The sequence below is a fragment of the Photobacterium carnosum genome (genome assembly GCF_021236965.1).
Lineage (GTDB): Bacteria > Pseudomonadota > Gammaproteobacteria > Enterobacterales > Vibrionaceae > Photobacterium > Photobacterium carnosum.
Genome location: NZ_WMDN01000002.1, coordinates 230,687 through 288,357, shown reverse-complemented (window position 1 = coordinate 288,357; position 57,671 = coordinate 230,687). Strand labels below are relative to the sequence as shown.

At 39.3% G+C, this 57,671-nt stretch carries 52 protein-coding genes, 2 pseudogenes, 1 riboswitch and 1 other annotated feature (2 of these 56 running past the window's edge); of the genes and pseudogenes, 28 read left to right on the top strand and 26 right to left on the bottom strand.

Going from position 1 to position 57,671, the window contains the following annotated elements; all coding sequences use genetic code 11:
• From cydA to aspS, 5 genes are all read right to left on the bottom strand, one after another.
• Positions 1 to 295, bottom strand: the beginning of a protein-coding gene (gene cydA / locus GLP24_RS03290) for a cytochrome ubiquinol oxidase subunit I (RefSeq protein WP_101767123.1). The gene continues 1,292 nt to the left of window position 1, outside the view; the window shows 295 of its 1,587 coding nt (coding positions 1-295); its start codon is at positions 293 to 295; its stop codon lies beyond the left edge, outside the window.
• Between the two features lie 948 nt (positions 296 to 1,243).
• Positions 1,244 to 2,260, bottom strand: coding sequence for a Holliday junction branch migration DNA helicase RuvB (ruvB, locus tag GLP24_RS03285; protein ID WP_101767124.1), 1,017 nt, complete (start codon positions 2,258 to 2,260; stop codon positions 1,244 to 1,246).
• Between the two features lie 27 nt (positions 2,261 to 2,287).
• A complete protein-coding gene (gene ruvA, locus GLP24_RS03280) occupies positions 2,288 to 2,911 on the bottom strand; it encodes a Holliday junction branch migration protein RuvA (protein ID WP_101767125.1) in 624 nt (207 codons plus the stop codon).
• A 147-nt stretch (positions 2,912 to 3,058) separates the two neighbouring features.
• A complete protein-coding gene (gene ruvC, locus GLP24_RS03275) occupies positions 3,059 to 3,580 on the bottom strand; it encodes a crossover junction endodeoxyribonuclease RuvC (protein WP_045037304.1) in 522 nt (173 codons plus the stop codon).
• 199 nt (positions 3,581 to 3,779) lie between these two features.
• The gene (aspS, locus tag GLP24_RS03270; protein WP_101767126.1) at positions 3,780 to 5,561 is read right to left on the bottom strand and encodes an aspartate--tRNA ligase; all 1,782 of its coding nucleotides are present in this window, start codon (positions 5,559 to 5,561) and stop codon (positions 3,780 to 3,782) included.
• Between the two features lie 789 nt (positions 5,562 to 6,350).
• Between aspS and cmoA the strand changes: the two genes are divergently transcribed.
• The 7 genes from cmoA (at position 6,351) to GLP24_RS03235 (ending at position 13,029) form a co-directional block, all read left to right on the top strand.
• Complete coding sequence (gene cmoA / locus GLP24_RS03265) at positions 6,351 to 7,079, top strand: carboxy-S-adenosyl-L-methionine synthase CmoA (RefSeq protein ID WP_101767127.1); 729 nt, start codon at positions 6,351 to 6,353, stop codon at positions 7,077 to 7,079.
• A 16-nt stretch (positions 7,080 to 7,095) separates the two neighbouring features.
• Complete coding sequence (gene cmoB, locus GLP24_RS03260) at positions 7,096 to 8,070, top strand: tRNA 5-methoxyuridine(34)/uridine 5-oxyacetic acid(34) synthase CmoB (RefSeq protein WP_152652892.1); 975 nt, start codon at positions 7,096 to 7,098, stop codon at positions 8,068 to 8,070.
• A gap of 88 nt (positions 8,071 to 8,158) precedes the next feature.
• Positions 8,159 to 8,965, top strand: a complete 807-nt coding sequence (locus GLP24_RS03255) for an ATP-dependent zinc protease family protein (protein ID WP_152652893.1) — start codon at positions 8,159 to 8,161, stop codon at positions 8,963 to 8,965.
• A gap of 14 nt (positions 8,966 to 8,979) precedes the next feature.
• Positions 8,980 to 10,494, top strand: a complete 1,515-nt coding sequence (locus tag GLP24_RS03250) for an inactive transglutaminase family protein (RefSeq protein WP_232615511.1) — start codon at positions 8,980 to 8,982, stop codon at positions 10,492 to 10,494.
• A 3-nt stretch (positions 10,495 to 10,497) separates the two neighbouring features.
• On the top strand, positions 10,498 to 11,472 hold the full coding sequence (locus GLP24_RS03245; protein ID WP_232615510.1) for an alpha-L-glutamate ligase-like protein: 975 nt from the start codon (positions 10,498 to 10,500) through the stop codon (positions 11,470 to 11,472).
• Positions 11,473 to 11,607: 135 nt separating this feature from the next.
• A complete protein-coding gene (locus GLP24_RS03240; protein WP_232615509.1) occupies positions 11,608 to 12,117 on the top strand; it encodes a VC2046/SO_2500 family protein in 510 nt (169 codons plus the stop codon).
• A gap of 222 nt (positions 12,118 to 12,339) precedes the next feature.
• Positions 12,340 to 13,029: an SDR family oxidoreductase gene (locus GLP24_RS03235; protein ID WP_221942695.1), complete on the top strand. Its 690-nt coding sequence runs from the start codon at positions 12,340 to 12,342 to the stop codon at positions 13,027 to 13,029.
• A gap of 165 nt (positions 13,030 to 13,194) precedes the next feature.
• Here GLP24_RS03235 and adhE read toward each other — a convergent pair whose 3' ends face one another.
• Positions 13,195 to 15,873 carry a bifunctional acetaldehyde-CoA/alcohol dehydrogenase gene (gene adhE / locus GLP24_RS03230; protein ID WP_232614210.1) on the bottom strand — a complete coding sequence of 893 codons (2,679 nt, stop codon included), beginning with the start codon at positions 15,871 to 15,873 and terminating at the stop codon, positions 13,195 to 13,197.
• 736 nt (positions 15,874 to 16,609) lie between these two features.
• Here adhE and GLP24_RS03225 point away from each other — a divergent pair.
• The gene (locus tag GLP24_RS03225; RefSeq protein WP_101767135.1) at positions 16,610 to 17,248 is read left to right on the top strand and encodes a YchE family NAAT transporter; all 639 of its coding nucleotides are present in this window, start codon (positions 16,610 to 16,612) and stop codon (positions 17,246 to 17,248) included.
• A gap of 188 nt (positions 17,249 to 17,436) precedes the next feature.
• The gene (locus tag GLP24_RS03220; RefSeq protein WP_101767136.1) at positions 17,437 to 18,255 is read left to right on the top strand and encodes an ion transporter; all 819 of its coding nucleotides are present in this window, start codon (positions 17,437 to 17,439) and stop codon (positions 18,253 to 18,255) included.
• Positions 18,256 to 18,310: 55 nt separating this feature from the next.
• On the opposite strand, the gene glpQ is transcribed toward GLP24_RS03220, so the two are convergent.
• Both glpQ and cysS read right to left on the bottom strand, forming a co-directional pair.
• The gene (gene glpQ / locus GLP24_RS03215) at positions 18,311 to 19,399 is read right to left on the bottom strand and encodes a glycerophosphodiester phosphodiesterase (protein WP_221942697.1); all 1,089 of its coding nucleotides are present in this window, start codon (positions 19,397 to 19,399) and stop codon (positions 18,311 to 18,313) included.
• Positions 19,400 to 19,762: 363 nt separating this feature from the next.
• Positions 19,763 to 21,145, bottom strand: coding sequence for a cysteine--tRNA ligase (gene cysS, locus GLP24_RS03210; RefSeq protein WP_232615508.1), 1,383 nt, complete (start codon positions 21,143 to 21,145; stop codon positions 19,763 to 19,765).
• A gap of 191 nt (positions 21,146 to 21,336) precedes the next feature.
• On the opposite strand from cysS, the gene GLP24_RS03205 reads away from it, so the two are divergent.
• Positions 21,337 to 21,831, top strand: coding sequence for a peptidylprolyl isomerase (locus GLP24_RS03205; RefSeq protein WP_101767139.1), 495 nt, complete (start codon positions 21,337 to 21,339; stop codon positions 21,829 to 21,831).
• 44 nt (positions 21,832 to 21,875) lie between these two features.
• Entirely contained in the window at positions 21,876 to 22,616 is a 741-nt protein-coding gene (lpxH, locus tag GLP24_RS03200; protein ID WP_232583185.1) for a UDP-2,3-diacylglucosamine diphosphatase, read from the top strand.
• A gap of 79 nt (positions 22,617 to 22,695) precedes the next feature.
• On the opposite strand, the gene GLP24_RS03195 is transcribed toward lpxH, so the two are convergent.
• A complete protein-coding gene (locus GLP24_RS03195) occupies positions 22,696 to 23,595 on the bottom strand; it encodes a sulfite exporter TauE/SafE family protein (protein ID WP_101767141.1) in 900 nt (299 codons plus the stop codon).
• A gap of 220 nt (positions 23,596 to 23,815) precedes the next feature.
• Between GLP24_RS03195 and GLP24_RS03190 the strand changes: the two genes are divergently transcribed.
• The 9 genes from GLP24_RS03190 to hisIE all read left to right on the top strand — a co-directional run bounded on the left by GLP24_RS03190 (position 23,816) and on the right by hisIE (position 32,066).
• Positions 23,816 to 24,340: a YchJ family metal-binding protein gene (locus GLP24_RS03190; protein ID WP_101767142.1), complete on the top strand. Its 525-nt coding sequence runs from the start codon at positions 23,816 to 23,818 to the stop codon at positions 24,338 to 24,340.
• A 352-nt stretch (positions 24,341 to 24,692) separates the two neighbouring features.
• Positions 24,693 to 24,828: a sequence feature (His leader region), on the top strand.
• A gap of 59 nt (positions 24,829 to 24,887) precedes the next feature.
• A complete protein-coding gene (gene hisG, locus GLP24_RS03185) occupies positions 24,888 to 25,784 on the top strand; it encodes an ATP phosphoribosyltransferase (RefSeq protein WP_232612733.1) in 897 nt (298 codons plus the stop codon).
• Positions 25,785 to 25,787: 3 nt separating this feature from the next.
• Positions 25,788 to 27,095 (top strand): histidinol dehydrogenase, encoded by a 1,308-nt coding sequence (gene hisD / locus GLP24_RS03180; protein WP_232615507.1) that lies wholly within the window; start codon positions 25,788 to 25,790, stop codon positions 27,093 to 27,095.
• 2 nt (positions 27,096 to 27,097) lie between these two features.
• Positions 27,098 to 28,147 (top strand): histidinol-phosphate transaminase, encoded by a 1,050-nt coding sequence (gene hisC / locus GLP24_RS03175; RefSeq protein ID WP_232615532.1) that lies wholly within the window; start codon positions 27,098 to 27,100, stop codon positions 28,145 to 28,147.
• Positions 28,148 to 28,158: 11 nt separating this feature from the next.
• Complete coding sequence (gene hisB, locus GLP24_RS03170) at positions 28,159 to 29,229, top strand: bifunctional histidinol-phosphatase/imidazoleglycerol-phosphate dehydratase HisB (RefSeq protein WP_407951489.1); 1,071 nt, start codon at positions 28,159 to 28,161, stop codon at positions 29,227 to 29,229.
• Complete coding sequence (gene hisH, locus GLP24_RS03165) at positions 29,229 to 29,897, top strand: imidazole glycerol phosphate synthase subunit HisH (protein ID WP_045039296.1); 669 nt, start codon at positions 29,229 to 29,231, stop codon at positions 29,895 to 29,897. The genes hisB and hisH overlap by 1 nt, the downstream gene beginning before the upstream one ends.
• Positions 29,898 to 29,931: 34 nt before the next feature.
• Positions 29,932 to 30,666: a 1-(5-phosphoribosyl)-5-[(5-phosphoribosylamino)methylideneamino]imidazole-4-carboxamide isomerase gene (gene hisA / locus GLP24_RS03160; protein ID WP_045039295.1), complete on the top strand. Its 735-nt coding sequence runs from the start codon at positions 29,932 to 29,934 to the stop codon at positions 30,664 to 30,666.
• A 9-nt stretch (positions 30,667 to 30,675) separates the two neighbouring features.
• The gene (hisF, locus tag GLP24_RS03155) at positions 30,676 to 31,449 is read left to right on the top strand and encodes an imidazole glycerol phosphate synthase subunit HisF (protein WP_045037282.1); all 774 of its coding nucleotides are present in this window, start codon (positions 30,676 to 30,678) and stop codon (positions 31,447 to 31,449) included.
• Complete coding sequence (gene hisIE, locus GLP24_RS03150) at positions 31,446 to 32,066, top strand: bifunctional phosphoribosyl-AMP cyclohydrolase/phosphoribosyl-ATP diphosphatase HisIE (protein ID WP_232574818.1); 621 nt, start codon at positions 31,446 to 31,448, stop codon at positions 32,064 to 32,066. The genes hisF and hisIE overlap by 4 nt, the downstream gene beginning before the upstream one ends.
• A gap of 89 nt (positions 32,067 to 32,155) precedes the next feature.
• Here hisIE and GLP24_RS03145 read toward each other — a convergent pair whose 3' ends face one another.
• Positions 32,156 to 32,734 carry a thymidine kinase gene (locus tag GLP24_RS03145; RefSeq protein ID WP_101767150.1) on the bottom strand — a complete coding sequence of 193 codons (579 nt, stop codon included), beginning with the start codon at positions 32,732 to 32,734 and terminating at the stop codon, positions 32,156 to 32,158.
• Positions 32,735 to 32,914: 180 nt separating this feature from the next.
• Entirely contained in the window at positions 32,915 to 34,504 is a 1,590-nt protein-coding gene (locus GLP24_RS03140) for a Na+/H+ antiporter NhaC family protein (RefSeq protein WP_101767151.1), read from the bottom strand.
• 104 nt (positions 34,505 to 34,608) lie between these two features.
• Positions 34,609 to 34,781: riboswitch (Lysine riboswitch) on the bottom strand.
• 380 nt (positions 34,782 to 35,161) lie between these two features.
• Between GLP24_RS03140 and GLP24_RS03135 the strand changes: the two genes are divergently transcribed.
• Positions 35,162 to 35,557 (top strand): H-NS family histone-like protein, encoded by a 396-nt coding sequence (locus GLP24_RS03135; protein WP_101767152.1) that lies wholly within the window; start codon positions 35,162 to 35,164, stop codon positions 35,555 to 35,557.
• Positions 35,558 to 35,760: 203 nt separating this feature from the next.
• On the opposite strand, the gene GLP24_RS03130 is transcribed toward GLP24_RS03135, so the two are convergent.
• Both GLP24_RS03130 and GLP24_RS03125 read right to left on the bottom strand, forming a co-directional pair.
• The gene (locus tag GLP24_RS03130) at positions 35,761 to 36,732 is read right to left on the bottom strand and encodes a lytic murein transglycosylase (RefSeq protein ID WP_232614204.1); all 972 of its coding nucleotides are present in this window, start codon (positions 36,730 to 36,732) and stop codon (positions 35,761 to 35,763) included.
• Positions 36,733 to 36,746: 14 nt separating this feature from the next.
• A complete protein-coding gene (locus tag GLP24_RS03125) occupies positions 36,747 to 37,019 on the bottom strand; it encodes a YcgL domain-containing protein (RefSeq protein ID WP_101767154.1) in 273 nt (90 codons plus the stop codon).
• Between the two features lie 222 nt (positions 37,020 to 37,241).
• On the opposite strand from GLP24_RS03125, the gene minC reads away from it, so the two are divergent.
• The 3 genes from minC to minE are packed head-to-tail and all read left to right on the top strand — an operon-like array spanning position 37,242 to position 39,047.
• Complete coding sequence (gene minC, locus GLP24_RS03120) at positions 37,242 to 37,943, top strand: septum site-determining protein MinC (RefSeq protein ID WP_101767155.1); 702 nt, start codon at positions 37,242 to 37,244, stop codon at positions 37,941 to 37,943.
• A 24-nt stretch (positions 37,944 to 37,967) separates the two neighbouring features.
• Positions 37,968 to 38,777, top strand: coding sequence for a septum site-determining protein MinD (gene minD, locus GLP24_RS03115; protein WP_101767156.1), 810 nt, complete (start codon positions 37,968 to 37,970; stop codon positions 38,775 to 38,777).
• Between the two features lie 6 nt (positions 38,778 to 38,783).
• Positions 38,784 to 39,047: a cell division topological specificity factor MinE gene (gene minE, locus GLP24_RS03110; protein WP_045026762.1), complete on the top strand. Its 264-nt coding sequence runs from the start codon at positions 38,784 to 38,786 to the stop codon at positions 39,045 to 39,047.
• A gap of 94 nt (positions 39,048 to 39,141) precedes the next feature.
• Here the strand turns inward: minE and rnd are convergent, their stop codons facing one another.
• From rnd to GLP24_RS03080, 6 genes and pseudogenes are all read right to left on the bottom strand, one after another.
• Complete coding sequence (gene rnd / locus GLP24_RS03105; protein ID WP_232615506.1) at positions 39,142 to 40,266, bottom strand: ribonuclease D; 1,125 nt, start codon at positions 40,264 to 40,266, stop codon at positions 39,142 to 39,144.
• 154 nt (positions 40,267 to 40,420) lie between these two features.
• Positions 40,421 to 42,116, bottom strand: a pseudogene (gene fadD, locus GLP24_RS03100) (long-chain-fatty-acid--CoA ligase FadD).
• A gap of 165 nt (positions 42,117 to 42,281) precedes the next feature.
• Positions 42,282 to 43,160 (bottom strand): alpha/beta hydrolase, encoded by an 879-nt coding sequence (locus GLP24_RS03095; protein ID WP_232615505.1) that lies wholly within the window; start codon positions 43,158 to 43,160, stop codon positions 42,282 to 42,284.
• A gap of 5 nt (positions 43,161 to 43,165) precedes the next feature.
• A complete protein-coding gene (locus GLP24_RS03090; RefSeq protein ID WP_101767160.1) occupies positions 43,166 to 43,735 on the bottom strand; it encodes a Slp family lipoprotein in 570 nt (189 codons plus the stop codon).
• Between the two features lie 340 nt (positions 43,736 to 44,075).
• Positions 44,076 to 44,777 (bottom strand): tRNA (adenosine(37)-N6)-threonylcarbamoyltransferase complex dimerization subunit type 1 TsaB, encoded by a 702-nt coding sequence (tsaB, locus tag GLP24_RS03085; RefSeq protein WP_101767161.1) that lies wholly within the window; start codon positions 44,775 to 44,777, stop codon positions 44,076 to 44,078.
• Complete coding sequence (locus tag GLP24_RS03080; protein WP_101767162.1) at positions 44,778 to 46,736, bottom strand: ATP-dependent DNA helicase; 1,959 nt, start codon at positions 46,734 to 46,736, stop codon at positions 44,778 to 44,780.
• 206 nt (positions 46,737 to 46,942) lie between these two features.
• Here GLP24_RS03080 and purU point away from each other — a divergent pair, with 206 nt between their 5' ends.
• Positions 46,943 to 47,776, top strand: coding sequence for a formyltetrahydrofolate deformylase (gene purU, locus GLP24_RS03075; RefSeq protein ID WP_101767163.1), 834 nt, complete (start codon positions 46,943 to 46,945; stop codon positions 47,774 to 47,776).
• Positions 47,777 to 47,892: 116 nt separating this feature from the next.
• Here purU and GLP24_RS03070 read toward each other — a convergent pair whose 3' ends face one another.
• Positions 47,893 to 48,501, bottom strand: a complete 609-nt coding sequence (locus tag GLP24_RS03070) for a VOC family protein (RefSeq protein WP_152652913.1) — start codon at positions 48,499 to 48,501, stop codon at positions 47,893 to 47,895.
• A 413-nt stretch (positions 48,502 to 48,914) separates the two neighbouring features.
• Here GLP24_RS03070 and argS point away from each other — a divergent pair, with 413 nt between their 5' ends.
• Positions 48,915 to 50,645, top strand: a complete 1,731-nt coding sequence (gene argS / locus GLP24_RS03065) for an arginine--tRNA ligase (protein ID WP_232615504.1) — start codon at positions 48,915 to 48,917, stop codon at positions 50,643 to 50,645.
• A 124-nt stretch (positions 50,646 to 50,769) separates the two neighbouring features.
• Here the strand turns inward: argS and GLP24_RS03060 are convergent, their stop codons facing one another.
• The gene (locus GLP24_RS03060) at positions 50,770 to 51,375 is read right to left on the bottom strand and encodes a DUF924 family protein (RefSeq protein WP_101767166.1); all 606 of its coding nucleotides are present in this window, start codon (positions 51,373 to 51,375) and stop codon (positions 50,770 to 50,772) included.
• Between the two features lie 172 nt (positions 51,376 to 51,547).
• Here GLP24_RS03060 and GLP24_RS03055 point away from each other — a divergent pair, with 172 nt between their 5' ends.
• Positions 51,548 to 51,982 carry an HIT domain-containing protein gene (locus GLP24_RS03055; protein WP_232576807.1) on the top strand — a complete coding sequence of 145 codons (435 nt, stop codon included), beginning with the start codon at positions 51,548 to 51,550 and terminating at the stop codon, positions 51,980 to 51,982.
• Between the two features lie 102 nt (positions 51,983 to 52,084).
• On the opposite strand, the gene GLP24_RS03050 is transcribed toward GLP24_RS03055, so the two are convergent.
• The 5 genes and pseudogenes from GLP24_RS03050 to znuA form a co-directional block, all read right to left on the bottom strand.
• Entirely contained in the window at positions 52,085 to 52,327 is a 243-nt protein-coding gene (locus tag GLP24_RS03050) for a FeoC-like transcriptional regulator (RefSeq protein WP_101767168.1), read from the bottom strand.
• Positions 52,324 to 54,609 carry a Fe(2+) transporter permease subunit FeoB gene (gene feoB, locus GLP24_RS03045; protein ID WP_152652914.1) on the bottom strand — a complete coding sequence of 762 codons (2,286 nt, stop codon included), beginning with the start codon at positions 54,607 to 54,609 and terminating at the stop codon, positions 52,324 to 52,326. The genes GLP24_RS03050 and feoB overlap by 4 nt, the downstream gene beginning before the upstream one ends.
• Positions 54,609 to 54,836 carry a FeoA family protein gene (locus GLP24_RS03040; protein ID WP_101767170.1) on the bottom strand — a complete coding sequence of 76 codons (228 nt, stop codon included), beginning with the start codon at positions 54,834 to 54,836 and terminating at the stop codon, positions 54,609 to 54,611. Before GLP24_RS03040 ends, feoB begins: the two co-directional genes overlap by 1 nt.
• A gap of 254 nt (positions 54,837 to 55,090) precedes the next feature.
• Positions 55,091 to 56,452 (bottom strand): annotated as a pseudogene (gene mepM / locus GLP24_RS03035) (murein DD-endopeptidase MepM).
• 2 nt (positions 56,453 to 56,454) lie between these two features.
• Complete coding sequence (gene znuA, locus GLP24_RS03025; RefSeq protein WP_101767172.1) at positions 56,455 to 57,414, bottom strand: zinc ABC transporter substrate-binding protein ZnuA; 960 nt, start codon at positions 57,412 to 57,414, stop codon at positions 56,455 to 56,457.
• A gap of 160 nt (positions 57,415 to 57,574) precedes the next feature.
• On the opposite strand from znuA, the gene znuC reads away from it, so the two are divergent.
• Positions 57,575 to 57,671 carry the 5' portion of a zinc ABC transporter ATP-binding protein ZnuC gene (gene znuC, locus GLP24_RS03020; protein ID WP_232615501.1) on the top strand. Its footprint extends 668 nt past the window's final position, so the window shows 97 of its 765 coding nt (coding positions 1-97); it begins with the start codon at positions 57,575 to 57,577; its stop codon lies off the right edge, out of view.

The window sequence follows — 57,671 nt, the reverse complement described above, 5'->3', positions numbered from 1 at the left end:
TTGCTAACGGCGCACCGAAAATATCACCAACATAATGAGAATAATAAGCCCAGTTTGTACCAAACTGGAATTCCATGGATAGGCCAGTTGCCACACCCAGTGCAAAGTTAATCGCGAAAAGCTTACCCCAGAACTTTGTCATGTCCTTGTAGATTTGCTTGCCTGTCATAACATAAACTGATTCCATGATGGCAAGTAAAAAAGCCATACCTAGAGTCAGGGGAACGAACAAAAAGTGATACATCGCTGTAAAAGCGAACTGTAACCGCGATAGTTCGACGACATCAGTTAACATTGATAACTCCTTTTTTCACCAGCTGACTGGTGAAGTACTACACAGTGTACCGATTATTGGGTTTAGCCAATCGTAGATAACAAACCGCAATATTAGTGATCTTCCTGATCGCATTTACCATGATGATAATGGCGTCCATCCTATTGTTGCGGTTTTGTACCAAAAATATTGTTTTACTGTTATTCTACAGCTAATAAATTCCAGGCTAATATTACAGATATCAGCAATAATCTTCAAAGTATTTATTAATAGTTTTGCTTTGATATTTATCAAACAAAATACCACCGCAAGACATCGACAACACCAAACATGATCCATATCAATAAATATTGCACTTTTTAGCGTTGAATTAAAATTTACTCTGTTTCTATTTTTAATATCTGTCTTTAATATTGATACATTACAATATAACCCATTCTCATTTATTCATAATAAAACGATAAACATCTCGCTATCTTTTCACTTCGCTATGATTAAAAATCATTATTAAACAATCAATTACATAATTCCGTCTGTGAATAATTATATACCTATAAAGAATAACAAAACAGCAGCTATGATAATAACATTCAGATCAAGCGTTAGCCTCAAAAACACACAAAATCATTATAAAACAAACAGTTAATATCTAATTAGCTACTATTTATTAATCTAATCTTCCCTGCCGATCATTTTGTATTAAATAGATTTTAATTATGAGTGAATATTTTAGAAAAAAATACCGCACTAATGTAATGACACCTATTAAATTTAGATAAGGTTTAGATAGAAATCCATGTTTTTATGCTTATTCCCAATGATTAAACCGTTGCTAAATAGTAATCAATGTTATTTTTAATAACATTATCATTCCTAAATATTTATTTTTTTACCCATTACTAAAATAAAGATATAAAAAAACGAGACTATTATTATCTCGTTTCTTATTTCTTTGTTTTTCTTTAATTGTTATTTTGTTTTTGGTAGATCAAGTCCAAAATGCAAATAAGCACGTTGCGTCGCAATACGGCCACGGGGGGTGCGCTGTAAAAAACCTTGTTGAATTAAATAAGGTTCAAGTACATCTTCAATGGTATCTTTTTCTTCACCAATTGCCGCCGCAAGGTTATCCAGCCCTACGGGTCCGCCCATAAACTTATCAATAATTGCCATCAATAATTTACGGTCCATATAATCAAAACCACTACTGTCAACATCAAGCATATCAAGCGCTTTATTGGCGATCTCTGGGCAAATATGACCATTACTTTTCACTTCGGCATAATCTCTTACGCGACGTAATAATCGGTTTGCAATACGAGGAGTACCACGGGCACGCATTGCCATTTCCATCGCACCGTCTTCTTCAAGAGATAAACCAAGATAATTAGCACTACGGCATACGATGTCTTTGAGATCGTCAACTTTGTAATATTCTAATCGTTGCGTAATACCAAAACGATCTCGCAATGGTGACGTTAATGATCCCGCACGTGTCGTCGCACCAATTAACGTAAAAGGCGGCAAATCAATTTTAATCGAACGCGCAGCTGGACCTTCACCAATCATGATATCTAATTGGTAATCTTCCATTGCGGGATACAGTATTTCTTCAACTTGTGGACTTAAACGATGGATTTCGTCAATGAATAACACATCGTTTTCTTCTAGATTAGTCAGTAGTGCAGCCAAATCACCCGCTTTTTCAAGCACCGGTCCAGACGTTGTACGAATACTTACCCCCATTTCATTAGCAACAATATTCGCTAATGTGGTTTTACCTAAACCTGGTGGGCCAAAAATCAATAAATGATCTAACGCTTCATTACGCAATCTCGCCGCTTGAATAAAGATTTCCATTTGATCACGAACGTGATCTTGACCTTGATAATCGTTGAGTAACTTTGGACGAATAGCGCGATCAATAATCTCATCTTCGCGAGGTGTCTCAAAATTACTAGAAACCAGTCTATCGGCTTCAATCATAATAAATACCTATTACAGAATGTGTGATCACACCATTGAACGTAGCGCATCACGGATAATCGCTTCGCTGGTCATATCAGGCTTAGCAACTTGTGCCACAACTTTTGCGGCTACTTGTGGTTTATAACCTAAGGCAACTAATGCACTCACCGCTTCATCTTCAGCACGCGCTTGATTTGCAGGATATTGAATGTCAGCATTAGATGCAGCAGTGTCGAGTGCCGCAGTGAATAAATCACCCTCACCCCAGCCTTTAAGACGATCTTTCATCTCAACCACTAATCGTTCTGCGGTTTTCTTACCTACACCTGGAATTTTAACCAGTGTCGTAACGTCTTCTAATTCTACGCTACGAACAAATTGGCTTGCGGTCATTGCTGATAAAATTGCTAGTCCTAATTTAGGTCCGACGCCATTTGCTTTAATGACTTCACGGAACAATTCACGCTCATTTTTTTTATTAAAGCCATACAATAATTGGGCATCTTCACGCACGACAAAGTGAGTAAATATAATAGCTTCTTGACCTAACTCAGGTAACTCATAGAAACAGCTCATTGGCATAGCAACTTCATAACCAATGCCGCCCACTTCAAGGAGTACTTCTGGTGGCTGTTTTTCAATCACAATTCCGCGTAGTCGGCCAATCACAACATCATCTCTATAATAGGAAGTAAACTGGCACTAGAATAGTAAACTACTGGATCAATATCCAGCCCTTTATGCCTATCACCTTCAATAAAAAAAGCAGCCATCGCTGCTTTTATATAATAACAATAAGGCTTATTACGCGATAAATTAACGGTAACGACCACGGCGAACACTGGTCGCTTTACCCGCCATCGCCATTAAGGTTTTATTGGTATGTGCATGACAAATAGCAATCGCTAAGGCATCGGCAGCATCGGCTTGTGGTTTTCCTTCCAGCTTTAATACTGAGCACACCATATGCTGTACTTGCACTTTATCCGCACCACCATTACCTACTACGGCTTGCTTTATTAGTCGCGCAGCATATTCACTCACAGGTAAGTCCGCGTTCACCGCTGCGACAATAGCACAACCACGAGCTTGTCCGAGCTTGATCGCAGAACTGGCGTTTTTTCCCATAAACACTTCTTCAATCGCAAAACAGTCGGGTTGAAATTGAGTAATAACCTCAGAAACCCCTGCATAAATCTGTTTTAAACGACCGGGAATATCTGGGCATGATGTACGAATACACCCACTACCTAAATATTCTAGTTTACGACCAACTTGTCGAATAACCCCGTACCCCGTAATACGCGAACCCGGGTCAATACCTAAAATGATAGACATGAATCCAATATTACCACTTGGTTAATATATCAATTTTCTGTTATGGCGAATTATATTCCAACCACTTTCAACATCGACATTGATATAAACATAAAAATAAGCCGACCACTTATTGCTAAGGGTCGGCCTGTTATTCGCTATTGTTAATAAAGATTAATAATAGTGAATATCGTCAAGTCAGTTGATTTAACAACCTAACTTATTCTTTATCTATTTTCTTCTTTGCAATCTTAACGGCAATTGAAAGTTCTTCCAATGACGCTGGGTTTGCTAAACTTGGCGCATCTGTCAATAGACATGCTGCTGCTGTTGTTTTAGGGAATGCAATAACATCACGAATGTTATCAGTACCACAAAGTAGCATTACCAAACGGTCAAGACCAAATGCAAGGCCTGCGTGTGGTGGTGTACCAAACTTCAATGCATCAAGTAGGAAGCCAAACTTCAAACGTTGCTCTTCAGTTGAGATACCTAAAATATCAAACACTGTTGATTGCATTTTAGAATTATGAATACGTACAGAACCGCCGCCGACTTCATAACCATTAATAACCATATCGTACGCATTTGATAGTGCATCAGCAGGGTTAGCAGCTAACTCTTCTGGTGTTAAGTTTAATGGTGAAGTAAATGGGTGGTGCATTGCAGACAATGAACCATCTTCGTTCTCTTCAAACATTGGGAAATCAACAACCCAAAGTGGTTTCCAAGCTGACTTATCCGTTAGCTCAAGATCTTCACCAACTTTAAGACGTAATGCACCCATTGCTTCAGTTACAACACGCTTACTATCCGCACCAAAGAAAATGATATCACCAGATTCAGCTTGAGTACGCTCAAGTAAAGTCGTCACAATTTCTTCGTTTAGGAACTTAGCCACTGGAGATTGAACGCCTTCAATGCCAGCAGCACGATCGTTCACTTTCATCCATGCTAAGCCTTTAGCACCATAAATGCCTACAAACTTAGTGTATTCATCAATTTGCTTACGGCTTAATGATGCGCCACCAGGTACACGCACAACAGCAACACGACCTTTTGGATCATTTGCAGGAGCAGAGAACACTTGGAACTCAACATCTTTAAGAATATCCGCAACATCCACTAACTCTAGAGGGTTACGTAGATCGGGCTTATCAGAGCCGAAACGACGAGCTGCTTCTTGAAATGACATTACAGGGAATGTGCCTAGATCTACATTAAGTAGTTCTTGCCACATTTCAGTGATCATTTTTTCAGTCACTGCACGTACTTGGTCAGCTGACATGAATGATGTTTCAATATCGATTTGAGTAAATTCAGGCTGACGATCAGCACGTAAATCTTCATCACGGAAACATTTAACGATTTGGTAGTAACGGTCAAAACCAGACATCATCAACAATTGCTTAAACAGCTGTGGTGATTGTGGTAATGCGTAGAATTTACCTTTATGTACACGACTTGGTACTAAGTAGTCACGTGCACCTTCTGGTGTCGCTTTTGTTAGTACTGGTGTTTCAATGTCTAAGAATGCATTGTCATCAAGGAAACGACGAACAAAGCTTGATGCTTTCGCACGTAGCTTGATACGATCACTCATTTCTGGACGACGAAGATCTAAATAACGGTATTTTAGACGTTGCTCTTCTGAGTTCTTTTGATTGAAATCAAGAGGTAACGCTTCTGAACGGTTGATGATCTCAAGGCCAGTTGCAAAAATCTCAACTTCACCAGTCGCCATGTCTTTATTACATTGGCTTTCAGGACGCTCACGTACTTCACCGCTTAAACGGATACAAAATTCGTTACGTAATTGGTTTGCTAGTGTGAAGATCTCAGTCATATCAGGATCAATAACAACTTGAACCACACCTTCGCGATCACGCATATCAATAAAGATAAGACCGCCCAAATCACGACGACGGTTAACCCAACCGCATAAATCTACTTTTTGTCCTGCAAAGGACTTATTTAGGTGTCCACAATAATGGGTGCGCATAAGAAATTCCCAATCTATATATTTATTTAGCATGCTTGTATTTATGTCACAGATCACTGCCAACTCAAATACAACTGGTTCAATCCTGACTGCTTGCTGTCTAATTTACGCATAAAATTGGATAGCAAGCCAACCAAGAGGAAAAATAACACGTTATTATACCCAAACAGCCCCAGTTTGCGAAGTTAACCGCACGTTTATTCACATGATCTGCAATCAATCAGAAATGGAACCATAATTAACAGTTTTTTCACGCCTGATAATTTATACTTTTCTCAAATGAACACTTTAAAGTTGCAAAGTATCTATCTCAATATCATTGGAGATATTCATAACAACGACTACTTCTGGCAATGATTTGCCTATTCGATTAGGTTTAACGCAATGATCACACAACCATTAGGTCAACAATTTATATAATGCAGGGTGTAAAAATAGCGATCGACTTGCCCATGATGCAGACGTATTTAGCACGATAAAAGATAACACCATTTTTTATGCCATCGCTCCTGCCGATAACCCCTTATTTGCTTTACTGGCCCCTCGATAATAGTTATAACAGTGGCTCTACCCCATTGAGCAAAACCTCAACACCAACAACAAAATCAACAAATAACACGGTTATGATAAAGAGTGTAATAACAATTATTAAAGACAAATGATGCTATTTTCTCTACAATACGCGACCTTTCAAAGGTGATGGATCACCTGATAGTCGCTATTTAATCCAAGCAACTATCACAGTCCCTGTAGGATACTTGTTCTTTATATATGATGAGGTTCGTGATAATGGCAAGCCACGATAATATTTTTGCTACGCCAATTGCAAAACTGGGTGATTTTACGTTTGATGAACGTGTTGCTGAAGTTTTTCCAGATATGATTCAACGCTCGGTGCCGGGTTATAGCAATATCATCTCTGCTATTGGCATGCTCGCTGAACGTTTTGCTAAGTCGCATTCGAAAGTATACGATCTTGGTTGTTCACTTGGCGCTGCCACTTTATCGATGCGTCGTCATATTGATCAGGAAGGCTGTGAGATTATCGCGATTGATAATTCAGCAGCAATGGTTGAACGTTGCCGTTTATTGGTGAATGCCTACCGTTCTGAAACACCAGTGCAAGTCATTGAAGCAGATATTCGTCACGTTGAGATTCAAGACGCATCCGTGGTTGTGCTTAACTTTACGCTCCAATTTCTATCTCCCGATGATCGTCTCTCATTACTAGAGAAAATCTATGCTGGCCTGCGCCCAGGTGGCATATTAATCTTATCGGAAAAATATATTTTTGATGATGAACGTGCAAATGAGTTGCTAATCGATCTTCATCACGACTTTAAACGAGCCAATGGTTATAGCGAATTAGAAATTAGTCAAAAACGCAATGCGATTGAAAATGTGATGCGTCCTGACAGTATTGAAACCCATAAAAAACGTTTCAATGAAATTGGTTTTTCTAGCTCTGAAGTATGGTTTCAATGCTTCAATTTTGGCTCAATGTTTGCGATTAAATAAGGTTTACAGTTTCAATATGTTTAGTTTTTCTGCTTTTTATCAGCTTCTCGCTCAACATGAGACTTTACGTCCATGGTTAAATACTTTGCCGCAACAATTAAGTGATTGGGAGCAGCAAGAGCATGGAGATATGGCGCGTTGGGTACGTGCTCTACAAAAATTCCCTACCGATAAACCTGATATTATTGATCTCAAAAATGCAGTCAGTGTACGTAATGAAGTGCCGATTGCTGATGGAGAAAAAAAACGTTTAGAGAGTCTTTTACGTTTACTTCATCCATGGCGTAAAGGCCCTTTCAATATGCATGATATTCATATTGATACTGAATGGCGGTCTGACTGGAAATGGGATCGTGTATTACCACACATAACACCATTGACTGGTCGCAGCGTATTAGATGTCGGTTGTGGTAATGGCTACCATATGTGGCGCATGCTGGGTGAAGGGGCAAAATTAACTGTAGGTATCGACCCATCAAGCTTATTCTTAATTCAATTTGAAGCCATTAAACGTTTAATGGGCCAAGACGATCGCGCCTATTTATTACCGTTAGGCATTGAACAGTTACCCGAGTTAAAAGCGTTTGATACCGTGTTTAGTATGGGGGTGTTATATCACCGCCGTTCACCATTAGATCATATTCTGCAATTAAAAAACCAATTACGAGCCGGTGGCGAAGTCATTTTAGAAACTCTGGTCATTGATGGCGATGAAAATACCGTCCTTGTACCAACACATCGCTATGCTCAAATGCATAATGTGTATTTTTTCCCTTCAGCTAAAGCATTAAAAGTCTGGATGGAAAAATGTGGCTTTGTTGATGTCCGTATTGTTGATGAGAATATCACGACCACAGACGAACAACGATCAACCAATTGGATGACAAATAATTCCTTACCAGAATATCTAAACCAAGATGATAGTTCAAAAACTATCGAAGGATATCCAGCCCCAAGACGCGCAATCTTAGTCGGTAGGAATCCTGACTAACGACTGACAAAAGGGATGCTGTGCGCATCCCTTTTTTGATGTAAACTAATGTTGTTATTATATAAAACAGACGCACATAGGAGATATGATGCTTCGTCTTAGCGTATCAGTAATTGCACTAGCGATACTTTCAGGATGTACCTCAAACGCAACGCTAGAGAAAAACCACCAACAAACTTTAGCTGCTATCAATAATGTTTCTACGCACGTTGATACTAAAATCAATGACGTTTCTACACATATTGAAAAGCAACAACAATATATAGGCCAACTTGAAAGAAAATTAGCATCTATCTCAAAAGATATAAAATTTCTTAAGCACAAGAGCCTAACTCAACCTAAAGTCATTATTGAAAAACAAATTATTCGAATTCCCGTAGAACAGCCAGCGACTGACTCTAAAATCGCGAATGGTAAAGTGATTTTAGGACAAGAAGAATGGGTTTGGATTGATTCTGTTAAGAGCCATTTTAAAGCACGGGTCGATACGGGTGCGACAACATCATCACTCAATGCCGTTGATGTACAAACCTTTGAACGCGATGGTAAAGAATGGGTACGTTTTAATTTAAGTCATGACTCTGCAATTGATACACCAACAGAAATTGCAGCGAATAACAAAGCAAAACCAGAAACCATTGAAGCACCGATTTTCCGTTGGGTACGTATTCGTCAGTCAACCTCAGAAGATGCGGTTCGCCGCCCAGTAATCGAAGCATGGATTACGTTAGGTAGCTTGCATGAAAAGACCCAGTTTACGCTAGCAGATAGAACAAAAATGGACTTCCCTGTTTTACTTGGACGTGAATTCTTTAAAGATATTGCGCTAGTTGACGTAGGTAAGCAATTTGTACAAGGACAGACTGAGCCAAAGCCAGTCCAAGTTAACAAATAAATAAAGAGGCTGTCATGACGTCTAGAATACCCTTTTATATACTTATCTCCCTGCTGATAATTTCAGGTATTGGATTAAGCGTATATCGCCATGATGTCTATGGCGTGCCATGGACACCAGGAAAAGAACGCGCTGTTTGGGAAGTAGAAGCACGAGTACAATTTGACGCTATTGGCGACCCAGTACAAGTAAAAATGTCGGCACCGGGCACGCAGCAAGGCTTTACACTGATCGATGAAAGTACATCATCACCCCCAAATTATTCAGTAGTGATCCACAATACTAAAGATGGTCGTGAAGCCGATTGGGCAACACGTACCGCGATTGGTAAACAAGTGTTGTATTACAAAACCCAATTATTGGTTGATGAGCATGCTAAATATAAACCTGTGCCACCAAAAGGTGAACCGGATGAAGTTAGCTTAAGTAATCCACAACAAACAGCTGCAACAGCATTGTTAACCCAAGCGCGTAATTTATCAGCTAATGATGTGACATTAGCGCGCGAGTTAATTCGTGAGTTACATGATAAACAGAATCAAAATGCCGCAGTGTTACTTGATACAATGTCACCCGCTGATGTAGTTACTAGCCTATTATCACTTGAAGGCATTAATTCTCGCATTGTCAGTGGGTTAACACTTGAAGATGGTCGTCGTCGTCAAAACGTATCACCAATGGTTGAAGTGTGGGATAAGCAACAGACAAACTGGCAGCTATTTAATCTCACCACTGGCGAGCAAGGCAAACCTAAAAATGTGATGATTTGGAACCAACAAGGTAATGCATTACTGGATGTTGTTGGTGGCCGTAACTCAAATATCAGTTTCTCTATTATTGCCCAAGACATTACGCCACAACGTGCAACTCAAGAAAAAATTAAAGTTGAAGATCTATTAAACTTCTCAATTCATAGTTTGCCTCTTGAAGAACAAGCAATGTTTAAAACCATCATGCTTGTGCCTATTGGCGCATTAATTGTGGTGTTTTTACGTATCATTATCGGGCTTAAAACATCAGGTACATTCATGCCAGTGTTAATCGCGGTTGCCTTTGTGCAAACCCAGCTATTAACCGGTATTGTTGGTTTCCTATTGATCGTGGGTACCGGTTTAATCATTCGAAGTTATCTGTCGAAACTCAACCTACTTCTGGTCGCCCGAATATCCGCGGTGATAATTACCGTAATATTGATCATTTCAATATTCACCGTGGTGGCATTTAAAATTGGCTTAATTGAAGGTCTCACAATTACCTTCTTCCCAATGATCATTTTGTCATGGACTATCGAGCGGATGTCGATTCTATGGGAAGAAGAAGGTGCAAAAGAAGTGTTTATTCAAGGTGGTGGTTCGCTATTAACATCAGTGCTAATTTACCTTGCAATGACAACACCCATTGTACGTCACCTAACGTTTAACTTTATTGGTGTTCAATTTATTATCCTTGCGGTTATCTTAATTTTAGGTAACTACACCGGTTATCGCTTAAGTGAGCTACGTCGCTTTAAGCCATTAGTCGAGGATTAATCTATGTCGTTCTTTTCACAGTTTACCTCACCGAAAAAACTGCGTGATCGTGGCATAATGGGAATGAACAAACGTAACCATAGCTATATTGGTCGATATAATGATCGTAGTCGTTTTCCGCTTGTAGATGACAAACTAAAAACCAAGTTCATTGCTCAACAAGCGGGAGCAACCGTTCCTGATTTGATTGGTGTGATTGAGAGCCAAGCGACGGTTAAGCATATTCACCATATGGTTAAAAACTGGCCTGGGTTTGTAATAAAACCCGCTCAAGGCTCTGGTGGTAAAGGCATTTTGGTAATTGTGAAGCACAAAGATGGCATTTATATTAAGCCATCAGGTGCTGAAATTAATCAACAAGATGTTGAACGTCATATTACCAATACCCTTGCCGGATTATTCTCGCTAGGGGGTAAAAATGATGTTGCGATGGTCGAAAACCTAATTCAATTTGATAATGTATTTGATGGTTTTAGCTATGAAGGTGTGCCCGATGTACGCGTGATCGTATTTAAAGGTTATCCTGTGATGGCAATGATGCGCTGTTCGACGGCAGCTTCTGATGGTAAAGCAAACCTTCACCAAGGTGCAGTTGGTGTCGGTATTGATATTGCATCAGGTAAAGCGATTCGAGCGGTACAGTTTAACTTACCCGTTGAACGCCATCCTGACACTGATCGCTTATTAAGTGAGCTTGAAGTCCCTGAATGGAACAAGCTGCTGGTACTTGCTGCCAGTGCATGGGAAATGACAGGCTTAGGCTATATTGGAACAGATATGGTATTGGACAAAGAAAAAGGTCCAATGGTATTAGAGCTAAATGCTCGTCCCGGTTTAGCGATTCAAATTGCTAATGGTACTGGCTTGTTACCACGCTTACGTCATATTGAAGCAATGGGAGTAACCGCACATACACCGACGCCTGAAGAACGAGTGGCGTATTGTGCCCATCAATTTGGCGCTAAACCTGAGTTCTAAACGACTATCAATACAATAATATGATTAGCCCTGACATACTCAGGGCTTTTTATTACCTAAAATAAATCATTAAAGTTACTCTTATTAATGTCGATAACTTAAGTATCTTATTTAACATAGCCCGTTATTGATTACATGCAAACTCAATCACTTGATAATTTACAGCTTATTAATGAAATTCAACTCGGTACTCACCTTAACCATGCGGTTGAAGGTGGACGTCGTGCTGATTTTGCATTGATGTTAGCGTTATTGTCTACTGATCTGCATGAAAAAATTCCTGTTGATACTACCCCAATAGAAACACTGTCATCACAACAACTGCGAGCTTATTTTGAGATTCCAGTACCACAGCCCCTCACATCAACACCATCATGTTATCAACGAGCAGCGGAACAAGCACAGGCCTTTCATCAAGCAAGTTTAACCAGCACCCGTCTATTGGCACAATTGCAACCAACCGCCCTTTCTTACCCACCCCAAAAAACCAAAGGTTTACCAGAAGACTTATTCCATAATCTATCTCTTCACGAACGTCGTAAATTACCACCTATCGAGCTAAAACCACTTCAAGCAACGCCACAAGATCTTTACTTAGCGTTAATTAAATCTAAACGCCAGAGTGAAATGAGTTGGGCTGCTTAAACCAATATTTGCAGTTGATCAAAGATAATATATATTATTTATGATGCAGAAATAATAACCCTATTTGTTCGTGACACCGCTCATAATTTCTTCTTTATTATTATTAGTTTGCACTATTTTTAACTAGTATTAAGGATAGTAATTGCCTTAGATATAACCACTACAAAATTAATACCAATAAGGCTTAAAATAAGACTATCTAAACATTAAGGCTGGGAATATATGCATATCGGACAATCAGTCGCTATTATCACCGATGCTGGTAATCCTATTGGTAAAGCAATAGCGCTTCATTTCGCATCATTAGGGGCTACTTTAGCGCTAGTCGATAATAACGAAGTTGAATTAAAAAAAACCTTACGATCTTGTCAAAAAATAAGTGATTCGTCAGCTGCGTTCTACATAAAAAGCTACGATGAAACTAGTATTAAAACACTATTTCAACAAGTGAATAAAAGATTTGGATCAATCAATATATTATTGAATACTTGGACAGGCACAGAAATACCTAATCTATTATCACCAACATCAATCGTCGACTTTAACGATATAATGCAAAAAAGCGCTGCGAGCTTTTTTATCTTTGGTAAAGTAGCCGCTGAATTTATGCAGCATCAACCTCATCAAAGTGTCATTGTTAATCTGGCATTGAGCAATGACAATCATCAACCACACACACCCACAACCAGTAAAACCGTTGTCAGTGGTTTAACTCAAAATTGGGCGAACGAACTTGCGAATTTAAATATTCGTGTCGGCGGTATTGTACCGATAAATCTACAGAATAAGCCTTGTGACCAACACGCGATTATTAATATCCCGATGCAAGACGAAATTGCGCGTAACGTCGAATACATTGTCCGTAATGATTCATTCAACGGACGAATGCTAGAGTCTGAGATTGGAGTTTAAACAGCTGTAAAATAATAAATTAATCAATCGGCTAAGATAAACACTTGGCCTTTTTTATGTTCAGAGGTTGCGAGGTTAATCACTTATCGATCGTGTAAATCCCCAAAAACAAAAAGCCCGTCTATTGCTAGACGGGCTTTTTTTATATTTTAGTCAGTAAAGATATTAAGCTTTTGCTTTTTTACCTTTTGCAGCAACTTGTACTGGCTCTGATTTCTTAACTACTGTTGTTTCTTCAAACGTTTCGCCGTCAACGTATGCTGTACCGTAGTAAGAAGCGATTAATACTTCTTTAAGCTCTTTAATCAATGGGTAACGTGGGTTAGCACCAGTACATTGGTCATCGAACGCATCTTCAGCAATTGCATCAACTTTAGCCATAAACGCAGCTTCATTAACACCAGCAGCTTGAATTGACAGTGGAATATCCAATGCAACTTTAAGCTCTTCTAACCAATTAAGTAACGCATTAACTTTCGTTTCAGTATTACCTTCACGGAAACCTAAATGCTCAGCAACTTCAGCGTAACGAGCACGTGCTTTCGGACGGTCGTACTGAGAGAACGCAGCTTGTTTAGTTGGGTTGTTAGTCGCATTAAAACGAACAGTATTCGAGATTAATAACGCATTCGCAAGACCGTGTGGTACGTGGAATTCAGCGCCTAATTTATGCGCCATTGAGTGACACACACCTAGGAAAGACTGCGCAAAAGACATACCAGCGATTGTTGCTGCATTGTGTACTTTCTCACGTGCAATTGGATCTTTCTTACCGTTCATGTAAGAACTTGGTAAGTACTCTTTAAGCATCTTAAGAGCTTGAAGAGCGTGACCGTCTGAGTATTCGTTAGCAAGAACAGAAACGTAAGCTTCTAATGCGTGTGTTACTGCATCGTAACCACCGAATGCACATAAAGACTTAGGCATATCCATTACAAGGTTAGCATCAACAACAGCCATGTTTGGCGTTAGTTCGTAATCTGCTAATGGGTATTTTTGACCTGTCTTTTCATCAGTTACAACAGCAAATGGTGTAACTTCAGAACCAGTACCTGAAGTAGTTGTGATACATACTAGTTCAGCTTTTTGACCCATTTTAGGGAACTTGTAAATACGTTTACGGATATCCATAAAGCGCATTGATAAATCTTCAAAATCAGTTTCTGGATGCTCGTACATCACCCACATAACTTTCGCAGCATCCATTGGTGAACCACCACCAACAGCTAAGATAACATCAGGTTGGTAACTTGCACATGCTTCAGCACCTGCTTTAACTACTGCTAATGTTGGATCTGCTTCTACTTCATGGAATACTTCAACTTCCATGCCTTTCTCTTTCAAGATTGAACGTAGGTCATCGATGTAACCGTTATTGAACAAGAAACGGTCAGTTACGATTAGAGCACGTTTTTTACCTTCAAGATCACTCATTGCGATTGGTAAACAGCCGCGACGGAAGTAGATAGATTTAGGTAGTTTATGCCACAACATATTTTCTGCTCGCTTAGCTACAATTTTCTTGTTGATAAGGTGCTTAGGACCTACGTTTTCAGAGATAGCATTACCACCCCAAGAACCACAACCTAAAGTTAGTGAAGGCGCTAATTCAAAGTTGTAAAGGTCACCGATACCACCTTGAGATGCAGGTGTATTCACAAGAATACGAGCAGTTTTCATTTTGTCACCGAAGTACGCAATACGCTCTTCGTTATTATCTTGGTCAGTGTAAAGAACTGATGTATGACCAACACCACCTATATCTAAAATGATACCTGCTTGACGCACAGCATCTTCAAAGTCTTTCGCTTTAAATAGACCTAGAGTTGGAGATAGTTTTTCATGAGCAAATTCATCATCCCATGAAGCTTCTAGGCCTTCACCGATAAGAATTTTAGTTGACTTAGGCACTTTAACATTTGCTAGCTCAGCGATTTTGTATGCTGGTTGGCCAACGATGTTAGCGTTAAGTGCGCCATTGATAAGTAGTACTTTACGTACTTTATCTGCATCTTCTTTACTTAGAACTGCCGCGCCGTATTCAGCGAAACGAGCTTTAACTTCATCGTAAATTGATTCAACAACGATTGCGGCTTGCTCAGAAGCACAGATAACACCATTATCAAATGTTTTAGACATTAGGATAGAAGAAACAGCACGTTTGATATCAGCAGTTTCGTCGATAACAACAGGCGTATTACCTGCACCAACACCGATTGCAGGTTTACCTGAAGAGTAAGCTGCTTTAACCATGCCTGGACCACCAGTAGCAAGGATCATGTTGACGTGTTCATGTTTCATTAGTGCATTTGATAGTTCAACAGATGGTTGGTCAATCCAACCAATGATATCTTTTGGTGCGCCCGCTTTAACTGCTGCATCTAATACAACTTTCGCTGCGTAGTTAGTTGCATTTTTAGCACGTGGGTGTGGCGAGAAGATACAACCATTACGTGTTTTAAGACAGATTAACGATTTAAAGATTGCTGTTGAAGTAGGGTTTGTCGTTGGAACGATTGCACAAACAATACCTACAGGTTCAGCGATAGTGATCGTGCCGCCTTCATCGTTACGGTCGATAACGCCACACGTCAATTCATCTTTGTATTTATTGTAAATGAACTCAGAAGCAAAATGGTTTTTAATCACTTTGTCTTCCATGATACCCATGCCAGACTCTTCTGCTGCCATTTTAGCAAGCTCGATACGAGCAGTTGAAGCAGCTAGCGACGCAGCACGAAATATTTTATCAACTTGTTCTTGTGAAAAGCTTGCAAATTCTTTTTGAGCCACTTTAACTCGTGCTACTAAAGCATCAAGTTCAGCTAAATTAGTTACAGGCATATTGTTTCTCCAAAAATAAAAAACTATAAAATTCATCAAAAATCATTTAGTAAGAATATGCTGAAATCTTTCTACATTAAGAGCGTTAAACTCATTAACACTTTCAACAATACACATACTTAATAAATTGCTTTCAAAACTGATTATAATTTTTCACACTACAAAAAGTTTGATTTAGATCACTACTCCATCAAAACGCTGAAATAATCATTAAATAGTAAAATTTAGCGTGTTTTTCATTCTTTTACATGTAATTTTATGAGCCTTACAGCTGATTTACTTACTATGTACTAAAATCATTTATTTCACAAGCCGAAATATTACGTAATAAAAATACATTTACTAGCCCATAAGATATTTAATTGTGACAGAAATCACGATTTATTGCGTCAACTGCTCAATATTTGTTGCATATTCATCTTATACATTGTTTTTCTCTAAGCCTAAGACACAACAATCCACTTCTCATAATCAATCGTATATAAAATTTTCATCGCCTTAGCTCGCATAAATTAGCTTTTATTGGTGGATGAAATAGTTAGCTTAGATTAAAATATGGTCGCAATAGTACTTTTTAACCATACATCCTTATAGATCACTAACTTAGATACCATTTATTAAGGTTAATTTAGCCCCCAATGATTTAATTTCTATGACCTCTTATAAAAATTAAAATGGCTATTTCCTTTTCTTTACTCACAGCATAAAAAATCAAAGTAACTTAGTAGGTGTAATTATGCAGACTTTTGATATAGCTATATTTTTACATTTTTTCGTTGGGCTTATTGCGACAGTCAATCCTATTGGTATCATGCCTGTTTTTGTTTCTCTTACTGGATCCATGAGCCCAGAAGAACGAAACAAAACCGCATTAACCACCAATATTGCCATTGTTATTATTTTAATTGTCGCACTCATCGCTGGGCAACATTTACTGGATCTATTCAGTATCTCAATTGATTCATTTAGAGTTGCCGGTGGTTTACTGTTATTAAGTATCGCGTTTTCAATGATGAGCGGTAAGATCGGTGAGGTAAAACAGAATAAAGAAGAGAAGTCAGAATCCGTTAGCCGTGAACAAGTTGGAGTCGTACCATTAGCAATGCCATTAATGGCAGGTCCTGGTGCGATAAGTTCCACCATTGTATATGGCTCTCGCTATCCAGGCGTTACTTCTACTATTGGCATAGCAATCACTATTGCAGTATTTGCTTTTTGTTGTTGGTTATTATTTCGTTCAGCACCTTACATTGTTCGATTTTTAGGTCAAACGGGTATTAACGTTATTACGCGTATTATGGGTTTGATTCTTGCAGCACTCGGTATTGAATTTATTATTAATGGACTACGCGTGATGTTGCCAGGATTGAGCTAGCATCATTGTTTATCCTTATAGATAGTACCAAGCCTCAATGTTAACGTTGGGGCTTTTTTAGCACTCAATAAATCCTTAAGTCATTGTGGGGTTTTGATATACTTAGATTCATTCAAGCCAATTAATGGCAATGCGCAGCGATTAATATCTTACGTTGCATTTTACTTGTTAATATACTTTATTAAATTATGACAAAACTAACCTCAAGACAACGTCTATATCAAATTATTTTCGGTACTTCTACTCGCTTCGGACAATGGTTTGATATTGCGCTAATTATTGCTATTGTCAGTTCTGAATTAATTTTAATTATCTCATCTGTTGCTAGCATTGAATCACAATATTCCCATTTACTTGTTATTGCTGAATGGACATTTACGATTCTATTCACTATTGAATACATCTTACGTTTATATTGCTCTCCGCGCCCCTTTGCTTACATACGCAGCTTTTATGGTGTTATCGATTTAATGGCCATTTTACCTGCCTATATTGCATTTTTAATTCCAGGTTCGAACTACTTACTGATTATTCGTCTTATTCGTGTATTACGTATTTTCCGCGTGCTAAAACTGGCAAGATTTCTTAAAGATTCCAATATTTTATTACGCTCACTTCGTCACGCTCAACGTAAAATAGTGGTCTTTTTTAGTTCGGTTTTAATTCTGGTCACAGTCTTTGGCTCATTAATGTTCATTATTGAAGGTCCAGCAAATGGTTTTACTAGTATTCCCAAAAGTATTTACTGGGCAATTGTCACCATCACGACTGTAGGCTATGGCGATATTGTGCCTCACACCGTAATGGGTAAGGCGTTAGCATCATTAACCATGTTGTTGGGTTACTCAATTCTTGCAGTGCCTACAGGGATTATTACTGCTGAATTAAATCAAGAAATGAAAACTCATCGAGGTCTGATTCGGTGTCCTAATTGTGCCACCAGCGGTCACGAAATGGATGCTGAGTACTGCAAAAAATGCGGAACACAACTGCCAGAGACGTTATAGCAACATAAAAAGCCCGTATCTAGACATAGAACGGGCTATATATAAAAACAATTAGTTACTGTTTTTGAGGCTGTGATTGTTGTTGTAAGAAATGCACGGCTTTATCCGGAAAATCAGTAAAGACACCATCGACATCCGCTTGATTATAAAACACATCTAACATGCCATTGTAATCTTTAACATAGGCAGGAATACGATCTTTATCGGCACGAAACGTATAAGGGTGTACCACCATGCCATTCTCGTGGGCGTTTTTAACCATATCAGTGAGTTCTATGTGTCCTACCGTTGAACTGTCTTTCACTATCATCGGTTTCCATGGACCAATACCATCTGCATATTGAGACAAGACTTTCATACCATCAGGCTTAAACATCCAATCATAACTATACGCATGTGCCTTACCTGCTTTGTCATACACCATGGTCTCATTCCAATCGGTTTCCGCCATCAGTTGTACTAAATTCAGATCCATGCCCATGGCTGGCATTAATTGATCATTAATACGCTTAAGTTCATTAAAATCAAAAGTTTGTAAATAAATATTACTGTTTTTATCAATATAACCATAGTGTTTTAATACTGTCAGTACCGCTTTACTGATGTCTTTACCTTCATGACGATGAAACCATGGCGCTTTAATTTCTGGATATAAACCAATGTCATAACCCAAAGTTTTGTTTAACCCTTGGATCATTTCAATTTCTTCTTGGAACGTTGGAACGGTAAAATGAGACTTCCAAATAGGGAAACGTTCAGAGAAACCTTGTACTTGTTTACCCTCTTTAATATTAAAACCTTCTGTCACACTCAACTGCTTAATTTCTGCCAAGGTAAAATCAATCGCATAAAAACGACCATCTTTACGGGCACGATTTGGAAAAACAGTGGCAACATTGGTTACCCGATCCAAATAGTGATCATGTAACACCACCAGCTTATCATCTTTCGTCATTACCACATCTTGCTCGATATAATCTGGCTTCATCGCATAAGCAAGTGCCTTTGCTGGTAAAGTATGTTCAGGCAAATAACCTGACGCACCACGATGGGCAATAACAACTTTATCAGTATTAGGTTGAGCAATTACACTTGTTGACAATATCGCGCAACCAATCATTGTCGCTAGCATCATTTTTTTCATTATTATTCCTTTAATTGCACCTTGATGAATATCGAACATAAAAATTTTCATTCGAAACAAATAATACGGATAATAAATGAAGATTTTGCGATCAAATGCGTATATAGCAACATTAACAGCTCAAATAATAAACTTTATTCTCGAATAGTGACTTTAATTCCAAAGTGGAATAAAGCTATTAAATATTCATGTTATAGACTTATTTGTTTCATACTTTGCTTTTACCACGTCTATAACGTGATAAAAATCAAACCGTAATAACGGCAAAAATCGTATAAACAAGCTGACATTAAGCCGATAACAAAAAATGAAGATATAAAAAACCGAGGCAGAATACCTCGGTTTAATAAAGGACAGATTTAATTATTTACGACGCCAAGTTGTACCTTGTGCACCATCTTCTAAAATAATGCCCATCGCAAGTAGCTTATCACGCGCATCATCAGCAGCAGCCCAATCTTTTGCAGCACGCGCATCTAAACGCTGTTGAATTAATCCTTCAATTTCAGCCACGTTATCGTCTTCACCTACACCACCTTGTAAGAAGGTTTCAGGATCTTGAGATAATAAGCCCAAAATATCAGCGAGTTCACGCATACGCGCACCTAATAAAGAGGCAGCTGTAACATCATCCGTTTTAAGACGGTTGATCTCGCGCGCCATATCAAACAATGCAGAATATGCTTCAGGCGTATTGAAATCATCATCCATCGCTTCTTTAAAACGAGCAACAAATTCTTCACCACCAGCAGCTTCTACTGATGTATCTAAGCCACGGAGTGACGTATATAAACGCTCAAGTGCTGAACGCGCTTGTTTAAGATTATCTTCACTGTAATTAAGCTGGCTACGGTAATGACCAGACATTAAGAAGTAACGTACTGTTTCAGGATCGTAATGGTTTAACACATCACGGATAGTGAAGAAGTTACCTAATGATTTAGACATCTTTTCACGATCAATCATCACCATGCCACTGTGCATCCATGTATTCACATATTGACCATCGTGAGCACAGCATGATTGCGCAATTTCATTTTCGTGGTGAGGGAATTGTAGATCTGAACCACCACCATGAATATCAAAGTGATCGCCAAGAATAGATGAGTTCATCGCTGAACATTCAATATGCCAACCAGGGCGACCAGGACCCCATGGTGATTCCCATGTTGGCTCACCAGGCTTCGACATTTTCCACAAAACAAAGTCTAATGGACTACGTTTTGCCATATCGATATCAACACGCGCACCCGCTTGTAGTTGATCAAGATCTTGCTTAGAAAGGCGACCGTAATCGTCATACTTGCTCACTTCAAACATTACGTCGCCATTTGATGCAACGTAAGCAAAGCCACGTTTAATTAAACGTTCACAAAGAGTGATGATTTCAGCAATAAATTGCGTCGCACGTGGTTCAACATTCGGACGTTTCATGCCTAAAGCATCAAAGTCCGCATGCATTTCACCGATTAAACGCTCTGTTAATGATTCACAGCTTTCGCCATTTTCAGCGGCACGCTTAATGATTTTATCGTCGATATCAGTAATGTTACGAACAAAAGTAAGATCGTAGCCTGAGTAACGCAAATAACGCGACACAACATCAAAAGAGACAAATGTACGACCGTGTCCGATGTGACATAAATCGTAGATCGTAACGCCACAAACGTACATACCGACTTTGCCAGGATGGATGGGTGTAAATACTTCTTTTTGTCGTGTGAGCGAATTATAGATCTTTAACATGTCTCAGCATTACTCATTAATTTCAAATTTGTCGGTAATTACACCTTTTATAGCATTTGATCGCAAGGAAAATTCAAGGATGGATGCTATTTTAGCCATTAGTGCAGATTAAGCGGGTAATGTTTGTCTGACACGGCTAAGGTAAGTTAATATCCACGCTTAAAGAAAATACTCCATTTAAGGAAAAAATCATGATCACTCTTCACACAAATTTCGGTGACATCAAAATTAATCTTTTCGAAGATAAAGCACCTGTAACATGTGCTAACTTCCTAGAATACTGCCGTGACGGTTTCTATAATGGCACTATTTTCCACCGCGTTATTGAGGGTTTCATGGTTCAAGGCGGTGGCATGCTTCCTGGTATGGAAGAGAAAGAAACTCGCGCAACAATCAACAATGAAGCAAACAATGGCCTAAGCAACAAAACAGGCACATTAGCAATGGCGCGTACTAATGCACCACACTCTGCTAGCTCACAGTTCTTCATTAACGTAAAAGATAACAACTTCCTAGACTTCACTGGCGAAAACATGAGTGGCTGGGGCTACTGTGTATTTGCTGCTGTTGTTGAAGGCATGGATGTAGTCAATAAAATCAAAGCAGTAAAAACAGGCCGTAACGGTTACCACGACGACGTGCCAGTTGAAGACGTTATCATCGAAAACGTAACAATCGAAGACTAATACTTCGCAAAGGGCGGTCAGTTACCGCCCTTTATTAAACTCTTATGACCACATTATTTATCTCAGATTTGCACTTAAGTGCTGAACGTCCTGACATTACCGCTTGTTTCTTACGCTTTATGGCCGAAGAAACCCACCATATCGATGCCTTGTATGTATTAGGGGATTTATTTGAAATGTGGATAGGCGATGATGAAGACTCCCCTTTCTTACAGCAAGTCAGACATGCCTTCAAAACCCTGACTGATGCTGGCACACCGTGTTACTTTATTCATGGCAACCGTGACTTTTTAATTGGTAAACAATTTAGCCGTCAAACGGGAATGATCTTATTGCCTCAGCATACGGTGGTTGATCTTTACGGCACACCCACCTTAATTTTACACGGTGATACGCTGTGTATTGAAGATCAAGCTTACCAACGCTACCGTAAAAAAGTTCACAATCCTGTTATCCAATGGTTGTTTGCACGATTACCGTTATCATACCGGGTTAAAGTCGGTGATAAATTCCGCAGTAACAGTGGTAAGAATAATCAAACCAAAAACCAATTGATTATGGATGTTACTCAAGCAGAAGTAGTACGGGTAATGCGTGATGCACATGTCACTCAAATGATTCACGGCCATACGCATCGACCTGATATTCATGAGCTTAATATTGATGGCATTCCTGCACAACGGATTGTACTTGGTGACTGGTACGATCACGGCTCAGTGTTGGTATATCACCCCGATGGATATCAATTAGAAACACGTAATTTCAGTGCTTCTAACACAAAATAATAAGCATAAAAAAAGGTACGACATGCGTACCTTTTTTATTGCTACAAAATCTATTGATTATCATTTACTGGCATGACACTTATTGTGCTTTTACCACTGTATTACTAGGCATCACTTTTCTATCAGCAAGCCATGAACGATACATCGTGATTGAGGTATAAAAAACAACAATACACACTAACCACGATAATACATGCATATTTAATGACTTCACTAAATATGCGGCAATGATCACCATTATCGGCCCAACGACAGCAACCGTTATTGTTGCGCGACTATTAAAGCGATTATGACGAATGAAGCTAGCTGATGAGAAAAAGCTTAAAAATGCGCATGAACACATCATGACGGGAAAGGCCGCCAACGGATTCATACCAAGCAGGTAAATCATTACCATACATGGCGCGTATAAGCCGATTCCTACGGTCATTAATGCACCGAAAATAAAGTTACCAACAATGCCTATAACTAATTTCCAGCCACTTAAACCAAGACTACTACCCCCTAATGGAAATAGCTTTAATTGCCCAGCAAGCATTAAACCCGCCACAATTAATAACGCCACACTCATTACAATTCGAATATGCTGCCGATCCCAACTAGAGACTAACCGCGCACCGATTGTCGCACCGACACAAGCCGCAGCAACCAAACTTAATAAGGTCACAGAATCAACGGCAATTGCGGTCATAAAAATAAATGACTGAAAAACCGTTGGCAGTACTGACTGACCATTAAGTGTTCCAGGTAATTGCTGATCATCAATAAGCTTAAATTGTTTATAACCAGAGGTCATGATGGCAAAACTACCAATGCCTAAGGTGTCACAAAAGTGAGCAAAACCACCAATAATAGCAATTGGGATAATGCGTGTATCAGCTTCCTGCTTATGGTTTTTTCGCCATGCTACGAATAACATCAAACAAAAAATACCACTACCAACAAGCAATCCCGCTTGTATCAAGGTAAATATGGACATAAGGATTATTAAACACAAAGAGGGTTATTCGAGGAGCACAAAAGGTGCATTGCAAGTGGCAATTATTCCAGCCGCGAATATTATGTACTTATACGCCATGAGTTACCATTGTTTTAACCATTCATTCAATATATTGCAGCAAATATAAACACTGATTGCTAATTGATATAATCAAAACGTAAAATAGCCCTAATTTCTTTACCAAAATCGGCTTAAAAAGATGTCAAAACACTCGAATGAATGTCCTTGTGGCAGCCACAAATCACTTGCTGAATGTTGTAAACCTATCCATCTTAATCATGCATTAGCCACCCATCCTGAACAACTTATGCGTGCGCGTTACAGTGCTCATGTGCTGGGCTTAGTTGATTTTGTAGTACAAACTTATCATGCCAGTTGTGACGCAGAACATCATCGAGAAGCCATTGCCGAATCGATTAATCTTAAATGGCTTGGTCTAGAAGTTATTAACAGTGAAATTGCGGCTGATGGTCAGGGGTTTGTTGAATTTAAAGCTGGTTATAAAGAAGCCGGCGAAGAATATATACTGCAAGAGCGTTCGCGTTTTGTACAAGAAACCATGAATGGTCAGCTATGTTGGTTTTACATTGATGGGGAATATCCTCAGCCACCACCAAGCGAACAACCACCAGCACCCCAACCAGTAACCGTCACTAAAACCGTTGGTCGTAATGATCCTTGCTTATGCGGCAGTGGTAAAAAATACAAAAAATGCTGTGCCTAAGCTAACGCATTAACATTATCCATCAATAAAACTGAGTCCTAAAAATCAGTTTTATTGATGTGTTATTTGTTGATTTATTGAGAAAATATCCTTAAATAATTTACATTTAAAAAATACTCTCTCATATCTTTATTTTTAAAAGCCAAATAATTCATTACAGTTCATCATCTTATCAATCAAAATATTGTGTCCCCTTCCTTTTTCGCATTAACACAAACAATTAACATTTATTTTAACTTTTCGCTTAAATTATTGTTGCAAAAAACAACAGCCTTCGTTAGTGTGAATGACAACAACAAATAATGTTCACCCTTATTGAGTAACTATTTATGCGTATACAAATGATTCTATCTCAACATCATCATCATCCTGACTAGTCTTTCGGGAGGATACGCCTCACCCTGGAAGACGTCTTTTTTCTTCCAGTGGTCATAACGGAATATCTCATTCAGACCCTCGGAAGAAACTTCTTTCGAGGGTTTTTTAATACCTGATTTTCAATCTGAAATTTTTATTATTTGAATGAATTTAGACAAGGAATATAACGATGCAAACACAACGATTACGCATTGCGATTCAGAAAAAAGGCCGTCTTAGTAAAGAGTGCCAAGACTTACTTAAACGCTGCGGTGTTAAATTCAATATGGTCGGTGAGCGATTAGTGGTTCACGCTGAAAATATGCCAATTGATTTATTACTCGTTCGAGATGATGACATTCCCGGTCTGATCATGGATGGCGTGGTGGATTTAGGCGTTATTGGTGAAAATGAACTTGAAGAAGTTAGCCTTGAGCGCTCAGCACGTCACGAAGCCAGTGATTACCTCAAACTACGTCGACTGGATTTTGGCGGTTGCCGTCTTTCTATCGCGATTGATAAAGATGCTGATTACAACGGGCCTCAAGATCTTAATGGCAAGCGTATTGCGACCACTTACCCACAGTTAGTCAAACGCTACATGGACAATATTGGCATTCAATTTACAACCTGTATGCTCAATGGTTCTGTCGAAGTTGCACCACGAGCAGGTTTAGCCGATGCCATTTGTGATTTGGTATCGACAGGTGCGACCCTTGAAGCTAATGGCTTAAAAGAAGCTGAAGTGATCTTGCGATCTAAAGCGGTATTAATTCAATCAATGGCAGTGATCAGCGTTGAAAAACAAGCCCTGATTGAACGACTCCTTATTCGTATTCAAGGTGTTATTCAAGCTAAAGAATCTAAGTACATCATGCTACACGCGCCTACTGATCGCCTTAATCAAATTAAACAATTATTACCAGGCGCTGAAGATCCAACCGTATTGCCTCTTGCTGGTGACAAAAGTCGCGTGGCGATCCACCTTGTTAGCTCTGAAAATCTATTCTGGGAAACCATGGAGCAACTCAAAGAATTAGGTGCGAGCTCTATTTTAGTCTTGCCCATTGAAAAAATGATGGAGTAAGTCATGAAAACCGTAGTATGGCAATCACTCACAAAAGACCAGCAACAACAACTGTTGGCGCGCCCTGCTGTAAATAACAGCGCGAATATCACGGCTATTGTCAGTGACATTATTGAACAAGTCCGTCAACAAGGCGATGGTGCACTATTTACGCTTACCGAAAAATTTGATGGTATCCGTCCGGCAACACTTAACGTCTCTGCAAATGAAGTTGATACGGCTTGTGCGCGGTTAAGTGATGACATAAAAGCAGCCTTAGAGCAGGCGCACCGCAATATCACCACTTTCCACCTTGCACAGCAGCAACCGACCTTGCGAGTGGAAACCCAAACAGGTGTGATTTGTGAACAAGTCACCCGCCCTGTTAATTCGGTAGGATTATATATTCCTGGTGGTAGTGCGCCATTGCCTTCAACCGTACTGATGTTAGGCGTTCCTGCACAAATTGCTGGTTGTCGTCATATTGCCTTATGTTCACCACCACCGATTGCTGACGAAATTTTGTATGTCGCCAAACTATGTGGCATTAATGCTATTTACAACGTTGGGGGATCACAAGCCATAGCAGCAATGGCTTATGGCACTGACACTATTGCCAGTGTTGATAAGATTTTTGGTCCAGGTAATGCCTTTGTTACCGAAGCAAAACGACAAGTCAGTAATGACTTCAACGGTGCAGCGATTGATATGCCAGCCGGCCCCTCTGAAGTATTGGTCATTGCCGATGAAACAGCAGATCCTGAATTTATTGCCGCTGATTTATTAAGCCAAGCCGAACACGGGCCTGATTCACAAGTTATCTTAGTCACATCAAGCCAAGCTATTGCCGATCAAACTGCGACTGCAATTGAGCGCCAATTACGCCAACTAACACGGGCTGACATTGCTCAACAAGCTTTAGCATCTAGCCTTTTGATCGTAACCGAAACCTTACTTCAGTGTGTGGCGATTTCTAATCAATATGGTCCTGAGCACTTAATTGTTCAAACCTGTGAGCCAAGAGAATTAGTGCCACTGCTTGATAATGCAGGTTCAATTTTCTTAGGTAAATGGTCACCAGAATCGGTGGGCGATTATGCATCAGGCACTAACCACGTGTTACCGACCTATGGCTATACCCGCACTTATTCAAGCCTTGGTTTAGCCGATTTCAGCAAACGAATGACAATACAAGAATTATCAGCCGACGGTTTACTCGGTATTGCAAAAACAGTGACCACAATTGCAGCAGCGGAAGGTCTTGACGCTCACAAACATGCTGTCACTATTCGAGTTAATAAATTAATTGCACAACAAGAGAACGCATTATGACCATCGCTCAACTAGCCCGTAAAACTGTACGTGAATTAACCCCTTACCAATCAGCACGTCGTTTAGGCGGTAAAGGTGACATCTGGCTCAATGCCAATGAATCTCCGTTTGCCAATGAATACAGTATTAATCTTGCGGGCTTAAACCGTTACAGTGAATGCCAACCACCAGAGCTGATCAACGCTTATGCTGATTATGCTGGGGTTGAGCCACAACAAGTATTAACCTCGCGGGGGGCGGATGAAGGCATTGAGCTGATTATAAAAGCCTTCTGTGAGCCAAATTGCGATAGCATTCTCTATTGTCCACCCACTTATGGTATGTATGCCATTAGTGCAGAGATCAACGATATTAATGCCAAGGTTGTGCCGTTAACACCTGAATGGCAATTAGACCTTAATGCCATTGCAGAGCAACTTGATAACGTCAAGATCGTGTTTGCTTGTAGTCCCAATAATCCCACCGGCAATCTATTAGTTCGTAAAGATATTATCGCCTTACTTAAAATGACCACTGATAGAGCATTAGTGGTTATTGATGAGGCCTATATTGATTTTAGCCTTCAAGACAGCGTTAAAGATTTATTAGCAACGTATCCGCATCTGGTTATTTTGCGAACCTTATCTAAAGCGTTTGCACTGGCAGGACTACGTTGTGGCTTTACTTTAGCCAATAAAGAAATCATTGAAATTCTACTCAAGATCATTGCTCCTTACCCTGTTCCAGTGCCTGTAACTGAAATTGCAGTGCAAGCCTTATCACCAGCAGGCCGCGCACGGACCAAATTTCAAGTATTAGATCTGTGTGCTAACCGCGCTTATCTACAAGCAGGTTTAGGGATGTTAGCAGGCGTTACCGTATTTGATGGTTATGCCAACTACTTATTAGTTAAATTTACAGATGCCGATAAGCTATTCAATACGCTATGGGATAACGGCATTATTTTACGCCGTTCACCGATAGAGAACTGCATTCGAATCAGTGTCGGTAACCGTGACGAATGTGAAAAAACCCTCGCGTTTATTCGCGGCCAATTACAACAACAACAATAAGGACATTGATTGTGAGCAAAGAAAAAATTCTATTTATCGACCGTGATGGCACCTTAATTGTTGAGCCCCCCGTCGACTTTCAAGTTGATCGATTAGACAAACTACAATTTGAACCGAATGTGATTCCGGCATTACTTGCACTTCAAAATGCAGGTTATACCTTAGTGATGGTCACCAACCAAGACGGCCTCGGTACTCATAGTTACCCCCAAGCTGATTTTGATGCCCCTCATTCGATGATGATGGATATTTTCAGCTCACAAGGGGTTCACTTTAGTGACGTCTTGATCTGCCCCCACTTTGACCACCAGCAATGCAGTTGCCGTAAGCCAAAGTTGGGGCTAGTCAAAGACTACTTACAGCAAGGTCGGGTTGATTTTGCTAACTCGGCAGTGATTGGTGATCGTCAAACAGATCTTCAATTAGCTGAAAATATGGCGATCCGTGGCATTCAATACCATCCTAAAACCATGCACTGGCAACAGATCGTGACAGATCTCACCACCCAACCACGGATCGCAGAAGTGGTACGTACCACCAAAGAAACCAATATTCGTGTCAAAGTGAATTTAGATCAAACGGGAGGTAATACGATTTCAACCGGATTAGGATTCTTTGATCATATGCTTGATCAAATTGCCACTCACGGTGGTTTTCAAATGACATTAACGGTTGATGGTGACTTACACATTGATGATCATCACAGTGTTGAAGATACTGCCCTCGCCTTAGGTGAAGCACTACGTCAAGCGCTTGGAGATAAGCGAGGGATTGGCCGGTTTGGGTTTAGCTTACCGATGGACGAATGTTTGGCACAATGTGCGTTAGATTTGTCTGGTCGTCCTTATCTTAAATTTGATGCCACATTTAGCCGCGATCATGTCGGTGACCTTTCTACGGAAATGGTGCCACACTTCTTTCGTTCATTAACCGATACCCTAGCCTGTACGTTGCACTTATCGTCAACAGGCAATAATGATCACCACATTGTTGAAAGTTTATTTAAAGCCTTTGGACGTACTCTGCGCCAAGCGATAAAAGTGGAAGGTAATGAACTTCCAAGTAGCAAAGGAGTGTTGTAATGACAGCACCATCCATCGCCAACACCATCACTAACACCAAGCAACGGGTGGTGATTATTGATACTGGATGCGCCAATGTCTCTTCGGTTAGATTTGCCATTGAGCGCTTAGGCTATCAGGTACAAATAAGTAAAGACCCGCAAGTGGTATTAGCCGCGGATAAGTTGTTTTTACCCGGTGTGGGTACAGCCAGCGAAGCAATGCATAATCTTGAGCAACGTGATTTAGTGAGCTTGGTCAAACAAGTGACCAAACCGTTATTAGGTATCTGTTTAGGGATGCAGTTACTTGGCAAAGAGTCACAAGAACACGGTCAAAATGGCAACGACATTATTCCTTGTTTAGCGTTGTGTGATGCGTCAGTTGAGAAAATCCAAGCAGAGGGTTTACCACTGCCGCATATGGGTTGGAATACCATTACTCCAGAAGATAATCACCCGCTATTTAAAGATATTCCAGCGGGAAGCTATTTTTATTTCGTTCATAGCTATGCCATGCCCGTGTTTGATCATCGAGATAACCAAAGTGGTGCAACCATTGCGACCACAGAATATGGTCAGCCATTTACCGCTGCGGTACAAAATGGCAATTATTATGGGGTGCAGTTTCACCCAGAACGCTCAAGCAAAGCCGGTGCGCAACTGATAAAGAATTTCTTAGAACTATAACCAATCAGCTGCAACCATAACAAAAGGACATGTAATGATTATTCCCGCATTAGATTTAATTGAGGGGCAAGTTGTACGTCTATTTCAAGGCGACTACGGACAGGTCACCGAATATAACGTCAACCCGACAGAGCAATTTGCGCTCTACCACCAAGCAGGTGCTAACTGGCTGCACTTGGTTGATTTAACTGGCGCTAAAAACACTCAAGCACGCCAATTGACACTCATTAGTCAATTGCTTGCGAGTACACCAGCCAATGTTCAAATTGGGGGCGGAGTACGCTGCGAACAAGATGTCAGTGATTTACTCCATGCGGGTGCGCAACGGGTGGTTATTGGCTCAACCGCCGTTAAGCAACCAGAAAGGGTTAAAGGTTGGATCAAAAAATACGGTGCAGAGCATATTGTATTAGCCCTTGATATTAATATTGATAACAACGGCAACCGTATTGTTGCGGTATCAGGCTGGCAAGAAGACTCAGGTGTCACCATTGAAACGCTACTTGAAGACTTTCTAAAAGTAGGATTAAAACACGTATTGTGTACTGATATTTCACGCGATGGCACACTCACAGGTTCAAACGTCGAATTGTATGTTGATTTATGCCGTCAATATCCACAAGTCCAATTTCAATCATCGGGCGGCATTGGCTCACTTGATGATATTGCCGCACTCAAAGGTTCAGGCGTGGCTGGCGTCATTGTGGGTCGCGCATTATTAGACGGTAAGTTTACCGCTGAACAAGCGTTTACGTGCTGGAATAGCTAAGGAGAACACATGTTAGCTAAACGTATTATTCCTTGTTTAGATGTCCGTGATGGTCAGGTTGTAAAAGGCGTCCAATTTCGTAATCACGAAATCATTGGCGACATCGTACCGCTGGCAAAACGTTACGCTGAAGAAGGTGCAGATGAACTGGTTTTCTATGATATTACCGCCTCAAGCGATGGCCGAGTCGTTGATAAAAGCTGGGTATCTCGCGTTGCAGAAGTGATTGATATTCCATTTTGTGTTGCTGGAGGTATTAAATCAACGGCCGATGCAAGCCGTATCCTTCAATTTGGTGCCGATAAAATCTCGATTAACTCCCCTGCACTTGCAAACCCCACTTTAATTTCTGAGCTTGCTGATAAATTTGGGGTGCAATGTATCGTTGTCGGTATCGATTCTTACTTTGACGCTGAAACTGGTCAATATCAGGTGTATCAATTTACGGGTGATGAACAGCGCACGCAAGCGACTCAATGGCAAACACGTGATTGGGTACAAGAAGTCCAACGGCTTGGTGCGGGTGAAATCGTATTAAATATGATGAACCAAGACGGCGTGCGTAACGGTTACGACTTAGATCAACTCAATATGGTACGCAGTGTCTGTAACGTGCCTTTAATTGCTTCTGGTGGCGCAGGTGAAATGTCACACTTTCGTGATGCCTTTCAACTTGCCAATGTTGATGGTGCACTGGCAGCATCAGTCTTCCATAAACAAATCATTAATATCGATGAGTTAAAGCACTACCTAAAACAACAACAGCTGGAGATTCGACTATGAGTTTAACAACATCTATTGATTGGGAAAAAGTAGCCGGATTGATCCCTGCTATTATTCAAGATAATAACAGTGGCCAAGTATTAATGCTGGGCTACATGAATGATGAAGCACTGGCTAAAACTTTAGCCACAGAACACGTGACTTTTTGGTCACGCACTAAAAACCGTTTATGGACCAAAGGTGAAACATCAGGCAACGTCTTACACCTAAAAAGTATTAAGCTCGATTGCGATCAAGATACATTATTAGTCCAAGTCGATCCGATGGGTCCTACTTGTCACTTAAACACCACTAGTTGTTTTGGTAATGATGACACGACTAATACTCAACCTGCTTTGGTGTTCCTGCATCAACTTGAGCAAATCTTGGCTGATCGTAAAGGTGCTGATCCTGATTCCTCTTACACCGCTAGCCTCTATGCTCGTGGCACCAAGCGTATATCACAGAAAGTGGGCGAAGAAGGGGTTGAGGTCGCGCTTGCGGCAACGTCGGGTGATAAAGCAGAATTAATTTGTGAATCAGCCGATCTTATTTATCACTTATTAGTTCTATTGCAAGATCAGAATCTCACCCTTGAAGATGTTATTAATAAACTTAAACAACGCCATCAACAATAATGATCAATCGCTATTAATATACGGCATGATTTTTCATCACTCATAAAAAAAGGAAGCCATGCTTCCTTTTTTATTCATTTAAATGCGAATTAAAGCCCTAACGCTTCTTTATAATGCGCACGGCACATTGATACATAAAGATCATTACCGCCAATTTCAACTTGATTACCACCAGCAATTGCATTACCTGCAGCATCTTGACGAATCACCATATTCGCTTTACGGCCACAATGACAAATCGTTTTTAACTCAACTAACTTATCTGCCCATGATAATAGATAACGGCTACCTTCAAATAATTCACCAAGAAAATCAGTGCGTAGCCCATAACATAAAACAGGGATGTCTAATTTATCAACCACCTCAGTTAATTGATAAACTTGTTCTTTAGTTAAAAATTGGCTTTCATCAATTAATACGCAATCAATTTTACCTGCATTAGAAAAGTTGATTAATATCTGATAAAAATCATCTGTCGAATTAAATAATTCAGCATCTTCCTGTAAACCAATTCGAGAGCTAACTTTACCTTTACCAAAACGATCATCAATCGCTGCCGTAAAAATAATTGGCGTCATGCCTCGCTCACGGTAATTAAATGATGATTGTAATAGTGTGGTCGATTTCCCAGCGTTCATTGCTGAGTAATAGAAATACATCTGGGCCATTAGCTTTCCTAGTCATACTAATTACATTTAAAAATCGCGAAGATGCTACATAAAATCACCACCAATGAAAAGCACATATATCAACAACGGCTATTATTATTATAAAAAAAACCAGTTGAAAATCATTAACTGGTTCAATTTGAACCCATTAGGTTATTTTAATAACGTGCAACATTAATCTTATGCAGTACCTTTTAATGGTCGACTCGATAACCAAGCTAAGAAGAAACACATCAATACAAATGCAACTAAGGCGACTAAAAATGCTAATACTAATGAATCAGTAATACCTAATATTAAAAATCCAATCGTGGAGATAACCGCTACAGATAAAGCATAAGGCAATTGAGTCGCAACGTGATCAATATGATGACAACGAGCACCTGTCGATGACAATATAGTGGTATCAGAAATTGGAGAACAATGATCGCCAAATACTGACCCTGCTAATACACTGGCTAACATTGGCAACATTAAACTGATTTCAGTCGCACCTGCGAGATCGCCAGCAATAGGCAACATAATTCCAAATGTACCCCATGAGGTTCCGGTTGAAAATGCCATAATGCCTGATAATAAAAACAGGATCATTGGCAGTAAAGCTGGATTAATATTACCTTGAACAAGCGTTGATAAATATTGACCTGTTTTCATATCACCAATAACACTACCAATACTCCATGCAAATAATAAAATCAAAATGGCACCAAACATTGATTTCGCACCAACCCATAAAGTATTACCAACATCTTGATAAGAAATACGCTGACGAAAAACAGGGACAATAGCGGCAACTAAACCAAATGCACCACCTAGACATAATGCTTCACCAACATTAGTATTTTCAAAAGCACCTAATAATGCAAACGGTTTACCTTCTGCTGCTAGCACCTGATAACCGGTAAACACCATAAAAAAGAACGTCGCAATAATAAGAATAATAATCGGCCACACTAAATCACCAATACGGCCATATTGACTCTCTTTAATATCAAGCTCTTCAGTTAAATCTTTAGCCTGTTCATCAACATCACCGCCTACATCAGTGCCTCGACCATGACAAGCCGCTATTTCATGCTTTCTCATCGGGCCAATATCCCACTGGAACCATGACACCACAAACACCATTGCTAATGCGAAAATAGCATAAAAATTCATTGGCGCTAATGTCATAAAAGCACTTAATGGCGTATATTCAGTAACACCATGTGTGACCAATATGCCGCCAATCAAAGTAATAATATATGCGCCCCAGCTTGATGCAGGCATTAATACACACATAGGGGCTGCCGTAGAATCAAGAATATAAGCTAATTTTGAACGTGACACTTGAAAGCGGTCTGTCACAGGACGAGCAATAGAGCCAACAGCAAGACTATTAAAATAGTCATCAACAAAAATGAAGACCCCTAAAAAAGCCGCTAAAAGTTTTGCCCCACGTTTGGTTTTTATTTTTGTCTGTGCCCACTCAGCAAAAGCACGTGTTCCACCAGAAAGCGTTAATAATGCAGTGGTCATCCCCAGTAATATTAAAAACAGCACAATACTCATATTCCAAGTATTGATACCATTATCAGCAATAAATAACCCTTTGATTGATGTAGCAAGATAACCTACTGTATTGATAAAAGAAAAATCATTAAGAAATAATGCGCCAAGTACAACACCGGTACCTAAAGACAATAAAACTCTACGGGTTAAAATCGCTAAACCAAGCGCGACTAATGGTGGAATAATGGATGTTAGTGAGTGAGAGTAATCTATCAAAATTTATAATCTCTATGACAACCAATGATGGTTGGAGATCTACTGCTTGATATAACCATAATGTCATATCACTTTGAGTATAAGGAAAGATGGTTAGCCTCTCTAACCTCAACAGTAGTACTCCATAATTATATTTTTATCTACTATGGTGGTATTACACTTATTCAATGTAACCTCAGTAAGACTATTTAATATCAATTTCTTACGTTGACATTGATTCACTGCACTAATAATCACATTCATATTAGTTATTGATAAATAATGCACCTCAGCTCTTATCATAAAGGAATGGAAAAATTATTCCACTCAAAAAACCAATTGCGCAACAACTAGAGCCACAATTATTAACAATAAAGATTGTAAATAAATAAGTAACGACCATAAACAATCAATAATAACGAAGTGGTATAACATTTTAAAATTTATTAGCATTTAACATATAAAGTTTAGTAACAATATCTAAAACTATTTAGCTTGTGTTTATACATTTAATGAAGAATTATTTTATAAATAGCCTTATTGTTCAAACATAACTATTTTTCAAATAAAGAAATGATTAAAATGTTTTACACATAATGTATAAAAGTATTACTATTGCAAAAAATGTTTTAATGCTGCTATTATTATTTACAGTTAATTAAAAATAACAGGAAATATAAAATGTCTGATGCAATGAAAGCGCTTTTAAACCTTCGAAGCCTACGCGCACTTTCGCGTGAATATACACTAGAGCAACTTGAAGAAGCGTTAGATAAACTAACAACAGTTGTTACTGAACGTTCTGATGCTGAAGCTGAAGAACAAGCAAAAGAAACTGAGCGCAATGAAAAACTGACTCAGTATCGTGAAATGCTATTAGCTGACGGTATTGACCCTGAAGAATTATTAGCAAGTTTAGCAAAAGCACCAAAAACAAAGCGTGCAACTCGTCCTGCTAAATATAAATTCATCGATGAAAATGGCGATGAAAAAACATGGACAGGTCAAGGCCGTACACCTAGTGCACTAAAGAAAGCATTAGATGAAGGCCAACCTCTTGAAGAATTTGAAATCTAATTCATTAGATTAAATAAAAAAGCCTAAACTATTTAGGCTTTTTTTATATCTAAAATTAATACTATGATGACTATTCTGCTCGTAATTATTCTTAGTAAGAATAAAGTATTTATATTCGTTAAATAATGTAAATAAAAAGCCAGACATTAATGACTAACTTTTTAAGCATTACTAAAACTTACTATAAGCTAATAATAATTATTTTATTGAATACGATCGGCTAATGCACTCACAGCCAAAGCAAAATAATGCGAACGATTCCACTTAAGTAATGTTCGATAGTTTTCATAAATTAGATATGACTTACCTTCTCCGCCATCAGGCTGAATTAACCATGCTTGAATCTCTGCATTAGGTAATATGCCATTATTATTACTCATTACACCTAATTGTTGCCACTGAGCTAATGTTTTACCTTTTTCAATTTCGGTGCCTTCATAAGTATCGGCCAATACTTGTGATAACTTAACTGGACGCCCCCAAGTGTATTCACTGTTCCATCCTGAGAGTTTTAAATAATTTGCAGCAGAAGCAAAAACATCGGCCTTCGTATTCCAAATGTCCGCTTTGCCATCACCATTACCATCAACAGCATAAGTCAGATAAGAGGTTGGCATAAACTGACACTGCCCCATAGCGCCAGCCCAAGAACCTTTCATGTCATCAATAGTAATATGACCATCTTGTAATATTTCTAATGCCGCCATGACCTGTTTGCGAAACAGAGCCTCACGGCGGCCATCATAAGCTAATGTCGCTAATGCTTCGATAACATGGTAGTTACCTTGAATTTTACCAAAATTACTTTCTACGCCCCATAAAGCAACAATAAACCGTGGTTGAACACCATACTGCTGACCAATTCGTTCTAGTGCCACTTTATTTTGTTGATAAAGACGATTAGCTTGCTTTACTTTCCAATCAGGTACTGCACGAATAATATATTGCTCTAATGACAGTTTTTTCTCAGGTTGATTCTTATCTGCTTTAACTGCATGAGCTGTATATTTAATACCGTTAAATGCCGCCCCAATTATCGGCTCTGAAATACCTTTTTCACGCGCTTCTACTTTTAATTTGTCTACGTAGGCATCGAATCCTTCTTCGTTAGCAAAAGCCGAAAAAGACACCCCGATTCCGATGGCAACAAAAATCGATATCAAACGTTTATGCATAATAACCTTATATCTTATTTAGCGGCTTGATCAGCCTTATATTGTTCTAATAAATTAATCACTGGTGGTGGCACTTGTAAATAAAAACCGATAGTACGTAATGCCTCTTTTACTTTTTCAACATCAGCCAAAGCCAATGTTCTACCTTCTAACTTGATTACCATAACAAATTGAGGTTTACCAAAGGTCGACATTAATTGTGCGGGTATGTCCGCAAAATCATCTTTCTTATTAATGTAGAGATAAGTATTGTCTTTTTTTAAGCTTTTGTAGATTGAACACAACATATAATTAGCCTATTTCATTTATGCGCCATACATTTCAGAGTACGATTACAAGCAATCATTCACTATTGACTCAGTTTTAAGTAAATAGTGTGAGAAGTTTGTCTGAAAAACCAACGTCAACGCAAGGATAGCTTGCCCCTAACCGCGAGTAAATATACCATGCTAGTACCTTTGTGATAATGAACTAAATGGTTAATTTAAAATCTTAGCCATAATATACCTATGACCAAGATAGCTGAACTAAAAGGGAGCTCGTTCACGCTCTCTGCTCTTCATTTAGTTGATAATGACATTAGTAAAGTAACTAATCAGCTAAAAGATAAAGTTGAACTCGCTCCAAATTTTTTTGCTTCGGCACCTATTGTTATTGATATATCACAAGTTAATACTGATATTAACTTTGAACAGTTAAAAGCTGGAATTATCGATGCAGGAATGATACCTGTCGGTATTGGTGGCTGTAAAAATAAAACACAGCAAACACAAGCAAAAGCAGCTGGTTTTGCTATTATGAATGCGGCAAGACCAGTTAAAGACGAGCCATCTGAATTTTTAGCTGAAACATTAGATACTCCAGTAAATACAGATAAAGAACCAACGTTAATTATTCGTACTCCGGTTCGTTCCGGACAACAAATTTATGCTCGTAATCGTGATCTCGTTATTCTTAGTAATGTCAGTGCTGGTGCGGAAATTCTTTCCGATGGTTGTATCCATATTTATGGCACGCTACGCGGTCGCGCTATTGCAGGCGCCAGTGGTGAAAAAAGTGCGACAATTTTCTGTCAAAACTTACAATCTGAACTAATTTCTGTTGCAGGAAACTACTGGCTGAGTGATAACATTCAGGAAGAGTTTTGGGGCAAAGGTGTTGTCATATCTCTTGAAGACAATAATCTCAGTATAGAGCACCTAGCTTTATAAAAGTTTTAAGAAGGAATTGAGTAAATGACACGAATTATCGTTGTTACCTCAGGTAAAGGCGGCGTTGGTAAAACAACATCAAGTGCCGCTCTTGCATCTGGTCTAGCACTGAGCGGTAAAAAAACTGCAGTTATCGATTTTGATATCGGCCTGCGTAACCTCGATCTCATTATGGGTTGTGAACGCCGTGTCGTTTACGATTTCGTTAATGTTATTAATGGTGAAGCAAATTTAAGCCAAGCGCTGATCAAAGATAAGCGCGTTGATAATCTATTTGTATTGCCGGCCTCACAAACACGCGACAAAGATGCATTGTCTCGTAATGGTGTTGAAAAAGTATTCAAAGAACTAACAAAAATGGGTTTCGATTTTATTATCTGTGACTCACCAGCAGGTATTGAAACTGGCGCATTAATGGCACTGTATTTTGCAGATGAAGCCATTGTAACCACGAACCCTGAAGTCTCTTCAGTACGTGACTCAGATCGTATTCTAGGTATTCTAGATTCGAAGTCTCGTCGTGCAGAAAAAGGCCGAGAACCTGTTAAACAACACCTCTTACTTACACGTTACAATCCTGCACGCGTAAACCAAGGTGAAATGCTAAGTGTACAAGATGTTGAAGAAATCCTTCATATCCCACTACTTGGTGTTATTCCAGAAAGCCAAGCAGTATTAAATGCATCCAATAAAGGTGAACCCGTTATCTTTGATAAAGGTTCCGATGCAGGACTAGCCTATGAAGACACAGTTGCCCGTCTACTTGGTGAAGAGCGTCCTTTCCGTTTCTTAGAAGAAAAGAAAGGCTTCCTAAAACGTCTATTTGGAGGCTAATTGACCATGGCCCTGCTCGAGTTTTTTCGTCCTAAAAGAGCGAAAACTGCAAATGTAGCAAAGGAACGGCTACAAATTATTGTTGCTGAAAGACGTAGTGCTGGACAGAAATCTCCAGCCTACCTTCCACAGCTAAAACGCGATATTTTAGCTGTTATCAGTAAATATGTTCAAATTAACCCAGAACATGTTTCAGTAAATCTAGACCATAATGGTGATGAGTTATCGGTACTAGAACTTAACGTCACCTTACCTGACGAAGAAAAATAAAAAAGCCTCGCTAAGTCTTACTTAGCGGGGCTTTTTATTGTCTATTTTTTATTATCTATAATAGTACGGCACTTACACTATGGCAGTACAACATCTATTTCTCATCAAGTATCGCTAATGCTCGCGCTTCAAATAAAGGCTTTCGCCAGTTTTTAAGCATTTCAGGACGTTTTTCATCGGCTCGTTGATGTTTCCATGCCCATGATAATAATTGATGAATCTGTTTTTTAGACGCTAAAAATTCAGGCGCTAACCCTGTCTTTAACTCAACATCTGTTACGACATCTTTTAAACGCTTAACCATCTGCTTATAGCCTGGAAAATCGACTAAACGTTCGATTTTTTGCGGATAATTTTTAGAATCAATCGCATCACAATCATGCACCATTTTCAATAAACGGTTACAGTGACGCTGAATCTCCATCGGCTCAAAGCCTTCCTTTTCCATCACTGAACGAGATTTAATTTCTAAATGCGCAAGTTTCCACAAATGTAATTCTTTAACAATAAAGTTAAGGGCAATATCACGCTTTCTCGCTTCGCGCACACGCCAAGCTGCCAATTGCTGCAATATCGCTAACTGTTTTGGTGTTAACTGCCAAGCATTCTTAATATCAAGATACGCTTTATTAGGATCAAGCACTCGTGTTCGACGTAACATGATCGCATTACATTCTTGCTGTAACGCTTCCATATACCCTGCCGCTTCAACTTTCGCTAATAACGTTTCATATAAGGGTTTAAGATAATGCACATCCGCCGCCGCATAATCGAGTTGCTTGTCGGTTAACGGTCGAGCTAGCCAATTAGTACGCGCTTCGCCTTTATCAAGTTCAACCCCTACGTACTCTTTAACTAACGCTCCAAACCCCGTTGAAATACCATGACCAAGAAAAGCAGCCATAATTTGGGTATCAAGCATCGGTACGGGTAAACAGCCAGCATGATGCAGAAAGACTTCAAGATCTTCACCACAAGCATGCAGCACTTTAATCACAGATTGATCACGTAATAATGCCCATAACGGTTCCATATCTTCAACGTTAAGTGGATCAATCAGTGATAAATACTCACCATCAAACATTTGAATCAGACCTAAACGAGGGTAAAGCGTTCGTGTACGTACAAATTCAGTATCAAGCATAACAGCTGTATGCTGACGAGCTAACTCACACCGTAGGCGAAGCTGCTCAGTTGTTGTAACAATCTCGAAATTCACAATGTACCTTTTTTATGACAGAACGACCCATTTTTAGAGCCAATTAAATATTTTATAGTAAAATGCCGGCATAAAAGCCGGCATTAGATACGTGCTAGCACAATCAGTTTCTACTATTTTATCAAACCGACATTATATTATGTCAGTAAAGATATTATTTCGTGGTTTGTTGTGCTTTTTTGTCTGACTCTTCACGCAAGACGCGGCGTAGAATTTTACCTACATTCGTCTTTGGCAATTCATCCATAAATTCAACAATTTTAGGGATCTTATAGCCAGTTAAATACTGTCGACAATAGGTGATTAATTCATCTCGCGTTAAACTATCATCACGTTTAACGACACAAAGTTTAACCACTTCACCAGACACTTCATGTGCTTGGCCGATAGCTGCAACTTCAAGCACCTTATCGTGCAGTGCTACCACATCTTCAATTTCATTCGGGTAAACGTTAAATCCAGACACTAAAATCATGTCTTTCTTACGGTCAACAATATGCAAAAAACCTTCATCGTCAAATTTGACGATATCACCAGTAGAAAGCCAACCATCGTCGCTTAATACTTCTTTGGTGGCTTCTGGATGCTGCCAATAACCTTTCATGACCTGAGGGCCACGAACTTGTAGCTCACCCACTTGATCAATACCAACCACATTACCTTCATCATCAACCATTCGTACTTCCGTTGATGGTACGGGTAAGCCAATAGATCCATTATAGTAGGTTAAGTTATACGGGTAAGCAGCAACTAACGGTGAGCACTCGGTTAAACCATAACCTTCCAGTAAATAATTACCGGTAATTTTTTGCCACTTTTCAGCTACCGCGCGTTGAACTGCCATTCCACCACCCACTGAAAGGTGAAGGTTACTAAAATCTAATTTATGGAAGTCTTTATTATTTACTAACGCATTAAATAAGGTATTTACGCCAGTAATGGCAGAAAACTGATAGCGTTGTAATTCTTTGATGAACGTTGGAATATCACGAGGATTTGTGATCAATAGGTTTTGTCCACCCATTTCCAACAATAATAAGCAGTTAACCGTCAATGCAAATACATGGTATAACGGCAGAGCAGTCACGATTAATTCACGCCCTTCCGTCAGCACTGGACCATAAGCCCCTTTTGCCTGCATAACGTTAGACACCATATTATGGTGAGTTAGAATAGCACCTTTAGCAACGCCAGTTGTACCACCCGTGTATTGCAAAAATGCCATGTCATCGCCAGTAATCAATGGCTTAACATATTGCATTCGGCGCCCTTTGCGCAAAGCAATACGCATCGAGGTTGCATGAGGCAAATGGTATGACGGTACCATCTTTTTAATGTATTTCACCACAAAGTTAACTAATGTTCCCTTTGGACGAGATAATTGATCGCCAAGACTAGTCAAAATAACATGTTTAACACAGGTCTTTTTAGCCACAGCTTCTAGCGTATGTGCAAAATTAGATACAATAACAATCGCTTTCGCGCCAGAATCGTTCAGTTGATGTTCTAATTCTCGCGGCGTATAAAGCGGATTAACATTTACAACCACACAGCCTGCACGCAAAATACCAAATAATGCAATCGGATATTGCAATAAATTCGGCATCATAACGGCAACACGGTCACCTTTTTGAAGCTTAAGCTCATTTTGTAGGTATGCAGAAAATGCACGGCTACGCTCTTCCAACTTACGGAAGGTCATGACCTGCCTGCCCCATGTTGATAAATGCCGTTTGATCTGCGTATTTACGTACAGATTGCTCAAACAAGTCGACCAAAGATGAATATTCATCCGGGTTAATTTCTGCCGGTACATCGTCCGGATAGCGGCTAAGCCAAACCTTATCCACGTGCACTCTCCTTATAATTAGACTGCGGTGTATGTCTATAAATTAACAAAACTATAATGATATAAATAAAGCAAATATTCGCATTACAGCATATTTAACTATTGATTAGAATTTGATAGTGCCACCATGATTTCAACGTTTGAAACCAAACATAAAACTCAATACCTAATCGAATGAAGTGGGGATAAATGTTCGAATATGACGATAAACATCATTCGAGCTTTGTAAATGACAATGATGTCCCCCTGACACCACCACTTGAGTAAAGTTGTTAATATCTGATCCATTACCATCACATTGACGCATGGCAGCATATCCTTTATCACCAATAATGGATAAAACTGGCGCTTGAATATTACTTAGCAAAGCCTGTGCGTGTTGTTGTGCCATTCGATATAACGAATCACAACGTAAACGAGGATCATGACGCCAATACCAACGTCCATCACGTTCGATTATCGCTCTCTTAACTACGGCATCAAGTAATGATACCGGCAATCGGTTAACCGTAGCACGAAGCGTAAGCGCCTCAGCAAAGGTCGCCATCGAACGCTGTTTTAAACGTAGTTGTTGTTGACGATAACGTTGTCGACTAACAATTCCCATCCGTAACCGTTCCACTGTCATTTTAGGTGGATCAACTAACGGTGACAATCCTTCAATTAATACAATTTTATCGACATATTCAGGAAATGTCGCGGCATAACACCCCGCCACAATAGCCCCTAACGAATGACCAATAATATGCACTTTTTCAGTTTTAAGTTGAATAATCACTTGATGTAAGTCATCAATGTAATCAATGAAGTGATAATAATTGTCAGCACTTTTATAATCAGATTTGCCATGACCTGGCCAATCAAAAGCAATAACATCATAATCAACAATTAACAACGGCCATAATAATGCAAACGTAGCGGCATTATCTTGCCAACCATGTAATAACACTAATAGCGGTTTTGACGTTAACCTTGCCGTCGTTATATCAACGTTACTACAAGCAGCAAGGTTATACTCGGCTAACGTTAGCGTTATCTCTTTCATGATAGTTATAGTACTACTCGTTCAACAATTCGGCCGTTAACCCCGAAATTAGACATCATTAAATCATTACCCCATCGATCACAATTAAAGGAATAACAAGGTTGATGCATCCAAAAAGGATCATTCAATTGTACCTGCTGTTGTACTTGCCATAATTGCTCACCTGACACGTGTACTACCGGAAAAATATAAGGGTATTGACCTATCTTTCCTTTTTCATCACCAGAAAATTGCCCAACAACGGTCAATAAACGTCCTTTTGTATATTCAAGCGGCTCTAAAAAACCATGAATATACGCAATAAATCGCCCTTGTGATGGTGAATGTAGTATTGGACGGCCATCAGCAGTTAATGGCATCGCAACCATTTCAATACGTGTTTGCAGCTGTTCATTACGAATCGAAGCAATAACACCACCTAAGCGTATCTCTTTACCTTGATTCGCCTGAGGGTGTTGTAAAATAACCGTTAAATCAGTTATAGGATCTTTAGATTTCGTTACTAACGTTGCAGGTAAGCTCGCGCAGCCTACCATAAACACTAATATCCCCCCAAGAAATAGCTTACTAAACATCTAAAACCCCCATACATTTGTTTAATAACTCAACAAAAAATAACATATCTCACGGTTTAACTCTCAAATTAACCTCGATAGTACTTAATGTTATATCGTCAAAATACAGATAATAAAAGAATTAAGAGAGAAAACAAATGAGGCAACAGCTATCACTGTTGATAGTATAGAAATACGAGTAGTTGCTACTCAATATATAAGTATTGCCGCTGCTATTATTGGATATAGCACCATTATAAATTTATAAATACACGAAGAATGACAAGATAAACTGCCACTCTTCGTATTTATTTATATCGCTAAATCCGTTAATAATATCAACACTGATTGATGGTTGATTCTACTCACGACCTGGCAATTTTTTCCACGTAACAGTATCACGTAAATAAATTGGACTTGCGGCCTCAGCTGTAACGATTTCGCCACGAGCAAAAGCATATTTAGCTAAATACACCATATCTTGTGAATCTGGGTACAGTACACTGCCTAATTGAGCATTAAAGGGTAATTGCGTTAATAGCTCAGGATACGCTTCCCAACCAGTACCTGCAGTCAACCATGTATTGGTATCAGCTTGTACATTAGCCAATAAAACATCAGGAGCAATCACTTGCTCATTACCCAACAATAGCCAATCACCATCGGTTTTACGCTGATATTGTGCCCAGTAAAGCTCACCCATACGTGCATCAATAGCCGTCAAGACATGATCAGCTTGATGTAAACGGAACGAACCTTGCGCCATTGCAGCTAAAGTCGATACGCCAATCATAGGTAAGTTAGCACCAAAGGCTAACCCTTGTGCAATGCCAATACCAATACGAACACCAGTAAAGCTACCCGGACCACGACCATACGCCAAGGCATCAAGCTGCTTTAATTTAATACCAGCATCCGCTAACACAGCATCAATCATAGGTAAAATTTTTGTGGTGTGCTCACGAGGAGCATATTCACAACGAGAAATAACATCATCGCCAATCATTAGCGCGACAGAACAGTTTTCAGTTGCAGTATCTACTGCCAGAATTTTGGTACTCATTCAAGCCTCTGAATGTTGGATATCGTCACTTACGGATACCTGAGTATCGGTTAAGTTTGACAAAAATTCGCTAACCCCTGCAACACTACGCGTGCGCGGAATTGGCGGTAAACTTCTCAAAAATACAGCGCCATAAGCACGAGTGACTAAACGATTATCGCAAATCACTAATACCCCTTTATCTTGAGTATCACGAATCAATCGACCAACACCTTGCTTTAAGGTAATCACAGCATCAGGTACTTGTACCTCAGCAAAGGGATCACCACCGCGTAGGCGACAGTCTTCAATACGTGCTTTTAATAACGGATCATCTGGAGCTGTAAATGGTAATTTATCTATGATAACACAGCTAAGGGCTTGGCCTCTAACATCAATACCTTCCCAAAATGCACCTGTTGCCACTAATAACGCATTACCTCGTTCAAGGTACTCTGCTAACAGCTTTTGCTTACTGGTTTCACCTTGTGCTAATACAGGTAAATCTAGTCGAGCACGAAAGCCTTCAGCAAGATCTCGAACCATTTGATGAGAGGTACAAAGAAAGAAACAGCGTCCATCATTCGCTTCAATTACCGGTGCTAATATTTCAACCAATTTATCAGCTAAACCATAACTATTAGGCTCAGGTAAATGACGAGGCACACACAACAACGCTTGGGTGGCATAATTAAATGGACTTTCTAATGAAAACTGTTGTTTAGGCTGTAATCCTAAACGGTGACTAAAATGGCTAAAATCATCATCAACAGCCAATGTCGCTGAGGTGAAAATCCACGCCCCCTTTTGTTCAGTCATTCGCTCACTAAACTTATCAGCCACAGATAACGGTGTAATATTCAAACTAAATTGACGCGGTGTGCACTCATACCAATATGAATAACCAATAATACTGGTATCTACTACCCGTTTTAAACGCGCTTTTAACAACGTAGCACGTTCAAAAGCCGCATCTAATAACTGACTACGCCCTAACGCTAATTTTAATACATCATAGATTAAATCGAGGGCGTCATTAAGGCGTACCAATTCACGTTGCACCGCTGGTGTTTGCGAAGCTTCTCGCCAATTACCACGAAAACCAGGATCACCTAAAATAATCCGCATTTCAAACGTCGCCTGTTGTAAACGAGCAGCGGCTTTTTGCAATTGGCGCATGTCTTTCGCTTCAGTGCGATAACCAATTTCAATATCTTTTGCGAGTTCAATTAATTGGCGGCTCGATAAGTTTTGACCAAAATATTGACTGGCAATATCTGGCATTTGATGTGCTTCATCAAAAATAAACACTTCTGCTTCGGGGATCAATTCACCAAAACCATTATCCTTCATCGCTAAATCAGCCAGAAATAAATGGTGATTTACCACCACAATATCCGCTTCCATCGCTTTACGGCGCGCTTTTACTACAAAGCAATCATCATAAGACGGGCATTCTCGCCCTAAGCAATTATCATTAGTTGAAGTAATCATTGGGATCACAGGACTATCTTCGGCAATATCTTCACATTCACCGAGATCGCCTGTTTTTGATGAAGATGACCATTGGCGAGTTTTAATTAATAAACTCAGCATAACAGGATCAGAATGATCACCATGACTTTCGGTGATTTGACGACTAAGGCGATCAACACATAAATAGTTTGAACGCCCTTTTAATAATGCCACTCGCCCCGTAAACCCTAATGCATTCGTCATAAAGGGTAAGTCGCGATGAAATAACTGTTCTTGTAAGTTTTTTGAACCCGTACTGATAATGGTTTTCTTACCACTAACTAATGCCGGTACAAGATAAGCAAAGGTTTTACCTGTACCTGTACCCGCCTCAACCACTAATTGTGATTGTTGCTTTATTGCATCAGCCACCGCTTTTGCCATATCAATTTGAGGTTGTCGAGCTTGAAATCCTGGAATGGCTTTATCTAACGCACCACCAGCGGCAAAAAACTTAGCTATCATTTACTTCGCACTATTGGTTATTTATACAGTATCAATACCTCTATTATGCCAATTTTATTACTCGACGACCAGCCATGTCAGAGGCTATTTCGCACGACTAAAACAACACCGCCAATAAACTATTTGACCCCAACACAGTATAAGCGTCATAGTGATAAATTATGATTTTTAGGCGGGGCGCAGCGTTGCCGTCATCAGGAATAGACATGGAAAAGAAAACACTCTTAACGGAATGCCCTGATAATATGGGTCTTATCTCCAAAATTACCAACATATGTCATAAGCACCAACTCAATATTATTAATAATAAAGAGTATGTTGATAACGCTAAAAACCATTTTTTCATGCGGACAGAATTAGAAGGCTATTTTAATGATGAGACGTTACTGGCTGATCTAGACCGCGCATTACCTACGGGAAGTAAGCGTCGAATCATTAGCTCTGAGCGTAAGAAAGTCGTTATCATGGTGACAAAAGAAGCCCATTGCTTAGGCGATATTTTGGTTAAAACCTTTGACGGTTCGCTAGATATAGAGATTGCCGCGGTGGTCGGTAACTACGATAAACTTCAAAATTTAACCGAAAAATTTGATGTACCATTTCACCATGTATCCCATGAAGGACTCACGCGCGAGCAACATGAGACGCAATTACTCGCCGCGGTACAACAATATTCACCTAACTATGTTGTACTAGCAAAATATATGCGCATTCTGACACCAAACTTTGTCGCGCAGTTCCCACATAAAATCATTAATATTCATCACAGCTTTCTACCCGCATTCATTGGGGCAAAACCTTACCAACAAGCTTTTGATCGTGGGGTAAAAATCATTGGAGCAACGGCTCACTTTGTTACCAACGATCTTGATGAAGGCCAAATCATTACTCAAAACGTAATTCCCGTTGATCATACGTTCAGTGCTGAAGAAATGGCAAAATCAGGGCGCGATGTTGAAAAATCAGTATTAAGTAAAGCACTTGGTTTAGTGGTTGATGATCGCGTATTTGTTCACGGCAATCGTACTGTGATCCTTTAACTTACCCACGGTCATCATCCATGACCTATTCGCAACAATAAAAAATGCCAGAGTCTAATGATGTGGCATTTTTACTGCTTCTTTTCATAACAGCCATTCGTTCACAGCAAACAACATTAGTTATTATTATTCACATGTTTATCTTGTTGTTCGCTCGTAATTACTGCCGCTAAAGAATGTGAATGTAATTTAATGCATATATTGCCTTTTTTAAATGCATAAGTCGGATTCGGTAAACGTTCATGCTCACCGGCGGGAGAGCTCGCTTTAACCTTGATCCCTTTATCGGCCAACTGCTGCCAATTTAATGCTGGAAATATTGAACTAATAGACTGTTCTAATTGTTCCAGTGACATCGCATTTCCAGGAATAACAAATTCGACATGCTCCCACCCTTGCTGTGGATAGGTCTTACCATTCGGATACGGTAGCTCTAACGCCTCAATCGTCCACTCCCCCACTTGCAACGGTTTATCAAAACCAATCACTACAATCGGACGCCCATTAATAATCGCTTGTGACCATTCAGTACCATAAGCTAACCATGCTTGATGAAGTTCTAGTGCAATATCCTGTGAATTAACCCGCAATGCAATATGATCTGCTGCATACGATGAGAGAGAAATACCAATCTCATCAGCCAAACAAATAATGCGATTCATAAAGGCTGGTAAATCAGCTAACATTTGTTCTGGATGTAAACCTAATTGTTTCAACTTTTTCATCTTTCACCCCAACCACGTAACATTTAATAAACAAAAGCATAATTACGCATACTTTTCGCATTACAACTGACTAAACGCCCACGAGGTATCCCTCATCAATTGCTGAATTTTGGCTTTATTTTAACCTATTTTAAAAACTTTAAAAAAAATTGCCTGCAATCTCTTTTTCCAGTTGCCAAAGTACCTAACTATGTGGGTATTATTAGGGTAACGCACGCTGCTTATCAAGATATTGGTGTTTAAACTAAAATTAACACTACCATCAAAAAATACTCACGTAGCTTTGGTCGCTTTTTTAGTTAACCAAAAAACACTTTAGCTCCGTGAGTATTTTTAACGGCATATCTTGCTATATGCAGCCGTTTTTGCCATATATATATGATTGGCGTTACAAACGATTAAAGGAACAGCAAGTGAATATTCAAGCACTTATTAATAATAAAGTAGCACAAGCATTAGAAGCTGCAGGCGCACCTGCTGGTAGTCCCGCAGCAGTTCGTCAGTCAGCAAAAGCACAATTTGGTGATTACCAAGCAAATGGTGTAATGGGCGTAGCTAAAAAATTGGGCATGAATCCACGTGAATTTGCTCAAAAAGTTATCGACTGCCTAGAATTAGACGGTATTGCTGAGAAAGTTAAAATTGCAGGCCCTGGTTTTATCAACATCTTCCTTGATAAAGCATGGTTAGCCGCTCGTGGTGAAGAAGCACTAGCAAGTGAGCGTCTAGCGGTTAACGCAGATGAAGCACAAACAATTGTTGTTGACTACTCAGCGCCTAACGTAGCAAAAGAAATGCACGTAGGTCACTTACGTTCAACTATCATCGGTGATGCTGTTGTACGTACTCTAGAGTTTTTAGGCCACAATGTTATTCGTGCTAACCACCTTGGCGACTGGGGTACCCAATTCGGTATGCTTATCGCTAACATGGAGCGTAAAGAAAAAGAAGGTCGCGATGTTTCAATGAACATCAGCGATCTTGAAGGCTTCTACCGTGAATCAAAAGTGCTTTACGATGAAGACGAAGAATTCGGCAAAACAGCACGTAACTTTGTTGTTCGTCTACAAAGTGGCGACGAATACTGCCTTGATAAATGGCGTCAACTTGTTTCTATCACACTGAAGCAAAACCAACGCAACTACGATCGTCTAAGTGTATCTCTAACAGATGCTAACGTAATGGGCGAATCAATGTACAACGACATGCTTGCACCTGTTGTTGCAGATCTTAAACAAAAAGGTCTAGCAGTAGAAAGTGATGGCGCAACGGTTGTTTTCCTTGACGAATACAAGAACAAAGATGGCGACCCTATGGGCGTTATCATCCAAAAACGTGATGGTGGCTACCTATACACTACAACAGATATTGCTTGTGCTAAATACCGTTACGAGCAACTTCATGCGGATCGCGTACTTTACTTTATCGACTCACGTCAGCACCAACACCTAATGATGGCTTGGTCTATCGTACGTAAAGCAGGTTATGTACCTGAAGAAGTATCTTTAGAGCACCACGCATTTGGTATGATGCTAGGTAAAGACGGTCGTCCATTTAAGACTCGTGCTGGTGGTACTGTACGTCTTGCTGATCTTCTTGATGAAGCAGAAGAGCGTGCAAACAAGCTAATCGAAGAGAAAAACCCAGAATTAAGTGCGGAAGAAAAAGCAAAAATTGCAACAACAGTTGCAATGGCTGCGGTTAAGTACTCTGATCTTTCTAAGCATCGTACTACAGACTACATCTTCGATTGGGACAACATGCTAGCATTTGAAGGTAATACAGCACCTTACATGCAGTATGCTTACACTCGTATTGCGTCTATCTTCAAACGTGCGAATGTTGAACTGAAAGATCTAACATTCCCTATCGTTATCAATGACGAAAAAGAACAATCACTATTATCTAAGTTACTTCAATTTGAAGAAGCAGTGCAGTCTGTTGCTCGTGAAGGCCAGCCTCACCTAATGTGTACTTACCTGTTTGAACTTGCAGGTCTGTTCTCTAGCTTCTACGAAGCATGCCCAATTCTTAATGCGGAAGAAGCTGTTAAGCAAAGCCGCTTGAAGTTAGCTCTACTAACGGCTAACACGCTTAAGAAAGGCTTAGATCTACTAGGTATTGAAACACTAGAGCGTATGTAATTACCCTTTATGTGATAGCTACTTATAGCACTAGTGACTTATTGCACTAGTCACTGATTGAAGTAGCAACATAACAAAAAGCCTTCATTCGTGAAGGCTTTTTTAATGCGACAAAATCTAATCATTATTGCCCGAATCGTAATCCACCATCATGTAACCATGTCAGTTCTTGTTTGGTAGATAACCGCCCTTTTACTGCATTTCGATGTGGAAAGCGTCCAAATTCTCTAATTACCTGAAAATGACTATTGGCAAAAGCATAAAAACTGTCAAACACGGCTATATTCTCAAGCTGTACGTTTTTACGTAGTAAATCAAATCGAAATACACTTTCTTCTTGATCTTCTAAATCTTCTGAATGCTCTAACGGTAAATAAAAAAACACACGTTCAATTGACGCAAGTTCAGCATCTTGGTTAAGGGCTAAACCTCGCTTACAAATTGCCAACGCTAATAAATCATAACGAAAAGCCGCATTTAATCCGCGATAAATATTACGTGGAAATTGATCTAATAAAATAATTAAAGCAAGACGACCATGCGCGGTATCACTCCAATGATTAAGCTCACCATTACCCGCCATGCTTACCCACGATTGAAATTGAGAGATAATGTCAGCATCAACCTCAGCCCCACCTAAAAACCATAGTGCATGTTTATTATTCTGGGTCACTTCACCGTTTAGCTCACCAAACCAGTAATCAAGAATAAACTGATACTCAGCTACCATTGTAAGCTCCCCATTAATACACACTTTAACAACATTTTTATTGGATAATCATTATCAATTAAGTAACGATTACGTATCCTTAAAGGATAATACCAATTACGTTAAATTAAGCTTACTATAATAAATATTGCTCAAGCTTGTGAGCTAGAATGTACTGTTAAGGAATAATTACATGAATTTCACTCTTCATCCCCAATTAATGGTAGATACAACAATACTTGGCGATTTACCTTTATCTCGAGTATTACTTGCTAAAGAAGCCCTTGGACCATGGCTTATTTTAGTTCCTCGTTATGAATCGCTACGTGAAATTCACCATTTATCAGAACAAGATCAACAGCAACTTATGCGTGAATCATCAGCAGTTGCCGCCTTGTTAGAGCAAGACTATCAAGCTGAAAAGATCAATATTGGTGCGTTAGGTAATCTTGTGCCTCAACTTCATATTCATCATATCGCGCGTTTTAGTGATGATATTGCATGGCCAGGCCCTGTATGGGGAAATACAAAAGGTATTCAGCGTAGCGAAGAAGTACAGCAAGCTTTGGCAGAAGAATTACGTCAAGAACTGAGCAATATTGCAGGTTTTAGTGCCATTAACGCTTAGTTTTATTACTACTCTTATTATTACAGCACTCTTACATTTGTAGGGTATTTGATATAAAAAAAGCAGCCTGTAGGCTGCTTTTTTAATGGACGCTATTTACTGTTAACGCATAACGGTTACTGACAACTCATTTGCGGCTAAACATCGATACCACACATCTTTAGCTGTTTGGCAGCATTGTGTACTATCGCAGCCCACTAATTCCTTGCCTATTGTTCCTTTTCGAATCCAAACGGCAAGCATCGCATCAACACCGTCTTCAGACATACCAAAATGAATCGCAAGCTGCTTACGACTACTTCGCCCATGCTCGGCAATATACTGTTTTAATTGTTGTAAAATCATTCAAACAATAACCCTTCTAAATGAGATTGCTTTTTACCTTGTCGTTTCATCAACAAGTAAATTCCAACATTAATAATAATGAAGAACGCAATCCAAAACGAACTACTAGCAGGATGTTGTGTAAAATCTGCAATTTGATAGAACAATGATGCAAAAGTATATGCCAATAGCATTGTCCAGCCTGCAATAAAGCCCGCAAACTTCTTACCAAACTCACGCACATACGCGCCCATAGCTGCCGCACATGGCGTATAAAGCAGAATGAATATCAAATAAGACATTGCTGCTGCGCCACTAACAAAACGTGATTGAATATTACCGTAAACAGATTGATCAACACCTTGCTCTTCAGCAACCGTCGTTTGGTTTTCAAGACTACCTACTTTAATACCAAGAGGATCACTAAAACTTAGTGCTGCAAGATTATCACCAATAGAAGCAACCGCCTCTTTCAAGCTTCCAACAAGATCATACTCTTCGCTATTACCATTCAGCGCCGGAGCATATAAACTATTAAGCGTACCGACTACGGCCTCTTTAGCAAAAATACCCGTAATAATACCTACGGTTGCGGGCCAGTTATCGGCTTTAACACCAATAGGTTCTAATACTGGAGTGATCACTTGTGCGGCATGTGATAATACTGATTTTGACGTATCTTCATTACCAAATGAGCCATCAGTACCTAACGAATTGAAGAAACTTAAAATTGTCACTACAACGACAATCGTTTTACCCGCACCAAATACAAAACGTTTTAGCTTCTGCCATGTTTTAATAACAACATTACGCATTGTTGGTAATTCATAGTTCGGCATTTCCATGATAAAGCTATCACTAGAGCCTGGGTAAAGCGTATTACGTAAAATCAAGCCGGTCATTACTGCAGCAACAATACCTAAGATATATAAAGCAAAAACAACATTCTGACCATTATCAGGAAAGAAAGCCGCTGCAAATAATGCATAAACAGGCAAACGTGCACCACATGACATAAACGGTGCCATTGCTGCTGCCAGTTTACGTTCACGCTCTTGTTCTAAAGTACGTGTTGCCATTATTGCGGGTACGTTACAACCAAAACCAAGTACCAACGGCACAAACGCTTTACCCGGTAAGCCTACTTTTTGCATCACTTTATCAAGTACAAAAGCGGCACGTGCCATGTAACCTGAACTTTCTAATACAGCAAGGAAAAGGTATAGACAGGCAATTACAGGAATAAAGGTCGCAACAGTTTGAATACCACCACCAACACCATTCGCAATAATAGTTACTAACCACACGGGTAAATGGTTATCTAATAAATAGTGACCACCATCAACTAAAATTGCACCGAAACTAATATCAAAAAAGTCTATAAATGCACTACCCACGTTAATTGCAAACATGAACATCACGTACATTACTAAGAAGAAAAATGGGATACCAATAGCACGGTGTAGTAATACGCTGTCAATTTTATCAGTTAAACTATGGCTTAAACGACCTTCTTGACGACGAACCTTTTGACACAATTGATGTAAAAAAGTGTATCGCACATCCGCAACTTGAATATCAGGATCAACCAGTTCCAGCATTTTACTACGAATAGTACAGGCTTGTTGCTTATGTTCTTCTGATAACGTGTAAATAACTAACGTATCATTTTCTAACACTCTAATTGATTGAGCGCGAGGATTTAGTTTTTCATCATGAAGAAATAAGGGTTTTAATTGTTCAACCGCCGCTTCAAAATCATCACCATAATCTAGTGAAAAATCAGAAACAATAACCCCTTGAATTAGCATTTTATGAAGTTTAGATTTAAATTCGCCAATTCGTTCCATGTTATTAGCAGATAATGCAACAACCGGACAACCTAATGCTTTTTCTAATGCTTTAAGATCTAATACCTGTTGTTGACGCTTCAATACATCCATTTTATTAAGCACAACCACCATTGGTCGACCTAATTCACGCAGTTGTAACGTCATGTATAAACTACGTTCAAGCGATGACGCATCAACAACGTTAATAATAATATCGGCTGGTGTTGTTAAAATTGCTCGGGATGCAATTGCTTCATCAAGACTGTTAGCATCGTTAGCACTATCAAGGTTATAAATGCCGGGAAGATCGGTAAGAGAGAAATCATCACCATTATGTTGATAGAAACCAGTCTTCTTTTCAACAGTGACACCAGCCCAGTTACCCACCTGCTGTTTTGAACCTGTTAGTCCATTAAACAATGTTGTTTTACCGCTATTCGGGTTACCAACGGTAAGAATGTCATATTGCATTATTTAACCTCAACTTCTATATCTTCAGCAATTTTTTTGCGGATTGCAATGTCAACACCACGCACTCGTACCTGAAGAGGATCACCTAATGGTGCTAAACGAATAACAGTAATTTCTGTATGTGGTAATAACCCCATAACCATTAATTTTTTACGCGTTACTACAGGTAACGCAGACATATTAATCACTGTACCGCTGTGACCACACGACATATCTGACAGTTTCATAACTAAATGGCTACCTTAATAAGAATTATTTACATTACGATATGGAGGATTTTACACTTTGATACGAAATTAGTCTTGTCTTAAATCAATTATTTCATGCCTGAACTTAAATAATAGTTATCACTTATTAAGTGTACTATTTTGACATAAATAACCAATAATTTAGCATTTTTATTACTTATCATTTGTTTTTAACGCCAACAAAAAAAGCGTACCTTTCGATACGCTTTTAAGAATAACTTTTTATATTTATTTTAACTTGGCATTTTTATGTTTAATTGCTTTTTATACGCTTTAACATTACGCATAAATTGAGTTCGAGTGCTACCTCTTAGCGGCTCGGCTTGTGGCAACGGCACTTTCATTGCATTGACTGGTCGCCCATTCTTGAGTAATTCAAAATGTAAATGTGGTCCTGTTGAGCGCCCAGTATTACCACTTTTTGCAATCCGTTGTCCCATTTTAACTTTATCGCCCACGTTGACTTGGCGTTTACTTAAATGCAAATAACGAGTCACATATTCACGCCCATGTTTGATCACAATATAGTTGCCCGCGAGCGAGTGATACTGTGATTTAACCACCACTCCATCACCAGCAGCGAGAATAGTAGTGCCAACAGGAACCGCAAAATCAGTACCATTATGTGGCGAGCGACGTTTGGTGATCGGATGTAGACGATTTGGATTAAATGATGAACTAATTCGGTATGATTTAAGCGTTGGTATCCGTTTAAAACCACGGTTCAAACTACGCGCATCTTGATCATAAAATTGGTCATCAGCCCCACGAACAATAAATATTGAATGTCCTCGACGTTGGCTTTTATAGTAAAATGCATTAATTTTACCTTTACCCACCGCTTTACCATCAATAAATTCACGATCTAATACCACCCCAAATGAGTCACCTTTATGCGCATCGCGACCAAGGTTCATCTTCCACTGTAACGCTTTAACTACATTACCAATTTGGGTTGGCGTTAACCCTGCATCATGTGCAGAATTATAAAAACTACCCGAGACACGTCCAGTTAATATCACTGGCTTAATATCACCTTTTTGTTCAACTTCTTTATAGGTATACCCTTTTTTAGTTAGGGTATAAGTATCCGTCACTTTTTTACTACGAATAATACTCAGCGAAGTCAACTTACCATCAGCATCAACTTCCCATTCTAATACTTGTCCTACACGTAACTGTTGTACTGATTTATTAGCATCAATTAAACGGTACATCTCTGATATAGGTAAACCATATTGAGAAAATATAGCCCCTCAGGTTTCCCCAGATGAAACTCGATGTTTAGATTCTGTTTCTGCGTGGGCTTGTACTAATTGTTGTTCAATTTCATCTTTTGGAGCCTGAAATTGAGGATCATTTTGATCTAAAGATGCACCCAGAGGTTCACTCTCGGATTCTGACAACTCAAGCCCCGTAAGATTAATTGGCACACTAATCGGGGCTGGCTTTTTAAAACTGGGGAAAGGGATTGTATGTTTAGATGGCTGCCATGCAATAGCAGCCACCATTAAAACAGTGGTTGAGAATAACGCAATTTTATGCTGCAGCGATAACATCTTCAATGATGCAACCGTAGCGATATAATATTTCATGATTAATTAAGACACTTACTAAATCGTTCTCCAAGTTCATTCAGAAAACGGACATATCCCCCCTTGCCCTCAACGATATCCGTTGCCATTGGGTCAAGAGTCCCTATTTTAACATTCGTTCCTTTGGTTACAGACTTCACAACAGCAGGCGAAAATTGTGGCTCACTAAAAACACAATACGCTTGGTTGTTTTTTAACGCTTCGCGAATAGATAATAATGTTTTAGCGCCAGGACGACGATCAGGTTCAACAGTAAAGTGTCCCAGATTATCTAACTTAAATTGTTGCTCAAAATAGCCATAACCATCATGAAAAACATAATAGCCTTTATCACTTAATGGTTTTAACTGCTTATTAAGCTGAGTAACCGCTAACTGAACTTCTGTTGTGAATGTAGAAAGATTAGCTGTATATGTATTTTTATGCAACGGGTCATACTTGATCAATGCCTTAGTTATGACATTTGCTGCTTGCACTGCTTGATCTGGTCCTAGCCATAAATGAGGGTCGATTCCATTATGGTTATGGTGATGCCCTTCATGTTCAGATGCATGATCATGTCCTTCATGCGCGTGATCTGCTTCAATTTCAGTTTCATGTCCTGCATGTTCTTGCTCATCTTCCGCATAATAACGAAAGTTAATCTCATGTTGTTGACTCAATGCAATATTTTCAGGTTTTGATGCCATTGTTTTAACTAAAAATGACTCTAATTCAGGTCCAACCCACACCACAAGATCAGCTTGTTTTAACTTTCTAACATCAGAGGGACGTAATGCATAATCGTGTGGTGATGATCCTGATGGAATAACAAACTCACTGGTTGCTACACCTTGAGTTAATTCACTAACAATAAGATTTAAGGGCTTAACAGTAGTCACCACATTAAAGGTATCAGATGCTAATGCCGAGCCAGAAGCAACAAGAGCAGTAGCACAAAATAGAGAAGTTAAACGGTGCATGATTTTTCCCATAAAATATAAAAACAAAAATTATTGATTATCAGTAAAGAAATTTTTCTCTATTGGCTATAATCGGCGCGTATTAACAGTAACACATGTAAAACATAGATGTTATAATATAACATAACATTTTGACAAACTCTTATTTTAAGCATGCTTTATGACAACATTAGTAGAATTACAATCACTCACAGTGGCCTTCTCTGGACGTAATGTTTTAGATAATGTTGCACTCAAATTAGAGCGTGGTGAAATCA

Coding starts and splice junctions, on each gene's coding strand:
- GLP24_RS03040 (WP_101767170.1), bottom strand. CDS start 54,836: ATGAAACTGTCAGATATGTCGTGTGGTCACAGCGGTACAGTGATTAAT.
- hisIE (WP_232574818.1), top strand. CDS start 31,446: ATGAGTTTAACAACATCTATTGATTGGGAAAAAGTAGCCGGATTGATC.
- GLP24_RS03195 (WP_101767141.1), bottom strand. CDS start 23,595: ATGTCCATATTTACCTTGATACAAGCGGGATTGCTTGTTGGTAGTGGT.
- glpQ (WP_221942697.1), bottom strand. CDS start 19,399: ATGAAAAAAATGATGCTAGCGACAATGATTGGTTGCGCGATATTGTCA.
- lpxH (WP_232583185.1), top strand. CDS start 21,876: ATGACCACATTATTTATCTCAGATTTGCACTTAAGTGCTGAACGTCCT.
- GLP24_RS03190 (WP_101767142.1), top strand. CDS start 23,816: ATGTCAAAACACTCGAATGAATGTCCTTGTGGCAGCCACAAATCACTT.
- GLP24_RS03135 (WP_101767152.1), top strand. CDS start 35,162: ATGTCTGATGCAATGAAAGCGCTTTTAAACCTTCGAAGCCTACGCGCA.
- GLP24_RS03255 (WP_152652893.1), top strand. CDS start 8,159: ATGCTTCGTCTTAGCGTATCAGTAATTGCACTAGCGATACTTTCAGGA.
- minE (WP_045026762.1), top strand. CDS start 38,784: ATGGCCCTGCTCGAGTTTTTTCGTCCTAAAAGAGCGAAAACTGCAAAT.
- GLP24_RS03250 (WP_232615511.1), top strand. CDS start 8,980: ATGACGTCTAGAATACCCTTTTATATACTTATCTCCCTGCTGATAATT.
- GLP24_RS03130 (WP_232614204.1), bottom strand. CDS start 36,732: ATGCATAAACGTTTGATATCGATTTTTGTTGCCATCGGAATCGGGGTG.
- hisF (WP_045037282.1), top strand. CDS start 30,676: ATGTTAGCTAAACGTATTATTCCTTGTTTAGATGTCCGTGATGGTCAG.
- ruvC (WP_045037304.1), bottom strand. CDS start 3,580: ATGTCTATCATTTTAGGTATTGACCCGGGTTCGCGTATTACGGGGTAC.
- cmoA (WP_101767127.1), top strand. CDS start 6,351: ATGGCAAGCCACGATAATATTTTTGCTACGCCAATTGCAAAACTGGGT.
- cmoB (WP_152652892.1), top strand. CDS start 7,096: ATGTTTAGTTTTTCTGCTTTTTATCAGCTTCTCGCTCAACATGAGACT.
- GLP24_RS03205 (WP_101767139.1), top strand. CDS start 21,337: ATGATCACTCTTCACACAAATTTCGGTGACATCAAAATTAATCTTTTC.
- minC (WP_101767155.1), top strand. CDS start 37,242: ATGACCAAGATAGCTGAACTAAAAGGGAGCTCGTTCACGCTCTCTGCT.
- cysS (WP_232615508.1), bottom strand. CDS start 21,145: ATGTTAAAGATCTATAATTCGCTCACACGACAAAAAGAAGTATTTACA.
- GLP24_RS03240 (WP_232615509.1), top strand. CDS start 11,608: ATGCAAACTCAATCACTTGATAATTTACAGCTTATTAATGAAATTCAA.
- GLP24_RS03225 (WP_101767135.1), top strand. CDS start 16,610: ATGCAGACTTTTGATATAGCTATATTTTTACATTTTTTCGTTGGGCTT.
- GLP24_RS03125 (WP_101767154.1), bottom strand. CDS start 37,019: ATGTTGTGTTCAATCTACAAAAGCTTAAAAAAAGACAATACTTATCTC.
- hisH (WP_045039296.1), top strand. CDS start 29,229: ATGACAGCACCATCCATCGCCAACACCATCACTAACACCAAGCAACGG.
- GLP24_RS03060 (WP_101767166.1), bottom strand. CDS start 51,375: ATGGTAGCTGAGTATCAGTTTATTCTTGATTACTGGTTTGGTGAGCTA.
- GLP24_RS03235 (WP_221942695.1), top strand. CDS start 12,340: ATGCATATCGGACAATCAGTCGCTATTATCACCGATGCTGGTAATCCT.
- hisG (WP_232612733.1), top strand. CDS start 24,888: ATGCAAACACAACGATTACGCATTGCGATTCAGAAAAAAGGCCGTCTT.
- GLP24_RS03145 (WP_101767150.1), bottom strand. CDS start 32,734: ATGGCCCAGATGTATTTCTATTACTCAGCAATGAACGCTGGGAAATCG.
- GLP24_RS03090 (WP_101767160.1), bottom strand. CDS start 43,735: ATGTTTAGTAAGCTATTTCTTGGGGGGATATTAGTGTTTATGGTAGGC.
- aspS (WP_101767126.1), bottom strand. CDS start 5,561: ATGCGCACCCATTATTGTGGACACCTAAATAAGTCCTTTGCAGGACAA.
- purU (WP_101767163.1), top strand. CDS start 46,943: ATGGAAAAGAAAACACTCTTAACGGAATGCCCTGATAATATGGGTCTT.
- GLP24_RS03220 (WP_101767136.1), top strand. CDS start 17,437: ATGACAAAACTAACCTCAAGACAACGTCTATATCAAATTATTTTCGGT.
- GLP24_RS03095 (WP_232615505.1), bottom strand. CDS start 43,160: ATGAAAGAGATAACGCTAACGTTAGCCGAGTATAACCTTGCTGCTTGT.
- minD (WP_101767156.1), top strand. CDS start 37,968: ATGACACGAATTATCGTTGTTACCTCAGGTAAAGGCGGCGTTGGTAAA.
- GLP24_RS03245 (WP_232615510.1), top strand. CDS start 10,498: ATGTCGTTCTTTTCACAGTTTACCTCACCGAAAAAACTGCGTGATCGT.
- GLP24_RS03080 (WP_101767162.1), bottom strand. CDS start 46,736: ATGATAGCTAAGTTTTTTGCCGCTGGTGGTGCGTTAGATAAAGCCATT.
- hisA (WP_045039295.1), top strand. CDS start 29,932: ATGATTATTCCCGCATTAGATTTAATTGAGGGGCAAGTTGTACGTCTA.
- znuA (WP_101767172.1), bottom strand. CDS start 57,414: ATGCACCGTTTAACTTCTCTATTTTGTGCTACTGCTCTTGTTGCTTCT.
- adhE (WP_232614210.1), bottom strand. CDS start 15,873: ATGCCTGTAACTAATTTAGCTGAACTTGATGCTTTAGTAGCACGAGTT.
- tsaB (WP_101767161.1), bottom strand. CDS start 44,777: ATGAGTACCAAAATTCTGGCAGTAGATACTGCAACTGAAAACTGTTCT.
- GLP24_RS03050 (WP_101767168.1), bottom strand. CDS start 52,327: ATGATTTTACAACAATTAAAACAGTATATTGCCGAGCATGGGCGAAGT.
- feoB (WP_152652914.1), bottom strand. CDS start 54,609: ATGCAATATGACATTCTTACCGTTGGTAACCCGAATAGCGGTAAAACA.
- GLP24_RS03070 (WP_152652913.1), bottom strand. CDS start 48,501: ATGAAAAAGTTGAAACAATTAGGTTTACATCCAGAACAAATGTTAGCT.
- ruvB (WP_101767124.1), bottom strand. CDS start 2,260: ATGATTGAAGCCGATAGACTGGTTTCTAGTAATTTTGAGACACCTCGC.
- GLP24_RS03055 (WP_232576807.1), top strand. CDS start 51,548: ATGAATTTCACTCTTCATCCCCAATTAATGGTAGATACAACAATACTT.
- hisD (WP_232615507.1), top strand. CDS start 25,788: ATGAAAACCGTAGTATGGCAATCACTCACAAAAGACCAGCAACAACAA.